This window comes from Ornithinimicrobium pekingense DSM 21552 (assembly GCF_000421185.1).
GTDB classification, from domain to species: Bacteria; Actinomycetota; Actinomycetes; order Actinomycetales; family Dermatophilaceae; genus Ornithinicoccus; species Ornithinicoccus pekingensis.
The window spans coordinates 169,124-225,659 of record NZ_ATWJ01000008.1 but is presented as its reverse complement, the minus strand read 5'-3'; the positions used below and the strand labels follow the sequence as shown (position 1 = coordinate 225,659).

Below are 56,536 nucleotides of genomic sequence, written 5' to 3'. Positions count from 1 at the left end.
CGGAGTCGGTGGAGAACAGCAGGTCCCAGGCCGCGCTGAAGCCCTGGTCCCCGCCGAGGACGGCCGACCAGGCCTGGTCGCCGGTCGTGGCGTCCCACACCCCCACCCGACCTGTGGCTCCGTCGAGCGCGGCCACCCAGCGGTCGTCGGGGGACCACCTGACCGCGCTCGCGGAGGAGGACGCCTCGAGCGTGAGCACCACCTCCTCCGACCCGAGCTGCCGCACCTGCAACGGACCGGGCTCGTCCCCGCCCTGGGACACGACCCTCTCACCGTCGGCCGAGACCCCGAACGCCTCGTTCCGGACCGCGCCGGGCATCTGCCGCACGCCACCGGTGAGGGGGTCGAAGACCTCGAGGGTCCCCGGCCGGCCGTCGCAACCACGCCCCGCGACGACCGACCCGTCGACGACCCGGAGCTGGTCGGGGGCGCCCAGGCCGTCGCAGGGGGGCACGGCCCACCCCTCCCCACGGGGAGAGGTGTCGACGACGACGGCGCCACCGGTGAGCGGGCGCGGGATGACCGTGCGGGACGTCCCGGCAGGGTCGGGGTGCCCCGACCCCGCGCCGACCACCCTGCGCAGCAGCGTGCCGCTCGAGGCGTCCCACTCGAGGAGGACGTTGTCCAGCCCGGTGCTCAGGACGCTGGTGCCGTCGGCGGAGAACGCCGCGTAGGTCGGTCGTCCCTCGTGCCCCGCGAAGGTGGCCAGGGTGCTGAGGTCGTCGACCCGCACCACCCGCCAGGTGTTCGCGGAGCGGACGTTGGAGTCCTCGACGTCCCGGTCGCGCAGCAGGACCCGCTCGCCCGCGGCGTCGAGGTCGACCGGGAAGGCGTGGTCGATGCGTCCCAGCTCCTTCCCGGAGGTCGTGTCGACGAGGACGGTGGACTCGTGCCCTTCGCGGTCGCCCAGAGTGCTGTCGCTGCTGCTCTGGTGCCAGGCGGCGGCGACGGACCCGTCACCGCTGAGGGCGGCGCCCACGCTCCACTGCAGCAACGAGGGGTCGGTGACCGCCAGCAGGGTGCGGTCCCCGGTCTGCCGGTCCACCACGTAGTTGGCCCATCCGCCCTCCCACCACCGGCAGCCGGCCAGGACCTCGTGGTCCGTCACGGGGACCGACGCAGGGTCGGTCGAGGGTACGAGCGCACGGACGAGCACCCGGTCGGCCGTGACCCCCAGCGGCCAGCCGCCGCACGGCCCGACGTCGATCACGCCGAGAGGCTCGTGCGTCCGCGCGTCGCGCAGGTGGATCCCGAGCAGGCCGTCCGGGGGAGGTGGTGCGTCCTCGTGGGAGGGTGCCAACCGTTCCTCGAAGGTCGGGTGCCACACGACGCCGGTGGCGAGCACGGACCCGTCGGGGGAGTAGGCGGCGCCCGCCACGTAGGCCGACTCGTGCCCGGGGCGCCGTTGCGGCAGCCACTCCCACACCAGCTCCCCGGACACCGCGTCGCGCACCTCGAGCGCCAGGCTGGGTTCCACGGCGCTCTCTCCGGCCATCGCCACCCGTTCTCCGTCCGGGCGCAGGGCGGTCCAGAGCCGTGTCCACGCCGTCCGCCGGTGCAGGCTCACCCGCGCGACCACGGGATCGGCAGCATGGGCGGCGTGCAGGGCACCCGCCGTCTGCGGTCCGGGGTCGGTCACCTCACCGGCCAGCACCGCCAGCGACTTCGCCCGAGCGGGGTCCGCCGGCAGGTCCGCCAGCGCCGCCGCCGCCAGCTCGTGCGACCGTGCCCGCGCAGCCTCGACGACGGCGAGCTCGTTGGCCGTCCGCGCGTCCCGCCACTGGGCACGGGCGACCGCCCCGAAGGTGGCCGCGACGAGGGCGAGGACGACGGCTCCGACGGCGAGCAGGCGCAACCGGTGGTTGAGCCGCCGCTGCCGCCGTGCCTCGTCCTCGGCGCGGGCGAGCCGTGACCGGTGCGCCGCCTCGCTGGTGGCGAGGAAGTCCTGCTCGACCTGACTGAGGCTGTGGGTGCCGGCGTCCCGCCACTCGCGGGCAGCCGCCAGCCGCGCCCCGCGGTAGAGCTCGCTCTCCGGACGCCCCATCCCGTCCCAGGCGCTGGCGGCCGCGGCCAGGTGGTGCCGGATCCGCTCGCCCTGCACGTCGTCGGCCAGCCAGGCCTGCAGGCGGGGCCAGGCCCGGGCCAGCGCCTCGTGCGCGATCTCCAGCCGGTCCTCCGCGGCGGTCACCAGCCGGGCCCGGACCAGCTGCTCGACGACGGCGACGTGCCGCTCGTCGGTCAGGACGGCCCGCGGGACGCTGGTCCGCACCGGGTCGCCCCCGGGCCCCGGTTGCACCATGCGCAGCATCAGCTCGCGCAGCGCGTGCCGCTGCTCCTGGCTGGCCCTCTCGTAGACCTGCTCGGCGGAGCGGGCCACCGCCCCCCGGATGCCGCCCGAGGCGCGGTAGCCCCCCACCGTCAGCGTGCTGCCCTCCCGTCGCTCCCAGGTCTGGCGCAGGGCGTGCGCCAGCAGCGGCAGCGACCCGGGCTCGCCCTCGACATCGCGCACGAGCAGGTCGACGAGCCCCTCCTCCAGCAGGAGGCCGGCCCGCCTGGCCGGTCGCTCGATCGCCGCGCGCAGCCCGTCAGGACCGATGCCCTTGAGCAGGTAGAGCCCCTCCTCCACGAGCCGCGCCATGTCGGGGAACGCCGCGAGCTCGCCCATCCGGTCGGCCCGCAGCGTCAGGACCACGTCGGTCGTCCCGCTCCACGCGTGCTCGGCCACGCTGGTGAGGAACGCCTGACGCACCGCCGGCGGCACCGAGACGCCGAAGATCTCCTCGCACTGGTCGACGACCAGCACCAGGCCACGGTGAGGGTCGGAGGTCGCGGCCGCCAGCGCGTCCAGAGGGCGGGGGTCCGGGGTGATGACCCGCACGCGGCGGCCGTCCCGGCGCAGGCGCGCGGCCAGACCGGCGCGCACCAGGGAGGACTTGCCCGAGCCCGACGGCCCGACGACCGCCAGGAAGCCCGACCGGTCGAGGCGCTCCAGGCACTGCGCGAGCTCGGCCTCGCGGCCGAAGAACGCGTCGGCGTCGTCGACGTCGTATGCCGCCAGGCCCGGCCAGGGGCAGGCCGACGCGGGCATCCCGGGAACGGCCACGGCGAGCGCCGGGTCCTGGGTGAGCACGGCGTGCTCGAGGCCGGCGAGCTCGGCCCCGGGGTCCAGCCCCAGCTCCTCGGTGAGCGTCTCCCGGGCGCGGCGCAGGGTGGCCAGGGCCTCGGCCTGGCGTCCGTCCTGGTACTGCGCCCGGGCGAGGAGAGCCCACCGGTGCTCGCGGAGCGGCTCCTCACGGACCCGCAGCCCGGCCTCCGGCAGGACCTCCGAATGCCGGCCCGCGGCCAGCAACGCATCGAGCCGCAGCTCCTCGGCGCGCAGGCGCAGCTCCCCGAGCCGCTCTGCCTCGCCGCGGCCGGGCGCCCAGTCCGCCAGGTCGGCGAGCGGCATACCCCGCCACAGGGCGAGGGCCTGGTCGGCCGTGAACGCGGCCTGGTCGGCGTGCCCCAGGACCAGCAGCTCGCGTGCGCGGTCGACCAGCCGCTCGAACCGAGCGGCGTCCACGTCCTCCGCCGGGACCGCGAGCCGGTAACCGCCCCCGCCGGTCACGATCGCCTCGTGCCCCAGCCGGCGCCGCAGCCGGGCCACGCAGCCCTGCACGACCTTGTGCCAGGAGGCCGGCAGGTCCTCGCCCCACAGCGCCTCGGCCAGGACCTCGGCCGGCACCTCGCGCCCGCGCCGGGCGACCAGCACCGACAGCACGACCCGGTCCCGCGGGGACAGCGCGCCGTCGTCGCCGACGGCCACGGGTCCCAGCACGGTGATGCCGGTCATACCAGCGATGGTCCTCCCCGTCTCGGGGGTGCCACAAGAGGTTTCCGGCGTGCTGATACCCGGCTGATACCGCTGCGCGACCGTCCTGTTACCGCGGCGCGCGACGGTGGTCGAGCAGTGGATCGGCAAGCGGCCGGACGCACCAGCACCATCGCCTGACCCACGCTGCTCCACCGCTACGTCCAGTGACGCCCGCGACCACCCACCAGACCGAAGGACACCCGATGTACCAGCACCTCGACCTCATGGCCGCCCAGAGCATGGCCCGGGAGCGCGAGCACGGGCTCCGCGCGGCCCAGCGCCACCAGGACCCGCTCCTGCGTCAGCAGGAGGCGTCGGCGCGGCACGCCCCGCCCGCCGTCGACGAGGAGCACCACTGGTTCCACGACCTGCTGGTGCGCGTCCACCTGGCGCACGCCCCCATCCACTGACGGGGCTCACCGACCGGCGGCGGCCCGCCAGTCCTGCTCCAGCATCCCCATGAGGTGCAGGTCAACCCACCGGCCGTCGAAGAGCAGGGCCTCGCGCTGGGTGCCCTCGAGGACGAAGCCGACCTTCTCGTAGACCCGCCGCGCCCGGGGGTTGAAGGCGTAGACCTCGAGCTGGACCCGGTGCAGCCCCAGCGTCGTGAAGGCGTGGCCCACGGCCAGCCGCGTCGCCTCGGTGCCCAGGCCCCGGTCGCGGGCGCCGCTGATCCAGATCCGGAAGGAGCAGGAGCGGTTGCCAGGGTCGTGGTCGAGCAGCAGGGCCTCGCCCACGACCGCGCCCGAGGTGCGCTCGACCACCGCCCACACGAGGCGGTCCTCGGCCTTCGACCACCGGTCGTAGACCTCCACCAGCTGCTCGACCGACCAGCGCGCCGAGGTCAGGTCCTCGCTGGAGTGCGCCGACCCGGTCAGCCGCGTCACCTCAGGGTCGGCCATCAGGGCGTGGAGACAGGGCGCGTCACGCCCGTCGGCCGGGCGCAGCGCGACCAGGTCACCGGTGAGGGTCGGCGTGTCGGAGAGGTCGGTCACCGGACCATCCTCCCCGGGGCCGTCAACACCATTCCCCGGCGTGACCTCCCGGCCGCGCGCACCCCATACCCTGGTCCTGTGACCACCGAGCCCCTCCACCCCGGCAGCGAGCACCTCATCATCCTGCAGGACCGGGAGGTGGCCGAGGCCATCGCCGAGGAGCTCGACGAGGAGGGCTTCCTGTGGGTCCGGGTCCTGCGCGAGGCGTCGCGGACCGAGGAGGACGACGAGGACCACGAGTGGGCGGTGCACATCACCGACACCCGGCTGCCCGACGCCGCAGGAGGAGCGGCCTACGAGGCGCTGCGGGACCGGTTCATCGACCTGGCCCGCCAGCACGACGGCTGGTACGACGAGCCGGGCGACCCCCGCCCCGCCACCGGCTGAGCCGCGAGGCAGGTATGCGGCAGGTCGAGTCCGAGCTGAAGTTCGCCATCGGCGAGGACGCCCCGCTGCCCGCACCGGGCGACCTCGCCGAGGTGGGCCCGGTGCGCGAGCACCGCATGCGCGCCGTCTACCTGGACACCCCCGACCTGCTCCTCGTGCGGCACCGCATCACCCTGCGCCGCCGCGAGGGCGGCGCGGACGCCGGCTGGCACCTGAAGCTGCCGCGCCCGGACGGCACGCGGCTGGAGGTGCACGCGCCCCTGGGGGAGGGGCCAGGGCGGATGCGGGTCCCGCAGGAGCTGCGTGACGAGGTGCGGGCCGCACTGGGCCACGCGTGGCCGGACGGCCCCGAGGGTGCGCTGCTCCCGGCCGCCGTGCTCACCACCCACCGCCTGGAGGTCGACCTGCTCGACCCGGACCGGCACGACGTGGTGCTGGCCCAGCTGTGCGACGACCGGGTGACGGCCCTGCCGGAGGGAAGCACCTGGCGCGAGCTGGAGGTCGAGCTCGTCGACGGCGACCAGGCCCTGCTCGGGGCGGTCGCCGACGCCTTCGCCGACCAGGGCGTGACCCTCGCCGACCACCCCTCCAAGCTGTCCCGGGCCCTGGGCGACCGGCCCGCGCGGGCCGGGCGTGGTGAGGGCCCCGCCGCCGACGGCCCCGCCGCCGACGTGGTGCTGGCCTACCTCGCCGCGCAGGTCGCGGTCGTCGTCGCCCGGGAGGACGACGTGCGCGCGGACGTCCCGGACGCCGTGCACCGCAGCCGCGTCGCGACCCGGCGGCTGCGCAGCGCGCTACGCACCTTCCGGCGGCTCCTCGACCGAGAGGTCAGCGACCCGCTGCGCGAGGAGATCAGGTGGTTCGCGACCGCCCTGGGGCAGCCGCGGGACGCCGAGGTCATGCGCGACCACCTCCTCGCCGCCCTCGACGAGCTGCCGGAGGAGGAGGTCGTCGGCCCCGTCCGCCAGCGGGTCCGTGCCGAGGCGGACCGGCGGCACGCGGAGGCCCACCAGGCACTCGTCGAGGTGATGGACTCCGACCGCTACCGCGAGCTGGTCGACCGGCTGCTCGAGCTGCTGGCCGAGCCCCCGTGGCGGGGGCGTGCGAGCCGGCGGGCCGGGAAGGTCCTGCCGGACCTGGTGGCCAGGGCCGTCGGCCGGGCGCGGGTCGAGGCGCGGTCGGCAGCGGCGGCGGAGGGCGTGCAGCGGCTCCACCTGCTGCACGAGGCCCGCAAGCGCGCCAAGGCCGTGCGCTACGCCTGCGAGGCGCTGGCGCCCGCGCTCGGGAAGGACGCGGCGCAGGCCGCGGCGACCTGGGAGCAGGTCACCGAGACGCTCGGCGCCGTCCAGGACGCGGCCCTGGCCGCCGGCTGGCTGCGCGAGATCGCAGGCACGGCGGAGCGGGCGGGGGAGCCGACCTACACCTACGGCGTGCTCGCCGGGCGGGAGACGGCGCGGGCGGAGGCTGCCGAGGAGGGGGAGGCCGCGTTGCGGGTCGCGCTGGAGCACCCCTGGCCCTGACCACCCGCGGAGGACGGGGCACCCGCGCCGTCAGCCCGCGATCGCCCGCTCGAAGTGCACGAGGACGTCGGGGCCGAAGAGCACGAACCGCACCTCCTCGACCGACGGCACGTCCGGAGCCGTGGCGCGCACCGTCTCCACCGCCACCCCCGCGACGACGGCGGGGTCCCACCCGTAGACGCCCGCGCTGATCGCGGGGAAGGCCACCGAGCGCGCACCCACCTCGTGGGCCACCTCCAGGCTGCGCCGGAAGCAGGAGGCCAGCAGGTCGGGGTCGGTCTGGCCGAGGTGCCGGTTCGGCCCGACCGTGTGGATCACCCACCGCGCCGGCAGGCGCCCGGCGCCGGTGGCGGCCGCCTCGCCCACGGGCAGCCCCTCGTGCCAGCGGGCGGCCCGCAGCCGCCTGCACTCCTCGAGCAGGTCCGGGCCGGCCGCGCGGTGGAGGGCCCCGTCGACGCCGCCGCCGCCCATCAGCGTGGAGTTGGCGGCGTTGACCACCGCGTCGACCCGTTCGGTGGTGATGTCGCCCTGGTGCCCTCGGATCTGCATACCCTCCAGGGTGGCACGCCGGTGCCGCGGGGCGCCCCCGGCACGGTGCACAATCACAGCACCTGCGCCGGGTGGTGCGGGCCCCGCGACGAGGAGGTATGCCGTGACCCTCGCCTTCGTCGTCGCGCTGCTCGCCGGGCTGTCCACCGTCGTCGGTGGCTGGCTGGGCACCCGCCCGCAGCTGCTGCGCCGGGACGCCCTGGCCGCCTCGCTGGCCTTCGCGGCGGGGCTGATGATCACGATCTCGGTGGTCGAGATCGCCCCGGTCGCCGTCCGGTCCCTGGCCGACGTCGTGGGTCACGCCGGAGCGCTGCTGTGGGTCGGTGGGGCGATCGTCCTGGGCGCGGTCGTCGTGGTCGGCATCGACCGCGCGATCCCCCACGACGTCAACCCGGCCGAGATCGAGGGCGGGGAGCAGCTGGAGCGGATCACCGCCGGCCAGCTGGACGGCCGGCTGCTGCGCAGCGGGGTGCTGCTGGCCGCCGTGGTCGGCCTGCACAACCTGCCCGAGGGGCTCGCGACGTTCGTCGCGACGCTGGAGCAGCCGACCGGGGGCATCACCCTGGCGGTGGCCATCGCGATCCACAACATCCCCGAGGGGCTGGCCGTGGCGGCGCCGATCTACGCCGCGACCCGCAGCCGCGCCATGGCGCTGGGCTGGGCGACCGTGTCCGGCCTGGCCGAGCCGTTCGGGGCCGTCGTCGGCTACCTGCTGCTGCGCGCCCTGCTGCCCGAGGAGTGGCTGATCCTCTCCCTGGCGCTCGTCGCCGGGATGATGCTGGCGGTCAGCTTCCTGGAGCTGCTGCCCGCCGCGCGCCGCTACGAGACCCACTACACCCAGTCCCTGGTCGGCTTCTTCCTCGGCGCGGTGGTCATGGTGCTGAGCCTGCAGCTGCTGGCCGCGCCGGCGGCCTAGCGCAGGCGTCAGGAGCGGCCGACAGGGTTGAGCGGAATAGGCTCAACTTTGTCGCGGTTGCACTGACCAGAGTTCCTTCCACCTGCACGACATACCCGAGGTGTCACATGGATCTGTCCCTGACCACCAAGGCCCAGGAGGCCCTGTCCACCGCCGTGCGCGACGCCGCCGCGGCGGGCCACGCCCAGGTCGAGCCCGCGCACCTGCTCAAGGCGCTCGCGCAGCAGACCGAGACCACGACCGCCCCCCTGCTGGACGCGATCGGCTCCTCGGCCGCGTCCGCGCTGCAGGCCGCCGAGGGCGTGCTGCGGGGGCTGACGACCGCGAGCGGGTCCTCGATGGGCAACCCCGCCTTCTCCCGCGCCCTGCACGGCGTGGTCAAGGACGCCCAGGATTCGATGGCCTCGATGGGCGACACCTTCGTCTCCACCGACCACCTGCTCCTCGGCGTCGCCCGCACCGGGCGGTTCCCGGTGCTGGACGCCGGCGCCATCGAGGAGCGCATCCCGACCCTGCGCGGCGGCAAGAAGGTCGACACCGCCGACCCGGAGGCCACCTTCGACGCCCTGGGCAAGTACGGCACCGACCTGACCGCGATGGCGCGCGAGGGGAAGCTGGACCCGGTCATCGGCCGGGACGCCGAGATCCGCCGCGTCGTGCAGGTGCTGTCGCGGCGGACCAAGAACAACCCCGTCCTCATCGGCGACCCGGGCGTGGGCAAGACCGCGGTGGTCGAGGGGCTGGCCCAGCGCATCGTCGCCGGCGACGTCCCGGAGTCGCTGCGCGGCAAGACCCTCATCTCCCTCGACCTCGGCGCGATGGTCGCGGGTGCGAAGTACCGCGGCGAGTTCGAGGAGCGGCTCAAGGCCGTCCTCGGCGAGATCAGGGCCAGCGAGGGGCGCGTGGTCACCTTCATCGACGAGCTGCACACCGTCGTCGGCGCCGGTGCCACCGGCGACTCCTCGATGGACGCCGGCAACATGCTCAAGCCGCTGCTGGCCCGCGGCGAGCTGCGCATGGTCGGCGCCACGACGCTGGACGAGTACCGCGAGAACATCGAGAAGGACGCCGCGCTCGAGCGCCGCTTCCAGCAGGTCTTCGTCGGCGAGCCCTCCGTCGAGGACACCGTCGCGATCCTGCGCGGGCTCAAGGAGAGGTATGAGGCGCACCACAAGGTGGCCATCGCCGACTCGGCGCTCGTGGCCGCGGCGACGCTGTCCGACCGCTACATCACCGGCCGGCAGCTGCCCGACAAGGCGATCGACCTCGTCGACGAGGCCGCCTCGCGCCTGCGGATGGAGATCGACTCCTCACCCGTGGAGATCGACGAGCTCCAGCGCCAGGTGGACCGCCTGACGATGGAGGAGATGCACCTGCAGCGCGAGGAGGACGAGCCCTCGCGCGAGCGGCTGGAGCGGCTGCGCGCCGACCTCGCCGACCGGCGCGAGCAGCTCGCCGCCCTCACGGCCCGCTGGGAGGCCGAGAAGTCCGGCCTCAACCGGGTCGGTGAGCTCAAGGCCCGCCTCGACGACCTGCGCACCCAGGCCGAGCGGCTGCAGCGCGAGGGCGACTACGAGGCCGCCTCCCGGCTGCTCTACGGCGAGATCCCGGCGGCCGAGGCCGAGCTGACCGCGGCGGTGGAGGACGAGGAGTCCGCCGTGGGCGGGCGAGGCGCGGAGGCGCCGATGGTCAAGGAGGAGGTCGGCGCCGACGACATCGCCGACGTCATCTCCACTTGGACCGGTATCCCCGCCGGGCGTCTGCTCGAGGGCGAGACCGAGAAGCTGCTCCGGATGGAGGAGGTCATCGGCGAGCGGCTCATCGGCCAGCGCGACGCGGTGCGCGCCGTCAGCGACGCCGTGCGCCGCGCCCGGGCCGGCATCGCCGACCCCGACCGCCCGACGGGGTCCTTCCTCTTCCTCGGCCCGACGGGCGTCGGCAAGACCGAGCTGGCCAAGGCGCTGGCCGACTTCCTCTTCGACGACGAGCGGGCGATGGTCCGCATCGACATGTCGGAGTACTCCGAGCGGCACGCGGTCGCGCGTCTCATCGGCGCGCCCCCCGGCTACGTCGGCTACGACGAGGGTGGCCAGCTGACCGAGGCCGTCCGGCGCCGTCCCTACTCGGTGGTGCTGCTGGACGAGGTCGAGAAGGCCCACCCGGAGACCTTCGACATCCTGCTGCAGGTGCTCGACGACGGGCGCCTGACCGACGGCCAGGGCCGCACGGTGGACTTCCGCAACGTGATCCTCGTGATGACCTCCAACCTGGGCAGCCAGTTCCTCGTGGACCCGCTCACCGACCCGGAGGCCAAGCGCGAGCAGGTTATGGTCGCGGTCCGGCAGGCGTTCAAGCCGGAGTTCCTCAACCGCCTGGACGAGGTCGTCGTCTTCGACGCCCTCACCCGCGACGAGCTCGCGACCATCGTCGGCCTGCAGGTCGAGCACCTGGCCCGGCGCCTTAGCGACCGGCGCATCGAGCTGGACGTGACGCCGGAGGCGGCCGCCTGGCTGGCCCAGCGCGGCTACGACCCGGCCTACGGCGCCCGGCCGCTGCGCCGCCTGGTGCAGACCGAGATCGGCGACCGGCTGGCCCGCGGGCTGCTGTCCGGGGAGGTCCGGGACGGCGAGCGGGTCACGGTGGACGTCGACCGCACGGAGGGTGCCGACGGGCTCACCCTGCGCTGAGCGCGGCTGCCCGCGCACGGCATACCCGGCACGGCCGGCGACGGCCCGGTCCCCACGCGGGGGCCGGGCCGTCGGCCTGTCCAGGGTCGGTCGACCGACATTCGTCGCTCGTTCACGGACCGTTCACCCGCTCCGCCTCTTCGGGTCACCTGACCTTCCTACGTTCGGTCTCGGTAGGCAGCGCCGCCGGCACCACACACCACCCCCCGACCCGTGCGGGGGACCGGCGTGCCACCACCCAGCCATCCGTGAAGAGAGGTTCGTCAAGTGAAGCTGCACCGCCTTGGCCCCACCGTCGTGATCGCGATGACGGCCAGCCTCGTGCTCGCCGCCTGCGGCGACGACAGCCCCACCACCCCCGCCTCCGGCGCCGACGACGGCGGCCAGGAGCAGGCGTCCGAGACCGAGGGTGACGCCTCCGGCCAGCTCTCCGGCGACGTCAAGGCCTCCGGCGCCTCCTCCCAGGAGGCCGCGATGACCGCCTGGATCGCCGGCTACCAGGCCGTGCAGCCGGGCGTCACCGTGCAGTACGACTCCATCGGCTCCGGCGGCGGCCGCGAGAACCTCATCGCCGGTGCCGTCGACTTCGCCGGCTCCGACGCCTACCTGGACGAGGAGGAGCGCGAGGCGGTCAAGGAGGTCTGCGGCCCGGGGGGCGCCTACCACATCCCGGTCTACATCTCCCCGGTCGCCGTGCCCTACAACCTGCCCGGTGTCGACGGCCTGCAGCTCACCCCGGAGACCCTGGCGAAGATCATGAACCAGGACATCACCACCTGGGACGACCCGGCGATCGCCGCGGACAACCCCGGCGCCGAGCTGCCTGCCACGGAGATCACGGTCGTCCACCGCTCCGACGACTCGGGCACGACCGAGAACTTCATGGAGTACCTCTCCGCCGCGGCGCCGGACGCCTGGCCGCACGAGGCCGACAAGGCCTGGCCGGTGCCCGCCGAGGCCGCCGCGCAGAACACCGGCGTCATCCAGGTGATCAACTCCACCGAGGGGACCATCGGCTACGCCGACGCCTCGGTGGTCACCGGCCAGTCCGCCGCGATCGGTGTCGGGGAGGACTTCGTCGAGTTCTCGCCGGAGGCCGCGGCCAAGGTGGTCGACGCCTCCGAGCCGGCCGACACCGGGGTGGAGGGCGACCTGGCCCTCGAGCTGGCCCGCGACACCACCGCCTCGGGCGCCTACCCGATCGTGCTGGTCAGCTATCACATCGCGTGCTCCAGCTACGACGACGCCGACCGTGCCAACGCGGTCAAGGACTTCCTGACCTACGTCGTCTCGGAGGACGGCCAGACGGCGGCCTCGGAGGCGGCCGGCTCCGCGCCGATCTCCGAGGAGCTGCGCGAGAAGGCCACGAACCTCATCGACTCCATCCAGGGTGGCTGACCGCTGAGCCCTCGTGTCAGCATGGACCGGCGGTCGTCGATGATGACGACGACCGCCGGTCGTGCCGTTCCGCCCGTCTGTCCCTGTCCCGAAGGAACTTCATGAACGCCCCTGCCACGCGGCGTGCGCGCTCGTCCTCGACGGCCGTCCGCCGTCCGGGTGACATCCTCTTCAACGGCGCCTCCCTCGGCTCCGCCGTCCTGATCCTGCTGATCCTGGCCGGCGTCGCCTTCTTCCTGGTGATGGAGGCGGTCCCGGCACTGACCGCGCCCGCGGAGGAGATCAGCGGCGGGGAAGGCTTCTTCGCCTACGTCTGGCCCCTGGTGTTCGGCACCGTGGTCGCCTCCGTCATCGCGATGCTGCTGGGGACGCCGGTGGCGATCGGCATCGCCCTGTTCGTCTCCCACTACGCGCCACGTCGACTGGGCAACGGGATCGGCTTCGTCATCGACCTGCTCGCGGCCGTGCCGTCCGTGGTCTTCGGCATGTGGGGCATGGCCGTCTTCGCACCCCGGCTCGGCCCGCTCTACGAGTGGCTCTCGCAGAACCTCGGCTGGATCCCCATCTTCGGCGACGCCTCGGCGACCGGCCGGACCCTGATGACGGCCTCGATCGTGCTCGCCGTGATGATCCTGCCGATCATCACCTCGGTCTCGCGCGAGGTCTTCCTCCAGACCCCCCGCCTGCACGAGGAGGCCGCCCTCGCCCTGGGGGCCACGAAGTGGGAGATGATCCGCACCGCGGTCCTGCCCTTCGGCATGCCTGGCGTGATCGGCGGCACGATGCTCGGCCTGGGACGCGCGCTCGGTGAGACCATGGCCGTGGCCATCATCCTCGCCCCGGGCGTGTTCTCGTGGAACTTCATCGGTGCCGGCAACGCCACCATCCCGGCCGAGATCGCCCTCAACTTCCCCGAGGCCGCGGGCCTGCGCCTGTCCGAGCTGATCGCCGCCGGCCTGGTGCTCTTCGTGATCACCCTGGCCGTCAACCTCTTCGCGCGCTGGATCGTCGACCGCCGTGCCGAGTTCTCCGGAGCCAACTGATGAGCATCCAGACCCAGACCCCGCAGACCCCGCAGGGCGACGTGCAGCGGTCCCGCCTGGAGGACGTCGAGGGCGTCGTGCTCTCACGCGTGCGCCCCACCACGGGGCGTCCGGCGCTGCTGCTGGCGCTCGGTGCGCTCGTGCTCGCGGTCGTCCTGCGGCTCGGCCTCGACATGCACGTCGCCCTCGCCCTGGTGCTGTCCTTCGTCGGCTACCTCGGCGCCGTGTATGCGGTGTACCGCCACCTCGGCGGGCCGCGGGTGGCGGTGGACCAGGTGCTGCGCGCCCTCGTCTACTTCGCCTTCGTGTGCGCGATCGTGCCGCTGGCCTCGTTGCTGTGGACAGTCGTGGCCCAGGGTGCCGGCCGGGCCTTCGACCCGTCCTTCCTCAACCAGACGATGAACGGCGTCACCGGGCTGCACGACCAGGACTACGCCGAGGGTGTCGGGCCGTTCGTCGGAGGTGCGTACCACGCGATCGTCGGCACGCTGATCATCACCGGGCTGGCCACGCTGATCTCGGTGCCGATCGGCCTGTTCACCGCGATCTACCTCGTGGAGTACGGCGGCCGCAACCCGCTCTCGCGCTGGATCCGCTTCTTCGTCGACGTGATGACCGGCATCCCCTCGATCGTGGCCGGCCTGTTCGCGTTCGCGCTCTTCGTGCAGCTCTTCGGCCCGCGCGACGCGAAGATGGGCATCGCCGGGGCGATCGCGCTGTCGGTGCTGATGATCCCCACCGTCGTGCGCAACTCCGAGGAGATGCTGCGCATCGTCCCCAACGAGCTGCGCGAGGCGTCGCTGGCCCTCGGCGTGCCGCAGTGGCGCACGATCGCCAAGGTCGTCCTGCCGACCGCCGCCTCCGGCCTGGCCTCCGGCATCACTTTGGCCATCGCCCGCGTCATCGGTGAGACGGCCCCGCTGCTCGTGGCCATCGGCTACGCCCGCGGGCTGAGCCTGAACGCCTTCGAGGGCCCGATGAACACCCTCGCGGTCTACGCCTACTACATGTTCACCAAGCCGCTCAGCCCCGCCGTGCGGGAGCCCAGCCTGGAGCGCGCGTGGGCCGCAGCCCTGCTGCTGGTCCTCATCGTCGTCGCGCTCAACCTGCTGGCCCGCCTCATCGCCAAGATGTTCGCGCCGAAGACCGGCCGCTGACCCCCTGCCCCAGGAGAGACCCACACCTCATGTCCAAGCGAATCGACGTCAAGGACCTCGACATCTACTACGGCGACTTCCATGCCGTCAAGGGTGTCTCCATGACCATCGAGCCCCGGTCGGTCACCGCCTTCATCGGCCCCTCGGGCTGCGGCAAGTCGACCTTCCTGCGCACCCTCAACCGCATGCACGAGGTCATCCCCGGTGCGCGCGTCGAGGGCGAGGTGCTCATCGACGGCCAGAACCTCTACGGCAAGGGCGTCGACCCGGTCGACGTCCGCCGCCAGGTCGGCATGGTCTTCCAGCGGCCCAACCCCTTCCCCACGATGTCGATCAAGGAGAACGTCCTGGCCGGCGTGCGCCTCAACGCCAGGCGCATCTCCTCCTCGGCGGCGGACGAGCTCACCGAGCGCGCCCTGCGCGGGGCCAACCTGTGGAACGAGGTCAAGGACCGCCTCGACAAGCCCGGGTCGGGCCTGTCCGGCGGTCAGCAGCAGCGCCTGTGCATCGCGCGTGCGATCGCGATCCAGCCCGAGGTGATCCTCATGGACGAGCCCTGCTCGGCCCTGGACCCCATCTCGACCCTGGCGATCGAGGACCTCATCAACGACCTCAAGTCCGACTACACCGTCGTTATCGTCACGCACAACATGCAGCAGGCGGCGCGCGTCTCGGACAAGACGGGGTTCTTCAACCTCAAGGCGACCGGCCAGCCCGGCCAGCTCGTGGAGTTCGACACCACGCAGACGATCTTCAACAACCCCAGCCAGAAGGCCACCGAGGACTACATCTCCGGCCGCTTCGGCTGACCGGGGCGACCGGCACGCCATACTGGGCCGCATGAGTCCCTCCAGGCGGTCGCTGGCCGCGCTCGTCGTGACCGGCGCCGCCCTGCTCCTGAGCGCCTGCGACGGGGGCGGGGAGGACGCGGCGCCCACGACCGCGGAGCCGACCGCCGCCGACCGGCTCGAGCAGGCCCGCGGCGTGCTCGTCGACGCGGGCTCGGTCCACCTGGCGCTGACCGGCACGGACCTGCCCGAGGACGAGAGCAGCTACATCATCAGCGCCGTCGGGGAGGGCACGATGGAGCCGCCCGCCTTCACCGGCACGATCACGGCCCGGCTGGCCGGGATCCAGGCCGACGTGCCGACCGTCGCCCTCGACGGCGAGCTGTGGGTCAAGCTGCCCTTCGCCCCCGCCCACGTGCGGACCGACCCGGCCGACCTGGGCGTGCCGGACCCCGCCACGCTCTTCGACCCCGAGGCCGGGCTGGTGGGGCTGCTCCCGCAGACACAGGACCCGCAGTTCGGGCAGCGCGCACGGGCCGGCGCCGAGACGGTGCAGGAGGTCACCGGCACGCTGCCGGGCGAGACCGTCACCGACCTGCTGCTGGCCGGTGACGCCTCCTCACCGTTCGACGTCACCTACGCGCTGGTCGAGGAGAGCTGGCAGGTGCGGACCGTCGAGATCACCGGCCCCTTCTACCCGCCGGCGACGTCCACCTACACGGTGACCCTCGACAGCTACGGTGCGCCGGTCACCGTCACCCGGCCCTGACGTGACGCGGGGGCGGACGGCGGCCACGCGGACGGCCCCGGTGACGCGCGGCGCCCGCGGGCTGCTGAGCGTGGCGGCGCTGGCGGTGGCGCTCGCGGCGGCCGACACCTATGTGGTCGTGCTGGCGCTGACCGACATGATGGCCGGCGTCGGTGTCGGCATCGAGTCGCTGCAGCGGGCCACGCCCATCATCTCCGGCTTCCTGCTCGGCTACATCGCCGTGCTGCCGCTCATCGGCCGCCTCTCCGACCTCGTCGACCGCCGCCGGATCCTGCTGTGGTGCCTGGTGGTCTTCGTCGTCGGATCGGCGGTGACCGCGGCGGCGGTCGAGCTGCCGGTCATGGTCGGCGGCCGGTTCCTGCAGGGGCTGGGCGGAGGCGGTCTGGTGCCCGCGACCCTCGCGCTCGTCGCCGACCTGTGGCCCCCCGGCCGGCGGGGTATGCCGCTCGGCGTCGTCGGCGGGGTGCAGGAGCTCGGCTCGGTGCTGGGCCCGCTGCTCGGCGCGCTGGTGCTGGCCGTGGCCGGGTGGCGCGAGATCTTCTGGCTCAACGTCGTGCTGGGCCTGGCCTGCCTCGTGGCGGTCTGGCTGCTCGGGGTGCCCACCGAGAGCCGGACGGGGTTCTCGCAGCCGGTTCGAACCGGCTCCCAGAACCAGGTCCCGCTGCAGGACGCCCATCGCAGCCGCGCCCGTCCCCGCGCCGCCACGCTCACGGCATACCTGCTCACGGCGGTCGCCGCCCTGCTGACGACCCTGGCGCTGTGGGCGCCGGAGGCGCTGACCACCTCGATCGCGCTGGGCGGGCCCTTCGTGCCGTTCGAGCCGGGGTCGGGCTCGCGGGCCCTCACCCCCGTGGGTGCGGCAGCCGGGCTCGCCTGGCTCGTGCTCGCGGCCCTCACCGCGCGTCGGTGGCTGCCGCTGCTGCTGCGGGCCGACCTGCTCGGTGCAACCTTCGTGGCGGTCGCGCTGGGCGCGGTGGTGCTGACCTTCTCGACCGCGGACCCGGAGACCGAGGTGCTGGGCGCCTGGGGGCTGTGGCTGCTGCCGCTGGCCGCGCTGGCGACGGTCGCCTTCCTGGTGCGCCAGCGCGCCGCCCGCGACCCCCTGGTCCCCGCGGGAGTCGTGCGCCGACGCGTGTGGCCGGCCCTGGGCGTGAGCCTGCTCGTCGGTGCGGCCATCGTCGCGGTGGTCGTCGACGTCCCGCTCCTCTCGCGGCTGGTCCAGGACACCGACGAGACCGACGCGGCGCTGGTGCTCGTGCGCTTCCTCGTCGCCGTCCCGGTCGGCGCCGTGCTCGGCGGCTGGCTGCTGCGCCGGGTCGGCCCGGCGGTCGTGGCCGCCCCCGGGCTGGCGGTCGCCGCCGGGTCCATCCTGGCCATGGCGCAGTGGGACCGCACCTCCCTCGACGACCTCGTCGCCACCACGCTGCCGCTGGTCGGTGCCGGTCTCGGCATCGGTCTGGCGATCGCCCCCGTCAACGACGCCGCGCTCGCTGACGCCCGCGAGGACGGGCACGGCACGGTGAGCTCGCTGGTGGTCGTCGCGCGCATGGTGGGGATGGTCGTCGGCCTGGCGCTGCTCACGTCCTGGGGTCTGCGCCGCTTCCATCTCGAGGTCGCCCGGCTGGCCGACCCGACCGACACCCAGGCGCTCCTGGACGCCGCCGTGGTCCAGGTGCAGACCGTCCTCACCGGCGCGGGGGTCGCGGCCGCCCTGGCGGCGCTGGTCGCGCTCGGCCTGGGGGTGCGGCCCGTCGGTCACGCCGACCGTCCGCCCGCGGGCTAGAGGGTCCCGCGATCCTCTCGGTGGTCCTGCATGCCGTGCCGGACGCCGGTCCGGACCACGGCGTAGAGCAGGAGCGCCAGGACCACGGGCACGAGCAGCACCACCAGGTGCCACAGCTGGATCCACTCGCGGACCCGAGCACCCGGACGCCGTGGAGCGCGAGCAGGTCGGGTGTGGACACGACGGCAGGGTATGCGGTGCCCGCCCACCCCAGCCGGCTCACCGACCGACTCGGCATACCATCGGCCCATGACCCAGACCCTCCACCTCGTCGGCGAGCCGGAGGCCGACCGCATCCTCACCGAGCACCCGTTCGCGCTGCTCACCGGCATGCTGCTGGACCAGCAGATCCCCATGGAGGTGGCCTTCGACGGGCCGCGCAAGCTCGTCGAGCGGCTCGGCTCGGTGGAGCCCGACCAGATCGCCGCCACGGACCCGGAGGAGTTCATCGCCCTGTGCGCCACGCCGCCCGCCGTGCACCGCTTCCCCAGGTCGATGGGCCAGCGCGTGCACGACCTCGCGGTCGCGGTCGTCCGCGACTACGACGGCGACACGGCCGCGATCTGGACGCGGGGGGAGCCGGACGGCAAGGAGGTGCTGAAGCGGCTCAAGGCGCTGCCCGGCTTCGGCGACCAGAAGGCTCGGATCTTCCTGGCCCTCCTCGGCAAGCAGCGCGGGCTCGAGGCGCCCGGCTGGCGGGAGGCGGCGGGTGACTACGGCCGCGACGGGGTGCACATGTCGATCGCCGACGTGACGAGTGCCGAGTCGCTGACCAAGGTGCGCGCCTACAAGAAGGAGAAGAAGGCGGCGGCGAAGGCCGCCCGGGCGTGACGGTCCCCGGGGGCGCACCCCCGCCCCGGGGGGAGGACCTGCGCGGCAGCGTGTGGTCGGTCCCGGGGATGGTCGCCCTCGCCGTGGTGGCCTTCACGGGCTTCTCGGGGTATGCGGCGCTGCTGCCGGTGGCGCCGTTGTGGGCGGTGCGCGGCGGTGCCGACTCGGCGGGCGCGGGGCTGGTCAACTTCGTGCTCCTGGGAGCGACCGTCGCGACGCAGTTCGCGGTGCCGGCCCTCATCCGCCGCGTCGGCTGGGCGCTCACCCTGAGCCTGGCGCTCCTCCTGCTGGGCGTCCCCGCCCTGCTGCACATCCTCACCGACGAGCTCGGGGTCATCCTGGCGCTGTCGGCGGTGCGCGGGGTCGGCTTCGGCATCCTCACCGTCGCGGCCAGCGCCGCCGCGGTGCTCCTCGTGGACCCGGCCCGGCGCGGCGCGGCGGTGGGTGCCTACTCGCTCGCCCTCGCCGCGCCCAACGTCCTGCTCATGCCGGTGGGCTCCTGGGTCGCCGAGACGTGGGGCTTCTGGATCGTCTTCCTGCTCAGCGGCGCCTCGCTGCTGGGCATCCCGGCGACCGTGGTGCTCGCGCGGCACCTGCCGGAGCGTGCGACGCACGACCACCGGCACCCCGCTGTGCTGGAGGCTCCCACGGGGCGGGCCACGCTCCGGGTGGTCCTGCCGCCGACCCTCATCCTGCTGGGGATCACCCTGGCAGGCGGGGCGCTCATCACCTTCGCGCCGCAGATGGTCGCCGTGGCCTGGCTGGCCACGGCGGGGCTGTTCGCCTTCGGGCTGGTCTCGACCCTCCTGCGCTGGCGGGCCGGCGGCCTCGCCGACCGGCTCGGCAGCGGGCGGCTGCTGTGGGCGTTCGTCCTCGTGGCCGTCGCCGGGCTCCTGGCCCTCGCCTGGCTGACCCGCGACCCGGTGGGGACCGGGGCGCTGCTGCTGTGGCTGGCCGGGTGCGCCCTGCTCGGCGCGGCCTACGGCGGCCTGCAGACCCTGACGATGATCCGGGCCTTCGAGAAGGCCGGCCCGCGACGGGTGGGGGCGGCCAGCGCGATCTGGAACGCCGGCTTCGACGCGGGAACGGCCACCGGGTCCGTCCTCGTCGGGGCGGTCGCCGTCGGGTGGGGGTTCGGGGTCGGCATGGCCATCACGGCCGGGCTGGTGCTGCTGACGCTGCCGATCGCCCTGCGCTCACGCCGGTGAGAACCGGCCGTCGGGACGCTGCGCTGCGCTCCGTGTCCTCACGCAGCTGTCAGGTCGAGCCCGTTGTCGACCTTCCGCGCCGCCCTCCGGGCCGGTGCTCGCTGCGCTGCGCTCCGTGTCCTCACGCAGCTGTCAGGTCGACGACCACGGGCGCGTGGTCGCTGGCCCCCTTGCCCTTGCGCTCCTCGCGGTCGATGAACGCACCCTCGACGCGGCCGGCGAGGGCGGGGCTGCCCAGGCAGAAGTCGATCCGCATGCCGCGGCGCTTGGGGAACGCCAGCCGGGTGTAGTCCCAGTAGGTGAACGTCCCCGGGCCGGGTGTGTGCTCGCGCGTCACGTCGGTGAAGCCGGCGTCGACCACCCCGGCGAAGGCCGCCCGCTCCTCCGGCGAGGTGTGGGTCTTGCCCTCGTAGTACTCCACCGACCACACGTCGTCGTCGGTCGGGGCGATGTTCCAGTCGCCCATGAGCGCGATCGGCGCCTCCGGGTCCCGCGCCAGCCAGCCCGACCCGGCGTCGCGCAGCGCGGCGAGCCAGTCCAGCTTGTAGAGCAGGTGCGGGTCGACCAGCGAGCGCCCGTTGGGCACGTAGAGCGACCACACCCGCACCCCGGCGCACACCGCCGAGACCGCCCGCGCCTCGGCCGTCGCCTCGTCACCGTCGCCCCACGTCGGCATCCCCTCGAAGCCGACCTGCACGTCCTCCAGCCCGACCCGGGAGACCACCGCGACGCCGTTCCACTGGTTGTAGCCGACGTGCGCGACGTCATACCCCGCGGCCTGGAAGGGCATCATCGGGAACTGGTCGTCGCGGCACTTGGTCTCCTGCAGCGCCAGCACGTCGACGTCGTGCCGCTCCAGGAAGGCGACGGCACGGTCGACGCGGGAGCGGATGCTGTTGCAGTTCCAGGTGGCGATGCGCACGCGCCCCACCCTAGGCGGGCGCCCACCGCGCCCGACCGGGCGGGAGGTCGCTCAGGGGGCGGCGATGCGACGCAGGGCGCTGCGGTATGCGGCGCGCACGGCCGGGCGGGCGAGCCCGGCGAGGCGGCCGGGGACGAGGGCGGAGCCGTAGGTCTGGCGCCACCGCAGCAGGGTGCCGTCGACGACCGGCTCCAGCGTGGCGACGATCGACCCGGTGACGACGCGGCCGACCTTGTCCACGACCGCACGTCGCGGCGGGTCCCAGTCGCGCACGACCATGTCGTCGTCGAAGCCGAGCGGGCCCAGGGCCGTGCGGCCCGAGAAGCGGACGCCGGGCCCGAGCGGTCCTCCGGTCATGGTGGTCAGCGGGACGGTCGCGCCGTGGCGGTCCAGGTCCCACAGCCGCTGCCAGACCTCCTCGGGGCTGCCCGCCACCACGAGGTCGACGGTGAACTCCGGTGCCATGCGAGCCTCCTTCTGCGTGGAGCCGTCAGCCTAGCCACCCTGCGCCGCGCGGCCGGCGCGGCGAGCGCCATACCCTGTGCGGCATGACCGTCGCACTCGTGACCGGCGCGACCGCCGGACTGGGCCGGGAGTTCGCCGAGCAGCTGGCCGCGCGGGGTGAGGACCTCGTCCTCGTCGCGCGGGACCGGGACCGTCTGGCGGCGGTCGCCGCCGAGCTGCGTGCCCGGCACGGGGCCGACGTGGAGGTGCTCGCGGCCGACCTGGCCGACCGGTCCCAGCTGCAGCGCGTGGCCGACCGGCTCGCCGACCCCGCGCGACCGGTCGACCTGCTCGTCAACAACGCCGGCTTCGGGTCGCGCAGGGGGTTCGTCAGCAACGACCTCGAGGAGGAGGAGCGCGCCGTCGACGTGATGGTGCGCGCGGTGATGGTGCTGTGCCACGCCGCCGGCGGCGCGATGCGCGGGCGGGGGCACGGCGCGATCCTCAACGTCTCCTCCGTGGCCTCCTTCACCGTGATGGGGCACTACTCGGCGATCAAGTCCTACGTGACGGTCCTGTCCGAGGCGCTCGCCACCGAGCTCGCGCCGCACGGGGTGACCGTGACCGCGCTGTGCCCCGGCTTCGTGCGCACCGAGTTCCACCAGCGCGCGGAGATGGACATGTCGCGCCTGCCGGCGGGGCTGTGGCTGCGGGCGCCGGACGTGGTGCGTGACGCACTGGAGGCCGTCGGCGACGGCACCGTGGTGGCCGTGCCGTCCCCGGTCTACAAGGGGGTCGTGGGGGTCCTGCGGGTGGTGCCGCGGCGCCTCAGCCGCCGGGTGGCGGGCTCGCTGGCGACCCGGCGCCGACCGCGGGACCGGGGGCGCTGAGCGGGCCCACTACCCTCGGGTCCCATGACTGCTGCCCGCGAGCGACTGCTCGAGATCGTCAAGGACAAGGCCGTCGTGCACGGCCGCGTCACGCTCTCCTCCGGCACGGAGGCCGACTACTACGTCGACCTGCGCCGGGTCACCCTCGACGGCGAGGCCGCGCCGCTGGTCGGCGACGTCATGCTCGACCTCACCGGGGAGCTGGACTACGACGCCGTCGGGGGCCTGACCATGGGCGCCGACCCCGTGGCCACCGCGATGCTGCACGCGGCCGCGCGCCGGGGCCGGCGGCTGGACGCCTTCGTGGTGCGCAAGAGCGAGAAGGCCCACGGGCTGCAGCAGCGCGTGGAGGGCCCCTCGATCGCCGGGCGCCGCGTGCTGGTCGTCGAGGACACCAGCACCACGGGCGGCTCGCCGCTCACGGCGGTCGAGGCGGTGCGCGGGGCGGGGGCCGAGGTGGTGGCCGTGGCGGTCATCGCCGACCGTGCCAGCGGGGCCGACGAGCGCATCCGGGGGGCGGGCGTGGACTACCTCGCGGCCTACTCCCTGGAGGACCTCGGGCTGGCGTAGGGCACGGCAGGGCCCCCGCACCTTCCCCGGGTGCGGGGGCCCTGCCGTGCCGTGGTGCTGGAGGTCAGAGCCCCGGCACCCGGCCGTACCAGACGTTCTCCGGGCGGTCCCACACCTTGCCGTAGATGACGTCGACGTCGGGGTTCTGCGCCTCGTAGGTCATGCCGTTCCCGGCGTAGATGCCCACGTGGTAGTAGTTCTTGTAGAAGATCAGGTCGCCCGGCTGGGGGTCGGTGACCGGGGTGACGAACGTGCGCTGGTCGCGGACCGTGCGCGGGATGTTGATGCCGTTCTGCTTGTAGATCCACCAGGTGTAGGCCGAGCAGTCGAAGGCCTCCGGCGGCGTGCCGTAGAGCACGTAGGGGTAGCCGACGTACTGGGCCGCCGTGTCGAGGAGCGCCTGGCGCAGCGGGGTGGGCGCGGGCGGCGCGGGCGCGGGCGCGGGCGCCGGGGCGGGGCTGGTCGCCGGGGGAGTGGCGGTGAGCACGCTCTCGGCCATGTACTGGGTGGCCGAGATCTTCAGCCAGCCGTTGCTCACCTCGCCGCTGACCTTGGTGCCCTGCGTCTTGGTGCCGACGACCGAGTAGGAGGTCGAGGGGCCGGAGCGCACGTTGGCGACCGGGACGCTGACCCAGCGGTCGACCACCTGGGAGGCGGGCGGCGGCGTGGCCGTGGCCCCCGAGCTGAGGATCAGGCCGCTGATGAAGCGCCCGCCGCCCAGGTCGAGCCAGTTGTTGCTCGTCCAGGTCCCGGTGAGCCGGGTGCCCTGCGTCGTCGTCCCGACCACCCGGTGGTTCAGACCCGGGCCGGAGCGGATGTTCGCCACGGCGGCGGTGACGTACTGCGTCACCTCGGTGGAGGTGTCGCTCGAGGTGCTGCCACCGGGCTGGTCGTTCGTGAGCACCGAGGGCGCCATGTACTGCGTGTCGGAGATCTTCAGCCACCCGTTGGAGCTGAGGGTGCCGCGGACCTGGGCCCCGGAGGTCTTGGTGCCGACCACCGAGTGCGACGTCGACGGCCCGCGCCGCACGTTGGCCACGGGCACGCTGACCCAGCGGGCCACCGTCCCGGAGGTCGACGGGGCGGTCGGGCTGCCGCCCGCCGGGGCCGAGGAGGAGCCGGAGGAGGTGAGGATGGTGCCGCTGACGTAGCGGTCCCCGGCCATCTTCAGCCAGCCGTTGCTGGTCCAGGTGCCCTTGACCTCGGCACCCTTGAGCAGCGTGCCGACGACGCGGTGCTGCAGGCCCGCCCCCGACCGCACGTTGCCGACCTTGGCGGACAGGTACATCGTCGCGGTCTGTCCGGCGGTGCCGGCGCTCGGTGCGCCCGGGTCGGTGGAGCTGACGACCGACGGCGCGATGAACTGCGTGTCCGAGATCTTCAGCCAGCCGTTGGAGGTGACGGTGCCCTTCACGGCGGCGCCCTGCGTCCTGGTGCCCACGACCTTGTATGACGTGCTCGGCCCGGAGCGCACGTTGGCGACCGGGACGCTGACCCACCGGGTGACGCTGTTGTGCTCCACCGTGGGCAGGATGCGCGCCGGCGCGGCCGGCATCGTCGGCGTGGCGGGCACCAGGCCCTGGGGCAGGCGCGGCACCTGGGGGGACGGTGCGGCGGAGGCGGTGGGGGCGAGCGCGACCACCGGGGCGGTGGCCGCGGTGACGGCGATCAGCGTGCGGGACAGACTGCGCGTACGGGACGACATAGAACCAGCCATCTGACTCGTGGGACGGGACTCTCGCAGGGGCGAGCAGGGACAGTGAATCCCCATGTCAGCGACCTGCGCAAGCCTCTCGTCGTCCGTTGAGGCCGTCCCATGCGGGAACCACAAGCATGTAACTCCGTGAGTTTGGTCACACCGTGAGGGCATCGTCGCAGGTCAAGCCCAATATCACACCGGTGTAACTCGCTGACCAGCAGTTTTGCGCCTCTGTCACATCTGTTTCGCGGGTCACACGCGGCCCGCGCAGCGGTGTGGTCCGCGTGTCCTGGTGTGACGGGTGTGACGCCGGACACAGCGTGACGGGACAGGCCGCGGGCCCTGCCGACGGGGTCGGCAGGGCCCGCGCTCGAGCAGCACCTCAGCGGCGGCGACGGTCCCAGTGGGCGAAGCCGGCCGTGCGGGCGGCCTCCTCGCTCTCGAACCAGACCTCGGCGCGCACGGCGTCGTAGCTGGGCGACTCGGGGGTGTGGAAGAGCATCGAGCCGATGTTGCCCTTGATCTCCCAGCCGGCGGGCCCGGTGCCGTCCTCGAGCGGCTCGGCCGAGCCGGGGCCGTAGGCCGCCTCGGTGAACACCGGTGCCGGCGCGGCGCCGTCCGTCGTCGAGGTCTGGCGGCCCTCCACGATCTCGTCGGCCGTCTGCGGTGCCCCGGTGCCGGTGTCCGCCGGCGCGTCGGCCCGCTCGTCCTCGACCACCACGGCCTCACCCTGGGCCGCGCGGTAGGTGGTGCTCTCCTCACCGACCGGGTGCTCCTCCGTCGCCCCCCGTCCGGTGTCCCGGACGGTGGTGTCGTCGGCGTACAGCGTGCCCTGGTGGTAGCCCGCGCCGTCCTCACGGTCCTGCGACCGCGCACCCGCACCGGCGCCCGCGGCACCAGCAGCGCCGGCCGCACCAGCGGCGGCCGCGGCCGTCGTGTCCGGCCCGTCCCGGTCGACGGGGGAGGTGCTCCCGGCTGCGTCGTCATGGATGTCCGGGGTGGCGGCGGCCTCGTCGCCCCCGTCCCAGGGCTCCTGCTCCCCGCGGGTGAGGGGCTCGTCGCTGCCGCCGTGGGTGACCTCGTCGTCGGTCAGGGGGTGGACGTCGGTGGTGGTGTCCTCGGACGCCACGGGGGCCGTCGCGGTGGTGGCGGGCTCGTCCCAGCCGGTCGCAGGAGCCTCCTGCACGTCGGCGTCCCGCGCGGTGCCGTCGTCGAAGTGCGTCGGCGGCACCTCCACGGGGGTCGTGGTCGTGTCGTCGTAGCCGGTGGTCTCGACCGGTGCCGTGGTCGGGTCCTCGTCCGTGACGTGCCCGACGGGCTCGTCGCGGTGGACGGTCTCGTCGCGGTCACCCACGGTGTCACCACGGTCGGCGACGGGGTGGTCCCGGTCGGCGACGGGGTGCTCGCGGTCGGCGACGACCGGCTCCGCCTCAGGAGCGGCGTGCGCCGTGCCGGCGCGGGCGGCCGTGTCCGCCTCCTGGTCGTAGACGCCACGGTCCACGGCGCCCGCGCCGCTGCCCTGGTCGACGGGGCGCTCCCGCGCGTCCGGCACGCCGTCACGGTCGGCGTCCCCACGGGTCAGCGCACCATCCCGCTCGTCGGTGCCGTTGTCCTTGCCGGGGGAGCGCAGGAGCATGAACACCGCGGCGGCGATCAGCAGCAGCAGCAGGATGATCATGATCCACTTCGTGGTGTCGTTCATGAGGCGTTCCTCCTAGTGGCGGCCCGTGCACGGCCGCGTCCGGGGCGCCCGCAGAGATTGCGGCGCTGAGCCCACCGTAGTGCGACTGCGCAGGTCGCGCACGGTCTGAGGGGACCTGCGCGGATGGGACAATCAGGTCCGATCCCCCCTTGTCGACAGGAGAACAACCGTGAGCACGCAGGCCGAGCTGACCGGGGTGGCCGGCTGGGCCGTCGACGTCATGGAACGTCTCGGGGGGCCGGGTGCCGGGCTGATCATCGCTGCCGAGAACCTCTTCCCGCCCCTGCCGAGCGAGGTCATCCTCCCGCTGGCCGGCTTCACGGCCAGCCAGGGGACGTTCACGGTGCCCGGGGCGATCGCCTGGACCACCGCCGGGTCGGTGGTCGGCGCGCTGCTCCTCTACACCCTGGGTGCGGTCTTCGGACGCACGCGCTTCCGGGCGGTCTGGAGCCGGCTGCCGCTGGTCGACCTGGACGACCTGGACCGCACCGAGGCGTGGTTCGGCCGTCACGGCGCCAAGGCCATCTTCTTCGGCCGGATGATCCCGATCTTCCGCAGCCTGATCTCGATCCCGGCAGGCATCGAGCGTATGCCGCTGCCCCTCTTCGTCGCCCTGACCACCGCCGGCAGCCTCATCTGGAACACGCTCTTCGTCGTCGCGGGGTACCAGCTGGGGGAGAGCTGGCACGTCGTGGAGGACTACGCCGGGATCTTCCAGAGGGTCGTCATCGTCGTGGTCGTCCTGGGCGCCGCCTGGTTCGTCGTGAGCCGCCTGCGACGGCTGCGTCGCGACCGCTCGGCATGAGCGTCGGCGTGGGGCCGTGGGACGGGCCCTGGCCCGCCGGTCCGGACGGTGCCCTCCCCGAGCACCTCGACTCCGAGCTGCTGCGCGAGGGTGACACCCGCAACGTGGTCGACGGCTACCGCTACTGGCGGCACGAGGCCATCGTGGCCGACCTGGACACGCGACGCCACGGCTTCCACGTCGCGGTCGAGAACTGGGGGCACGACTTCAACATCGGCTCGGTGATCCGCACCGCCAACGCCTTCAACGCCGCCGCGTTCCACATCGTCGGCCGGCGCCGCTGGAACCGCCGCGGCGCGATGGTCACCGACCGCTACCAGCACGAGCACCACTACGCCGACGTCGCCGCGCTCGCGGAGTGGGCGGGCGCGGAGGGCCTGCCGATCCTCGGCGTGGACAACGTGCCGGGCTCGGTCGCCCTCGAGGGGTATGCCGTGCCGCGCCGCTGCGTGCTCCTCCTGGGCCAGGAGGGGCCGGGGCTGAGCCCCGAGGCGGTGGCGGCCAGCGAGACCGTCCTGGCCATCACCCAGCACGGCTCCACCCGGTCGCTCAACGCCGGCGCGGCCGCGGCGATCGTCATGTACCACTGGGCGCTGCAGCACGCCGGACGCCCCTGAGAGACCCGGCGGCACGGCATACCCGCCCTGTGCAAGCATGGCCCTGAGCCGACCGCCGATGCCCTTTCGAGAAGGAGCAACCATGCCCATCGCCACCCCCGAGGTCTACGCCGAGATGATCGACCGGGCGAAGTCGGAGAACTTCGCCTACCCGGCCATCAACGTCTCCTCGAGCCAGACGCTCAACGCGGCCATCAAGGGCTTCGCCGACGCCGGGAGCGACGGCATCGTGCAGGTCTCGACCGGTGGCGCGGAGTACCTCTCCGGCCAGGGCGTCAAGGACATGGTCACCGGCTCGCTCGCCTTCAGCGCGTTCGCGCACGAGGTCGCCAAGAAGTACAGCGTCAACATCGCGCTGCACACCGACCACTGCCCCAAGGACAAGCTCGACGGGTTCGTCCGCCCGCTGCTGGCCGCCTCGATCGAGCGGGTCAGGCAGGGCGGGCAGCCCTGGTTCCAGTCGCACATGTGGGACGGCTCGGCGACCCCGCTGGAGGAGAACCTGCAGATCGCCGAGGAGCTGCTGCAGCTCTCCGCGCAGGCCCGCACGATCCTCGAGGTGGAGATCGGCGTCGTCGGCGGCGAGGAGGACGGCGTGGCCAACGAGATCAACGAGCAGCTCTACACCACCCCCGAGGACGCGATCGCCACCATCCGCGCGCTCGGCGGCGCCGACAAGGCGCGCTACCTGACCGCGCTCACCTTCGGCAACGTGCACGGCGTCTACAAGCCGGGCAACGTCAGGCTCCGCCCGGAGATCCTCAAGGCCGCGCAGGAGGCGGCGGCCAGGGAGCTGGGGCTGGCCGAGGGCGAGCGTCCCTTCGACCTGGTCTTCCACGGCGGCTCGGGCTCCAGCGCCCAGGAGATCTCCGACGCCGTCGACTACGGCGTGGTCAAGATGAACATCGACACCGACACGCAGTACGCCTTCACCCGGCCCGTCGCGGGCTTCATGCTGAAGAACTACGACGGCGTGCTCAAGGTCGACGGCGAGGTCGGCAACAAGAAGATGTACGACCCCCGTGCGTGGGGCAAGGAGGCCGAGGCCTCGATGACCGCGCGCGTGGTCGAGGCCTGCGAGAACCTCCGGTCGGCGGGGACCTCCCGGTGACGGCCGGCGGCGACCTGCTGGGCATCCCGCCCACGCACCTGCCCACGGACCCCGCGGCCGAGGCGCTCGGCAAGGCGGACGCGCGCCAGGTGGCCACGGCATACCCGGCCTCGAGCCTGGCCTGGGCGACGCTGGCGGAGCGGGCGCTGGAGGAGGGCGACGACGTGACGGCCTACGCCTTCGCCCGCACCGGCTACCACCGCGGGCTGGACTCCCTGCGACGGGCGGGCTGGCGCGGCCAGGGGCCGGTGCCCTGGGAGCACGAGCCCAACCGTGGTTTCCTCCGGGCACTGGCCGCGCTGGCGCACGCGGCCGGGCGGATCGGCGAGGAGGACGAGCGGGCGCGGTGCACGGAGTTCCTGCGCGCGTCGTCGGTGGAGGCGGCCCGCGAGCTCGGGCTCTGAGGACCGACGCTGCCCCCCGCGCGGTCGGCGCCGGGTGGACCGGCCCCGACCGCGCCCCCTGAGCGGGCGCTCGCGTCCCCTGGCGGTGTCGCCCGTGAGCACTCATGAAAGCAGAGTTCCGCCGCCCTTGGTGGCCGAAGGCTGCCAGTGGCCCTAACCTGCCACCGTGAACCCTCATCGGCGCGCGGTCGACCTGGGCCTCGGGGACGAGGCCCAGGTGCTCTACCGGCATGTCCTGCGCAACCTGCCCCGGACCCCGGAGCAGCACGCGGAGGCGCTGGGCTGGCCCGCGGACCGGACCACGCGGCTGCTGCGTGACCTGGAGCGGCTGGGGCTCGTCCGGCACACGGCAGACGGCACCGTGCGCGTCGACGACCCCCGGGCCACCGTGGGCCGCCTGCTCGACGGCGAGGAGGTGGAGCTCGACGGGCGGCGGCGCCGGCTGCTGGAGCTGCGGGAGGCCCTGGAGACCTTCGAGCACGACTACCGCCGCGGTCTGCAGCTCTCCGGCCCCCGCACCCCGCCGTGGGACCGGGTGGCGCCCACCGAGGCCAGCGCGGCCGTCGACCACCTGCTCCGGACCACGACCGGAGGACTGCTGCAGGTGAGCCGCTACGTCTCCTACGGCCCTGGTCACGAGGAGGAGGTCCAGCGCCAGCGCGACCGCTGGCTGTCCTCCGGCCGGAGCCTCCGCTCCGTCTTCCCGCAGTCGGTCCTGGAGAGCGAGCACTGGTCGGACTGGGCCAGGGGCCGCGCGGCCGACGGTGAGGAGCAGCGCTACCTGCCGGTGGACGCCATCCCCGTCGCGTTCGGGGTCTTCGGCAGCTCGGCGGTGGTGCTGAGCACCGGGCACCAGGAGGACTTCCTCATCGTGCGCGACACCTCCCTCGTCGAGGTGTTCACGGCGCTCTTCGAGGAGCTGTGGCGACGCGCCGAGCCCGCCCTGGGGCGGGACGTGTCCGACGGCGAGGTCCGGCTGCTGGAGCTGCTGGCACTCGGCCTCAAGGACGAGGCCGTCGCCCGGCAGCTGGGGCTGTCGCTGCGCACGGTGCGGCGCAGGATCGCCACCCTGATGGCCGAGCACGGTGCCGACACGCGCTACCAGCTGGGGCTGGCCGCGGGCCGGCTGGGGCTGCTCGACGGGGCCCGACGCTAGGCTGGGGGGCTGATGGACCGCCGATACCCGTAGCGAAAGGTCAGCGAATGCCAGCGATCGTCCTGGTGGGCGCCCAGTGGGGCGACGAGGGCAAGGGCAAGGCCACCGACCTGCTGGGCAGCGGCGTCGACTACGTGGTGAAGTTCAACGGCGGCAACAACGCCGGCCACACGGTCGTCATCGGCGACCAGAAGTACGCCCTGCACCTGCTGCCCAGCGGCATCCTCTCGCCGGGCTGCACACCGGTCATCGCCAACGGTGTGGTCGTCGACCTCGCCGTGCTCATCGAGGAGCTCGACGGCCTCGAGGCCCGCGGGGTGGACGTCTCCAAGCTCCAGGTCAGCGCCAACGCGCACGTCATCCCGCCCTACAACCGGGTGCTGGACAAGGTCACCGAGCGCTTCCTGGGCAGCCGGAAGATCGGCACCACCGGACGCGGGATCGGTCCCACCTACGCCGACAAGATGAACCGGGTCGGCATCAGGGTCCAGGACCTCTACGACGAGTCCATCCTCCGGCAGAAGGTCGAGGCGGCCCTGGCCACCAAGAACCAGCTGCTGGTCAAGATCTACAACCGCCGGGCGGTCGAGGTCGAGGAGGTCCTCGAGGAGCTGCTGCGCCACGCCGAGCGGATCCGCCCGATGGTCAAGGACACGGCGCTGGAGCTCAATGACGCGCTGGACCGGGGCGAGACCGTCCTGTTCGAGGCCGGCCAGGCCACCCTGCTGGACGTCGACCACGGCACCTACCCGTTCGTGACCAGCTCCAACGCCACCGCCGGCGGCGCGTGCACCGGGTCCGGCGTCGCGCCCACCCGTGTGGACCGGGTGATCGGCATCTTCAAGGCCTACACGACCCGGGTCGGGGAGGGCCCCTTCCCGACCGAGCTGGAGGACGAGAACGGCCAGTTCCTGCGCGACGCGGGGCACGAGTACGGCACCACCACCGGCCGTCCGCGCCGCTGCGGCTGGGCCGACGTGGTGATCGGCCGCTTCGCCCAGCGGATCAACGGCATCACCGACATGGTCATCACCAAGCTCGACGTGCTCACCGGGCTGGAGACCATCCCGGTCTGCGTCGCCTACGACGTGCAGGGCACCCGCTTCGAGGAGATGCCGGTCAACCAGTCCGACTTCCACCACGCCCGGCCGGTCTACGAGGAGCTGCCCGGCTGGACCGAGGACATCACCGGCTGCCGCTCCTTCGAGGAGCTGCCGGTCAACGCCCAGCGCTACGTCCGCCGCCTCGAGGAGCTCATGGGCACCCGGGTCTCGGTCGTCGGCGTGGGGCCGGGTCGTGAGCAGTCGATCGTCCTGCACGACATGCTGGCCCCGGCAGCGGCCTGACGCCCCAGGCCGGTCAGGGCCCCCAGCGTCAGCTCCGGCCCCGGCCGCATACTGGCCGCATGGTCGATGTCGCCGTCTCACGCGTCCTGCCCGCGCCGCGCAGCAGGGTTGCCGCGGTCGCGGGGGACCCTTCGCAGGCGGTGCGCTGGTACAGCAACATCCGCTCGGTCCGCTGGCACGGGGAGCCGGAGGTGCGGGTCGGCGCGCGGGTGGACTTCGTGGCCCGTTTCCTGGGGCGTGACCTGGCCTACACCTACGAGATCGTCGACCTGGTGCCCCAGGAGCGGATGGTCATGCGGACGGCCTCGGGCCCGTTCCCCATGGAGACGACCTACACGTGGTGGGACGAGCCACCGGGTCCCGACGGGGCGCGCACCGGGATGGAGCTTCGCAACACCGGACGGCCGAGCGGCTTCGCCTCCCTGGCCGCCGGGATCCTGCCCGCGGCGATGCGCAGGGCCATGACCAAGGACCTCGAGCGCCTGGAGAGGGTGGTCGCCGGCGAGCAGGGTCACTGACCCGCAAGGCTCAGGTCGTGGCGCCACGTGCCGCACGCGCTGCCTCGGCCGCCCGGCCGACCCAGGCCGGAGCCTGCCCGTAGCGCTGCGGCGGGATGAGCCGCCCGGCCGCGCAGTCGTCCACGAGCTGGCGCAGGCGCCGGTCGCGCGTCGCCTCCTGCTTGGCGCCGGCGAGCCAGGCTGCGACCGTCCTGCGGTAGCTCGCGGTGGTGTGCTCCCAGAAGGCGGTGGCCGCCGGGTCCGCCTCGAGCGCGGCCAGCTGGCCGGCAGACAGCTCCGTGGGTCGCTCGTAGGAGTAGACCCCCGTCCGGTCGGCACGCCGCGCCTCGTAGGCCGCGATCCCGGCCGGGTGCATGAGCCCCGCCTCGAGCAGGCGTTCGACGTGGGCGACGTTGACGGCGCTCCACGTGCTGCCCTTGCGGCGCGGCGTCCAGCGCTGCCGGCGCGCGTCCTCGTCGATGCGCTGGCTGACCGAGTCGATCCACCCGAAGCACAGGGCGACCGGCACCGCCTCCTCCCAGGTCAGACCACGGTCGGGCACGTGCTTGCGCCGCAGCCCCATCCACAGCTCGGTCGCCGAGTCGTGGTGCTCCTCCAGCCAGCTGCGGAACGCCTCCGGGCCGTCGAAGAAGACCGCCGGGCGTCCGGGCGTGGTGCCCTCCTGCGAGCGCGAAGTCATACCCGGCCGTCCGGCTCGCCGAAGGTGAAGCGCGTGCAGTCCGTCGGGAACGCGAACCACGCCATCACGCGCCGGGGCGTGACCACCCGCAGCCCGCCGCCGTCGGGCCCGGCCCAGGAGTCCGGTCCGGGGCTGTAGCCGGCGTCGGCGTACTTGCCGAAGGCCTCCGCCAACCGCGCGCCCAGCCCGTCCGGCTCGGCCCGGGTGGCGTGCGACTCACCCTCGACGATCACCACCTCGGTGCCGCTCTCGAGCGTGAGCGTGACCGCCGGGTTGACCTCCACGTTGCGGGTGTGCCGGGTGGTCGGGGCCCCGTCGTACCAGAACCGGCCCTCGAGCCACACGCCCCACCGCGGCACCGAGTGCGGCCGCCCGTCGGGACGCACGCTGCTGAGCCAGTAGTGCATCGCCTCGCGCAGCCGTGGCTCCACCTGGTCCCAGGTCAGCAGGCCGTCCGTCGTCTCCGGTATGCCGTAGCCGTCGGGGAAGGTGGGGCGGCTCGACCTCGGCGTCGTGTCCATGAGGTCGACGGTAGACCCGCCCACCGACAGGGGGAAGGTGTGCTCACGGACGGCCGCCGGCGGTGCCCGCGAGACGTTCCAGCTCCCCGGCCAGGGTCGCGGCGACGAGGTCGGCCGGGACCGCGCGGGCGTCGCAGTGCACGGTGCAGCACAGCCGACCCGCGTAGGACAGGGCTGTCACACCCAGGCGCACGTTGCCCTGGATCTGCGCCACCGGCCACGCCTCCAGGAGTGGGGCGCCGGCGACGCTCAGCGGGTGGTCCGGCCCACGCACGTTGGTCACGAAGACGGCCACGAAGCGTTGCCGCCGGGCCAGCCAGGCGAAGACGCGCGAGCCCCAGCGCGTGCGGGTGAGCTCGAACGTGCCCTGTCCTCGAGCCTGCGCCCGCCGTGCCCTGGTGGTCCCGGCGACGAGGCCCAGTCGTCGGTCTCCGTCGGGCTCGCCGGTCGGCAGCGGGACCAGCATGACCCCGACCGCGTTGCCGGACCCGCCGCGCCCCGGCAGCGCCACGGGGACGCTCGCGGGAACCGCCGCCGGCACCTCCTCCCCGACGCCGCGCAGCCCCGCCGCCACGCCGACGGCCACCGCCGACAGGAGCGCGTCGTTGACCGTCGCCCCCGCGTCCCGCACCCGCTGCCGCAGCGGCCCCAGGTCGACGACCGCGAACGCCACCCCGCGCCGCGACGAGACCGGGCCGAGCAGCACCGTCGGCGGGACCGTCCTGCGCAGGACCGACACCACCCGCCACAGGCCGGTGAGGACCCTCCGCCAGCGGGGCGGCGCGTCGGGCAGACCGGCTGGGCCGGCGGTCGCGACCGCTCCGCCGGCCTGGTCCGGACGGTCCTCCGGGGGGGCCCCGAACAGCCGCTGCACCAGCCCGACCCCGGCCGCGCCGTCCGCGACGGCGTGATGGATGCGCAGGACGATGCCGGGCCCGTCCACCGAGGCGCCCGGGACGACCAGCAGCTCCCACCTGGGGAGGTCCTCGGGGAGCGGCACCGTCATCAGGGCCGCGCAGAGCGTGGCCAGACCCTCCCGGCCGGTCACCGGTTCGACCCGTCGCACGTGTCGGGCGAGGTCGGGCGTGCACGGCTCCCACCGGAGCGCGCCGCCCCGACCGGCGACGCGCTGCGACAGGCGGCGCAGACCGTCGTCGCCGGCCAGCCTGGCCGTCAGGTCGGAGCGCAACCGGGACAGGTCCGGCTCACCGTCGTCCCCGACGAACCCGCCCCGGCCGAGGACCCCCGCGAGCAGGAAGACGTTGACCTGGTCGGCGGCGTCGATGTAGACGTTGGAGGCGTCGGCCGCGCTGAGCGGCTCGACACCGGTGCCTCGCGACGCCATACCCGCTCCTCCCGGTCGAGCGCGCCCCTCGCCCCAGGCTAGGACTGCTGCGGCCCGTCCGTCGACGGTGGCATCATGCGGATGGTGGGCCCCCGCTCGACGACCGACCAGCGGCTGCGCGACCTGGCGCTGCTGCGGCGCGTGCGTGACCGCATCGACCGCGACTACGCCCAGCCGCTCGACGTCCCGGCGCTGGCGCGCGAGGTGCACCTGTCGGCGGGTCATCTCTCGCGCCAGTTCCGCGAGGCCTACGGCGAGTCGCCCTACTCCTACCTCATGACCCGGCGGATCGAGCGGGCGATGACCCTGCTGCGGCGGGGCGACCTGAGCGTCACCGAGGTGTGCTTCGAGGTGGGCTTCTCCTCCCTGGGGACCTTCAGCACCCGTTTCTCCGAGCTGGTGGGGGTCCCGCCGAGCACCTACCGCCGGGACGCGGAGCGGCTGGCGATCCCGCCGTGCGTGACCAGGAGGGTCACCAGACCGATCAGGAATCGAGAAGCACCGCTGGCGACGACGCCCCTAGCGTGAGGGCCATGGACATCACCATCTCCTCCAGCTTCCTGCCGGCCGACGACCCCGAGGCGTCGCTGGCCTTCTACCGCGACGCCCTCGGTTTCGAGGTCCGCGGCGACGTCGGGTCGGGCCAGATGCGGTGGATCACCGTCGGCCCGCCCGCTCAGCCCGGCACCTCCATCGTGCTCCACCCGCCGGCGGTCGACCCGGGCATCAGTGACGACGAGCGCGCCGTCATCGCCGAGATGATGGCCAAGGGCACCTTCGCCGGCATCAACCTGGCCACGACCGACCTCGACGCCGCCTTCGAGCGGGTGCAGGCCAGCGGGGCCGACATCATGCAGGAGCCGATGGACCAGGACTGGGGCGCCCGGGACTTCGCGGTCCGCGACCCCGCCGGCAACTCCGTCCGTGTCCAGCAGGCCTGACGACGACAAGGAGACACCACGATGGCCACCGACACCACGACCCTCTCGGCCGCCGAGAAGAAGGCGATCAAGGAGCGCGCGGCCGAGCTCAAGGCCAGCCAGAAGAAGGAGAAGCTCGAGCAGGCGGTCCTCGCCAAGATCGCCGAGATGCCCGAGGACGAGCAGAAGCTGGCCAGGCAGATCCACGACATCGTCACGGAGGAGGCGCCGCACCTGACCGCCAGGACCTGGTACGGCATGCCCGCCTACGCCGACGCCAACGGCAAGATCGTGGTCTTCTTCCAGGGCGCCTCCAAGTTCGACGCCCGCTACTCGACCCTCGGGTTCGACGAGGCCGCCCACCTGGACGAGGGGTCCATGTGGCCGACGTCCTGGGCGCTGACCACGCTCACCAAGGCTGACGCCGAGAGGGTCCGGGAGCTGGTGAGGCGGGCCGTGGCGTGAGGGTCCGGCCCAAGCTGGTCGTCGCCGGCGCCGACGACGCGCTCGCCTTCTACGAGGCCGTCCTGGGCGCCCGGCCCGTCAGCCGGTTCACCATGGGCGAGACCGTCGTCCTGGCCGAGCTGGAGCTTCCCGGCGGGGACACCGTCCAGGTCAAGGACGCCGACGAGCACGACCCGGCGCCGCAGGGCCGCGGGGTGGGCGTCGTGCTCGACGTGCTCTGCGACGACCCGGACGCCGTCATGGACCGTGCCGTGGAGCACGGTGCCGTGCCGGTCTTCGGGGTGGCCGACCAGCCCTACGGTGCCCGCCAGGGCCGCTTCCGCGACCCGTTCGGTCACGAGTGGATCGTCGGCACGGCGGTGACCTTGACGCCGGAGGAGGTCCAGGCCGCGCTCGACGCCTGGTCGGCCGGGGGGTGAGCGGGCCGGAGCCGGCGAGCTCGCGGGCTCAGTCCACCCACACCCTGGCATTGCGGAACATCCGCAGCCAGGGGCTGGGCTCGTCGACCGGCCCGGACGTCCACGACAGCTGGGCGTTGCGCTGCACCCGCTCGGGGTGCGGCATCATCGCCGTGAACCGCCCGTCCGGGGTCGTCACCGCGGTGAGCCCGCCGGGGGAGCCGTTGGGGTTGGCCGGGTAGGTGGTGGTCGGCGCACCGGTGTTGTCCACGTAGCGTGCCGCCGCCAGCACGGCCGACTCGTCCCCCCGCGCGGAGAAGTTGGCGAACCCCTCGCCGTGGGCCACCGCGATCGGCAGCCGTGAGCCCGCCATGCCGGTGAGGAGGACCGACGGGCTGTCGAGCACCTCGACCATCGACAGGCGGGCCTCGTACTGCTCGCTGCGATTGCGGGTGAACCGGGGCCAGGCGTCCGCCCCGGGGATCAGGTCCGCCAGCGCGGCGAACATCTGGCAGCCGTTGCAGATGCCCAGCCCGAAGGTGTCCTCGCGGTGGAAGAACCCGGTGAAGGAGTCGAGCAGGCGCTCGTTGAAGAGGACCGAGCGTGCCCAGCCCTCCCCGGCCCCGAGCGTGTCGCCGTAGGAGAAGCCGCCGCACGCCACGAGACCGACGACGGCCGGGTCGGCCAGGTCGAAGCGGCCGGCCTGCAGGTCGGTCATGTGCACGTCGTAGGTGTCGAACCCGGCGCGGTCGAAGGCGAAGGCGGTCTCCACGTGGGAGTTGACCCCCTGCTCGCGCAGGATCGCCACCTTCGGGCGCGCCCCCAGGTTGAGGTAGGGCGCCGCGACGTCCTCACGCGGGTCGAAGGTCGGTGCGACGTGCAGGCCGGGGTCCTCGGCGCCGACGGCGGCGTGCTCCTCGTCGGCGCACTCCGGGTTGTCACGCAGCGACGTGATCCGCCAGGACACCTCGTCCCAGGCCTGCGCCAGGTCACGCACGGACTCGTCGAGGACCTGCGTGCCTCCTGCGCGGACGCGCACGCGTCGGTCTGCGGCGGTGCGGCCGACGACGCCCGTCAGCTCACCCAGGCCGTGCTGCCCGAGCACCGCCAGCACCTCGTCCACCGCGTCGAGGGGGACGCCCAGGACGACGCCCAGCTCCTCGGTGAAGAGTGCCGGGACGGAGCCGACTTCCAGGTCGACGCCCAGGGCGCCGGCGAAGGCCATCTCGCACGCGGCCGCCCACAGGCCGCCGTCGGAGCGGTCGTGGTATGCCGTCACGAGAGGTCTCTCCGCGCCCCGCAGCTGGGTGAGCGCCGCCGCGAGCGCGACCAGCCGTTGCGGGTCGTCCAGGTCCGGCACGGTGCCGCCGAACGCACCCCGCACCTGCGCCAGCATCGAGCCCCCCAGCCGGTCACGGCCGGCGCCCAGGTCGACGAGGACGAGGGCCGAGCCGTCCTGCAGCTGCGGGGTCCACGTGCGGCGGACGTCAGGGAGGGAGGCGAAGGCGGAGACGACCAGCGAGACGGGGGAGACCACGTGCCGGGCGGCGCCGTCGTCGCCCGTCCAGGTGGTGCGCATCGAGAGGGAGTCCTTGCCGACCGGCACGGAGATGCCCAGGGCCGGGCACAGCTCCATCGCGACGGCGTGGACCGTGTCGTAGAGCGCGGCGTCCTCGCCCGGCTCACCGGCGGCGGCCATCCAGTTGCACGACAGCTTCACGCCCTGCAGGGCCACCGGTGCGGCCAGCAGGTTGGTCAGTGCCTCCCCGACGGCCATCCGTCCCGACGCGGGCGCGTCGACGGCGGCGAGCGGCATACGCTCCCCGCTGGACATCGCCTGCCCGGCCAGGCCCAGGTGGTCCGAGAGCGTGACGGCCACGTCGGAGACCGGCACCTGCCACGGGCCGACCATCTGGTCGCGGTGGCTCAGCCCGCCGACCGTGCGGTCGCCGATGGTGATCAGGAACCGCTTGGAGGCGACGGTGGGGTGACGCAGGACGGCGTAGGCGGCGTCGCGGACCGCGCCGGTGTCCAGGCCCGCGAGGTTCAGCTCGGGGGTGGTGCGCGTGACCCGGCGGGCGTCGCGGGTCATCCGCGGCGGCTTGCCGAGCAGCACCTCCATCGGCATGTCGACCGGGTCGTCACCCTCCTCGTCACCGTCCGTGACGACGAGGCGGGGCTCCTCCGTGGCGACGCCGACGACCGAGACGGGGCAGCGTTCGCGCTCGCACAGCGCGGTGAAGGTGGGAAGCGACTCGGGCGCGATGGCCAGGACGTAGCGCTCCTGGCTCTCGTTGGACCAGATCTCCTTGGGCGCCAGGCCGGACTCCTCCAGCGGCACCTGGGACAGGTCGAAGCGTGCACCCAGCCCGGCGTCGTCGACCAGCTCGGGGAAGGCGTTGGACAGCCCGCCGGCCCCCACGTCGTGGACGGCGAGGATCGGGTTCGCCGCGCCCAGCGAGGCGCAGTGGGTGATGACCTCCTGGGCCCGGCGCTGCATCTCGGGGTTGCCGCGCTGCACGGAGTCGAAGTCGAGCTCCGCCGCGTTGACGCCCGAGGCCATCGAGCTGGCGGCCCCGCCGCCCATGCCGATGCGCATGCCCGGGCCACCGATCTGCACGAGCAGGGTCCCGGCGGGGAAGAGCACCTTCTCGGTCTGGACGGCGCTGATCGAGCCGAGGCCGCCGGCGCTCATGATCGGCTTGTGGTAGCCGCGGTGCACCCCGTCGACCGTCTGCTCGTAGACGCGGAAGAAACCGCCCAGCCCCGGCCGGCCGAACTCGTTGTTGAACGCCGCGGCTCCGATCGGTCCCTCGAGCATGATGTCGAGCGGGCTCGCGAGGTGGCCGGGGCGGCCGTGGTCCCCGGCCTCCCACGGCTCATCGGTCCCCGGCAGGTGCAGGTTGGAGACGACGAAACCCGTGAGGCCGGCCTTGGGGGCGCTGCCCCGGCCGGTCGCACCCTCGTCGCGGATCTCGCCGCCCGCGCCCGTCGCGGCGCCGGCGAAGGGGGAGATCGCGGTCGGGTGGTTGTGGGTCTCGACCTTCATGAGGACGTGCACGTCCTCCTCGCGGACGGTGTAGCGGCTCGGGCCGGTCAGCCCCTCGGGCCCCGGCAGCCAGCGGCGGACGCGGCCGCCCTCCATGACGGAGGCGTTGTCCTTGTAGGCCACGACGGTGCCCTGGGGGCTGACCCGTTCGGTGTGCCGGATCATGCCGAACAGCGAGCTGGGCTGCTCCTGCCCGTCCACGACGTAGTCGGCGTTGAAGATCTTGTGCCGGCAGTGCTCGGAGTTGGCCTGGGCGAACATCGTCAACTCGACGTCGGTGGGGTTGCGGCCCAGGTCGGTGAAGGCGTCGACGAGGTAGTCGATCTCGTCGTCGGCCAGCGCCAGGCCCCAGCCGCGGTCGGCCTCCTCCAGGGCCTCGCGGCCGCGGCCCAGCACGTCGACGTGCTCCATCGCCGCCGCCCGGCGCTCGGCGAAGAGGGCTGCGGCGCCCTCGCGGGTGGGCAGGACGGTCTCGGTCATCCGGTCGTGCAGGAGGGCGGCGCACGCGTCCCACTCCTGCCCCGACAGGTCCGTGCCTCCCGTGAGCTCGAGGTGGTACTCGGTCACGCGTTCCACGCGGTGGATGTCGATGCCGCAGTTGTGCACGATGTCCGTGGCCTTGCTGGCCCACGGTGAGATGGTGCCCAGGCGCGGCGCGACGACGACCAGACCGTGCCGCGCCGTGGCCTCGTCCTCCGCACCGTCCCACGGCTCGCCGTAGGTAAGGAGCGCGCCGAGCCGGTCGACGTCCGACGCGGCCGGCTCGTCCTCGGAGGCCACCCAGTGCACGTGGCGCGCCGACACCGTCTGCACCTGCGGCGCGACCTCCTGCAGGCGGCGCAGGAGGGCCCGGGCGCGGAAGTCGGAGAGGGCGGACCCGCCCGGGAAGGGGGTCAGGCGGTAGTCGTGCACGGCCATCGCGGCGGCTCCTAGGCGGTGGGGACGGAGTCGTTGGGGGTCGTCGCCGCACCGGTGAACGGCCGGCCGGTGAGGTTCTCGTAGGCCTCGACGTAGCGGGCGCGCGTCAGCTGCACGACCTCCTCCGGCAGCGGGGGCGGCGGCGCGTCGGAGGACCGGTCCCACCCGCTGGCGGGCGAGGTGAGCCAGTCCCGCAGGACCTGCTTGTCGTAGGACGTCTGGGGCTGGCCGGGTGCCCACTCGCTCGCGCGCCAGAAGCGGGAGGAGTCGGGGGTGAGGACCTCGTCCGCCAGCACCACGTCGACGACGTCGGGGTCCACGGCGGCCCAGTCGACGGGGCCGTCCATGGCCGCCTCGGCCGAGATCCCCAGCGCGTCGGCCAGCTGGTGCGGGTCAACGCCGAACTCCACCTTCGTGTCCGCGATGAGGATGCCGCGCCGGCCGGCGATCTCGTTGCCGTGCCGCAGGATCGTCACGGTCAGGTCGCGGAGCCTCGCTGCGAGCCCGGGCCCCACGAGCTGCTCGACGTCCTCGTAGGAGATCGGCTGGTCGTGCTCCCCGACGGGGGCCTTGGTGCTGGGCGTGAAGACGGGCTGCGGCAGCCGGGATCCGTCGGCGAGCCCCTCGGGCAGGCGCACGCCGGAGACGGCGCCGGTCGCGGCATACTCCGCGAGGCCCCCGCCCGTGAGGAAGGCGCGGGCGACGCACTCCACCGGCAGCATCCGCAGCCTGCGCACGTAGACCCCGCGGCCGGCGACCGCCGCCGGCACGTCGGCGGACACGACGTGGTGCGGCGCGTCGACCACGCCGGAGAGCTGGTCGAACCACCACAGCGACAGCTGGGTCAGCACGGTGCCCTTGTCGGGGATGGGGGTGTCGAGGATGTGGTCGTAGGCGCTGATGCGGTCGGAGGCCACCAGCAGCAGCCGTGAGTCGTCGCGCTCACCGGTGGCGGGGTCCAGCGGGGCGTAGAGGCCGCGGACCTTGCCGGTGTAGAGCAGCTCGTGCCCGGGCAGGTCCACGGGTACCTCCGAGGGGGAACGGACGTCGGGTGTGGTGGCGCCGGGCACGGTGACGTCGCCCTGCTCCGCGGCCCGCGCGATGTCGCCGCGGAAGTGGGACCCGTCGAGGTGTATGCGGTGCACGGCGGCGTAGGCGCGGGCGCGGGCCTGCGCCAGGTCCTCGCCCAGGGCGACCACGCTGAGCACCCGCCCCCCGGAGGAGACCAGCGTGCCGTCCTCCCGGAGACGCGTGCCTGCGTGGAGGACATGCACGCCCCCGACCGAGGCAGCCTCCTCGAGGCCGGTGACCGGGTCTCCGGTGCGCGGAGCGGCTGGGTAGCCGTCAGCCGCCAGCACGACGGTCACGCTGGCCTGCGGCGACCACCGGAGCGGTGGGAGCTCGGCGAGACGCCCCTGGGCGGCCGCCAGCAGGACTCCCGCGAGCGGGGTCTCCAGCCGCGCGAGGACCGACTGCGTCTCAGGGTCCCCGAAACGGGCGTTGAACTCCACGACCCTCGGCCCGTCGGCGCAGAGGGCGAGCCCGACGTAGAGGACTCCGGTGAAAGGGGTGCCCCGACGCGCCATCTCGTCGATCGTCGGCTGGGCCACCGTGCGCACGACCTCGTCCACGAGGCCCTCGGGCGCCCAGAGCAGCGGCGTGTAGGCGCCCATTCCCCCCGTGTTGGGCCCGGCGTCACCGTCCCCGACCCGTTTGAAGTCCTGGGCGGGGGCCAGCGGGACGACGGTGCGACCGTCGGCGATGCAGAAGAGGGAGACCTCGGGGCCGTCCAGGTAGTCCTCGACCACGACCCGGCCCCCCTCCCGGCCGACGCACGCGGAGGCGTGCTCCAGCGCCGCGTCCCGGTCGGAGGTCACGACGACGCCCTTGCCCGCGGCCAGACCGTCCTCCTTGACGACGTAGGGCGCACCGGTCGCGTCCAGCGCGGCGGCGGCCTCCTCGAGGGTCGTGCAGACGTGCGCGGCGGCGGTGGGCACGCCGACGGCGGCCATCACCTCCTTGGCGAAGGCCTTGCTGCCCTCGAGCCGGGCCGCGGCGGCGGTGGGCCCGAAGCAGGCGATCCCTGCGGCGGCGAGGGCGTCGGCGACACCCGCGACGAGCGGGGCCTCCGGGCCGACCACGACGAGGTCCACCGCCAGCTCCTGCGCGAGGTGCACGACGTCGGCGGGGACGGAGGGGTCGCCGGACAGGCACCGGGCCACGGCCGCGATCCCGGGGTTGCCCGGCAGCGCGGTCAGCTCCTCGACGTCGGGGTCGGCCACGAGCGAACGGGCCAGGGCGTGCTCACGTGCTCCGGAGCCGAGGAGAAGGACCTTCACGCCGGTCGAGCCTACCGGCGTGCGCTGAGCGGCCTGGCTCCGGGCGCACGACCCCACCGAGGACGTGGTGCGCACGCCCCTCACGCGACCGGGGACGTGGTGCGCACGCCCCTCACGCGACCGGGGACGTGGTGCGCACGCCCTTCACGCGACCGGGGACGTGATGTGCTCGTTCGTCACGCGCTGGCCGACGGGGCCTGGGCGCTCGGTGTCCGCACGACGTCCTCGGTCACCAGGATCGCGTGCACACGACGTCGTCGGTGAAGGTTGTGGCGTGCACACGACGTCGTCGGTCGTGAGGGGCGCGCGGGGGCATAAGAGTGGCCCTCCTGGAAGGCAGGGGGGTAACTCCCAGGAGGGCCACGCGCAGGGCAGGGTCTGCCAGGCTGATGGGGGGCATGCCCGGCGACTCGCACAATCCCTGCACCGACCGAAGCCGGTACCACCAAGAGTGGCACACCGCCTCGCCGATGTCACGCCGGGCCTTGACGGGATCGCGACAATGACGGGAATCCGCCATGCTGGGCATCGTGACGAGGCGCAGAGGGTGGCGTGAGACCCGGCTCAACACGCACGGGGAGGCCTACGAGGACTTCATCTCGGCGGCCTACATCGCGGCGATCCGCCTGGGCACGCCCACCCGCGCGGGGCTGGTCCACGGGGACATGGACGACGAGGCGGTGACGGTCGCGACCGAGGAGCTGGTGGCCCGCGGCCTGCTCGCCAGCACCGACGACCCGGACGCCTGGGAGGTCGTGCCGCCGCGGGACGCCCTCCCCCGCTACGCGGAGGCGGTGGAGCGGCGCATGCAGACGACGCGCATGACGGCCGGCGAGGTCGACGCGCTGTGGCGCCGGGCGGTCGGGGAGAGGCCCACGCTGGCGGCCAGCGACCTCGACGTCATCGACGGGACCGAGGCGGTCGCCTACCGGATCGCCTCCGTCCACCGCTCGGCGACGCTGCGGGTGTGGTGGGCCGTCGACGGGTCCCCGGCCGGGCGACAGCTGCTGGCCGAGGCGGTCGCGGACCCGGGACGGCTGGCGGTCCGGGACGGGGTCGAGCGGCGCCTGGCGCTGGACACCTCGTTGCTCGACGACCCGGCCGCGATGGCGTTCGTCGACCAGCTGCGCGCCGACGGGCACCCGGTGGTCTTCGGGCACGGCGTGCCCTTCTCCCTCGTCGTCGTCGACTCGGTCACCGCGGTCGTGGACCTCACCACCTTCGACCGGGACGGCGGTTCCTTCGAGGTGCGGCTGGCGCCGCCCGTCCGGGCGATCACCCGGCTGTTCGAGGCGATCTGGGCGCTGGCGACCCCCTACTGGCCCGGTCTGCTCGAGGCGCCCCGTACCCCCGACCGGCTCCCGCTGGCCGAGCGCGACCAGCGCATCCTGGCGCTGCTCACCACGGGCGCCAGCGACCAGGTCATCGCGCGGCTGATGGCGGTCTCCGTGCGCACCGTCGAGCGCCGGGTGCGGTACCTCATGGACCGGCTGGGGGCGGCGACCCGCTTCCAGGCCGGGGTCCAGGCGGCCAGGCGCGACTGGATCTGAGGGCCTGCGACGGTCGGTGCGCGGGCGTGCGCAGGGACGACGGCGCCCTCCGGCGCAGCAGATAGAGTGTGTCCTTTGCCAGGGGTGGTGGAGGACCGCGCCGGGCGCAGGACGCCGGACGAAGGGTGGGCGAGTGAGCACCACGACCAACGACCTCGTCGCCGCCGAGATCGCGGCCGAGCAGGAGCACGTGGACCGTGTCTACGCCGAGCTCGCCAAGGCGGCGCAACGGGCCGAGCTGGTGCATGCCGAGGGCATGGCCCGCGGCCAGACCGACCGTCGGGGGACCGGGGACCCCCGCGAGGAGGAGCTGGCCGGGCTCTTCGAGCGCGACGCGCTCGTCTACTCGGCCAGCAAGCGGCGCGCCTCCCTCGAGCACCAGCACGAGGGGCTGGTCTTCGGCCGTCTCGACCTGGAGCACGCCGGCCGGGCAGGTGGTGACGGCGCCTCCGGCCACGACACGCGGGAGGTGCGCTACGTCGGCCGCCTCGGGGTGCGCGACGACGACTACGAGCCGCTCGTCGTGGACTGGCGGGCGCCGGCGGCCGCCCCGTTCTACCGGGCCACGCCCGTCGACCCCCAGGGGGTGCTGCGGCGCCGGGTGCTGCGCTGCCGCGGCGAGGAGGTCGTCGGTGTCGAGGACGACCTCATGGTCGCCGACCCGCCCGAGGACATCGTCGTGGTGGGCGACGGCGCCCTCATGGCCGCGCTCACCCGCAGCCGCGGCGCCCGCATGCGCGACATCGTCGCGACCATCCAGCAGCACCAGGACGAGGCCATCCGCGCGCCCGCCCGCGGCGTCACCGAGATCACCGGCGGCCCGGGCACCGGCAAGACCGTGGTCGCGCTGCACCGCGCGGCCTACCTGCTCTACTCCGACCGGCGCCGCTTCGAGGGCGGCGGCGTGCTGGTCGTGGGCCCGTCCGCGGCCTACACCGCATACATCGAGCGCGTCCTGCCCTCGCTGGGCGAGGAGAGCGTGGTCCTGCGCAGCCTCGGCGACGTCGTCGGCGGCATGACGGCGACCCGTCTGGACCCGCCCGCCACGGCCGCGGTCAAGGGGTCTCTGCGGGTCCGTCAGCTCCTCGCCCGCCTCTCGCGGGAGCCCGCACCGGACGCCCCGACGCAGCTGCGCGTGTTCGTGGGTGGCCACGCGATCCGCCTGACCGAGGCGCACCTGCGCAGGGCCCGGTCCCAGGTGCTGCGGCACCACCACCGCAACACCTCCTTCGACGCGGCGGTCGAGACGCTTGCCGGACTGGCGTGGGAGCAGGTGCAGCAGGGCGAGCGCGCCGAGTTCGTCGACCGCTTCGTCGACTCCAGCGAGGTCGAGGCCTTCGCGCGGGAGTGGTGGCGGCCGGTCGACCCCCGCGAGGTCCTGCTCTGGCTCGCCGACCAGGACCTGGTGCGGCGCCTGGGTGTCGTGTCCGACGAGGAGGGGCAGCTCCTGGCTGCGTCATACCGCCGCGCGCTGACCGACGGGGAGTGGACGGTCGCCGACGTCGCGCTGGTCGACGACCTGCACGCCCGGCTCGGCCCGGTCGTCGACCTGCCGAGCGAGGAGCGGGGGTTCTTCGAGATCGAGGAGCTCGACGACGCCTCCCAGTACGGTGTCGCGGCCCTGCGGGTCGGTGGGGACGGGGCCGCCGGGTCGGCCCGGCCCCTCGCCCCGACCGACGAGGACGGCCGGCCGGTGGTGGTGGCCTCCGACCCCACGGCCTCCGAGCGCGTCTCCCGCGACCCGCGCACGCGGCTGCTGGCCGGCCGCATCGGCTCCGCCGACGAGTACGCCCACGTGCTGGTCGACGAGGCGCAGGACCTCTCGCCCATGCAGTGGCGCATGCTCGGGCGGCGCGGGCGCTGGGCGTCCTGGACCGTCGTCGGCGACCTGGCCCAGGCGTCGTGGTCGGACCTGGACGAGTCGTCCCGGGCCCGCGAGGAGGCCTTCGGCAGCAACGTGCGACGCAGCTTCCACATGGACACCAACTACCGCAACGCCCGCGAGATCTTCGACCACGCGGCACGGGTCATCCGCGAGCACGTCCCCGACGCCGACATCCCCGCCGCGGTGCGCGAGACCGGGCACCACCCGGTCGAGCTCACGGCCCCGCCGGAGCGGCTCGTCGAGGACGCGCGGACCGCGCTGGCCGACCTGCTGGAGCAGGTCGACGGCTCGGTGGCGGTCATCACCCCCGAGGTATGGCGTGCCCGGCTCGACGGACTGGCGGACGTGGCCGACCGGGTGCTGGTCATCGACCCGCTGTCCACCAAGGGCCTGGAGTACGACGCGACCCTGGTCGTCGACCCCGACGCCATCGTCGCGGAGTCGGCCGGCGGGGTGCGGGCGCTCTACGTGGTGCTCACCCGTGCCGCGCACCGGATGACGGTGCTGCGGCCTGTGGACGGTGGTCAGGGGTGACGGTGCCGGCGACTAGGGTCGACCCGTGAGCACCGCGCTGTACCGCCGATACCGGCCCGAGTCCTTCGCCGACGTCATCGGGCAGGAGCACGTCACTGAGCCGCTCATGCAGGCGCTGCGCTCCGGGCGGGTCAACCACGCCTACCTGTTCTCGGGCCCGCGCGGCTGCGGCAAGACCACCAGCGCCCGGATCCTGGCCCGCTGCCTCAACTGCGAGCAGGGCCCCACCCCCGACCCGTGCGGCGCCTGCCAGTCGTGCGTCGCGCTCGCCCGGGACGGCGCCGGGTCCGTCGACGTGATCGAGATCGACGCGGCCAGCCACGGTGGCGTCGACGACGCCCGCGACCTGCGCGAGCGGGCGGCCTTCGGGCCGGCCCAGTCCCGCTACAAGGTCTACATCATCGACGAGGCGCACATGGTGACGCCCAACGGCTTCAACGCCCTCCTCAAGGTCGTCGAGGAGCCACCGCCTCACGTGAAGTTCATCTTCGCCACGACCGAGCCGGAGAAGGTCCTGGCGACCATCCGCTCCCGCACCCACCACTACCCCTTCCACCTCGTCCCGCCGCAGCGGCTCACGACCTACCTGGAGCAGCTCTGCGAGCAGGAGGACGTCGCGCTCGAGCCGGGGGTGCTCTCGTTCGTCACGCGCGCCGGCGGCGGCTCGGTGCGCGACTCGCTGTCGGTCCTCGACCAGCTCATCTCCGGGGCAGGCGAGCAGGGGCTGACCTACGAGCGCACCGCGGCGCTGCTCGGCTTCACCGACGTCGAGCTGCTCGACGCGGTGGTCGACGCCGTGGCCGCGGGCGACGCCGCGACCGTCTTCGGCCAGGTCGACAAGGTGATGGAGTCGGGGCACGACCCCCGACGGTTCGTCGAGGACCTGCTCGAGCGCTACCGCGACCTCATCGTGCTGTCCGCGGTCGGTGACGCGGCCGCGGCCGCGGGGCTGCTGCCCGGCCTCCCGGCGGACCAGATCGAGCGCATGCGCCACCAGGCGTCCGTGCAGGGCCCGGAGGTGCTGTCGCGCGCGGCCGACATCATCAGCCGCGGACTGTCCGAGATGACCGGGGCCGTCTCCTTCCGGCTCATGCTCGAGCTGCTCGTCGCCCGCCTCCTGCTGCCGGCCGCGGAGGGCGAGGAGGGGTATGGCGCACGCCTGGACCGGATCGAGCGGCGCCTGACCGCCTCCGACGGTGCCGCGACGGGGTCGTCGTCGGCCGGCCCCGCGGTCACGCCGCCGCAGGAGCCCCGGCCGGCAGCCCCGGCGGACGCACCGGACGAGAGCCGGCACGTCCCCGGGCCGGACCGGAGTGATCCCGAGCGTGCCCAGCCCGCTCCCGAGCGCGCCCAGCCCCCTCCTGCACCGGAGCAGCCGTCCCCGTCCGCCCCCGGCGCCCTCGACACCGCGGCGCTGCGTCGGCAGTGGCCTGACGTCCTCGAGCGTGTCCGGCTCATCAGCCGACGCACGTGGAGCGGGCTGCAGATGGCGGTGCTGCTCGACTACGACGGTCGGCGCGTGCTGCTCGGCATGCCCGACGAGAACTGGATCCGGCACTTCATCGGCACCCAGCACCAGGAGGCCCTGCGGCAGGCCCTCATCGAGGCGATCGCGCTCGACACCCAGGTCGAGGCCGTCGTCACCGGGCCGGGCGGCGGACCGGACGATGCCTCTGCTCCGTCCGGCCCGCCTCCGTCCGGCCCGCCTCCGTCCGGCCCGCCTCCGTCGGGCCCGCCTCCGTCCGGCCCGCCACCGTCGGGACAGCCGACACCTGCCCCCACGTCCCCGCAGCAGCAGGGCGGGGCACCACCCGCCGGCCCGGCGACGGGCTCCGACGCGCCCCCGGCAGGCCCGCCGCCGGGCGTGCGCATCCGGACGCGGGCCAACCCCAACGGTGCCGCCGCCGGTGCCCCCGTCCGCACCGCGCCGCAGCCGCCCGGCCGGCCCGCCCAGGGCCCGGCCGGTGACGAGCCAGCGACGAGGCAGGGCCACGCGTCGCAGGGCAACGCCCCGGGGCCCGGGCCCACGGTCGCCGACCAGCTGGGCGCGGGTGCCTCGACCACCACCGCGGCCGGCCCCGACTGGGCGCAGCAGGCGCGCACGACCTCCGCCCCTGCCTGGGCCGCCCCCGGACCGGGTGAGGCCACCACGGAGACACCCGCGGCCCGGGTGCGCTCCCGCGCCGCGGCCGCGCCCGCGGTCGCGCCGCCCGGCGGCCCCGCGGCCCCGGAGACTGCCCTTGGCGGCCAGGTCGGGCCGGGTGACGGTGACGCCCCCAGCGAGGACGACGAGGACCTCGCCTCGTCCAAGGTCGTGGGGCAGCCTGTGATCGAGAGCGTGCTGGGCGGTACCGTCATCGCCATCAACGACGACCCCGTCGCCTGAGAGGAGGGCCATGCTCTACGAGGTGCTGCACCCGGTCGTCACGCCCCTGGCGACCGCGATCTGGCGACCCCAGGTCGTCGGCACCGAGAACGTGCCGATGACCGGCGGGGTCATCCTGGCCAGCAACCACCTCTCCTTCGTCGACAGCGTCGTCATCCCGCTGACGGCCCCCCGCCAGGTCGCCTTCCTCGCGAAGGCCGAGTACTTCACCGGCACCGGGGTCCGGGGGTGGGTCAGCCGTGAGTGGTTCACCGGGGTCGGGTCGATCCCCGTCAACCGCGACGACCCCCGGGCCGCCCAGGCCTCCCTCGACCTCGCGCTCACCCACATCCAGGGCGGCGGAGCCTTCGGCATCTACCCCGAGGGGACCCGGTCACGCGACGGCCGCCTCTACCGCGGCCGCACCGGGGTGGCGTGGCTCGCGCTGCAGTCCGGGTGCCCCGTCGTGCCCGTCGCGCTCACGGGCACCGACCAGATCCAGCCCGTGGGCTCCCGGCTTCCCCGGCGTGCCAAGGTGCGGGTGGAGTTCGGCCGGCCGATCGAGGTCACCGGCCGTTTCGACGGGGTGCCCCAGGGGCGTGCCCGCCGCGAGCTCACCGACGAGGTGATGGCCGCGATCCTGGCGATGTCGGGCCAGGAGTGGGCCGACGAGTACAACCAGCGCCAGCCGGACCTGCCGGGGTGAGCGGCCGCGAACGGCCCTGGGCGGCCGTGCTCTTCGACTTCGACGGCACCCTCGCCGACACCGTGCCGCTCATCGTGGAGTCCTTCCGTCACACGCTGGCCGAGACGGACGGCGACCTCGAGGAGCACGAGATCCGGGGGTGGATCGGCCGCATCCTGCACGACGTGCTGGAGGAACGGCACCCTGGGCGCGGGGAGGAGCTGGTGCGGCGCTACCGCGAGCACAACCTGACCCACCACGACACCCTCATCCGACGGGTCCACGGGGCTGCCGAGCTGCTCGCCGACCTGCACGCGCACGGCATACCCGTGGCGGTCGTGTCCTCCAAGAGCCACGTCACGGTTCGCCGGGGCATGCGAGTGACCGGGCTTCCAGAGGTCGAGCACGTCGTGGGCCTGGAGGACACCACGGCCCACAAGCCCGACCCCGCCCCGCTCCTCGAGGGCGCCCGGCGCCTGGCGGTGGACCCCGCGGCCAGCGTCTACGTCGGGGACGCGCTCGTCGACGTGCTGGCCGCCCGGGCCGCCGGCATGGGGTCGGTCGCCGTCACCTGGGGTGCCGGCACCCGGGACGTGCTGCAGCGCGCCGACCACGTGGTCGACGACGTCGCCCAGCTCAGAGACGTGCTGCTGCCGGGCGCGCCGAGAGGCCGCCGTGCCGGAGGACCCAGCCCGACGACATAGAGTCCTCCCTTGTGTACGAGGGTGTGGTCCAGGACCTGATCGACGAGCTCGGCCGGCTGCCCGGCGTCGGGCCCAAGGGTGCGCAGCGGATCGCCTTCCACCTGCTGACCGCCGATCCCGAGGAGATCACCCGCCTGTCCGACGCGCTCATCCAGATCCGGGAGAAGGTCCGCTTCTGCGACGTGTGCGGCAACGTGGCCGAGGCGGAGCAGTGCCGCATCTGCCTGGACCCGCGGCGCGACGCCTCGCTGATCTGCGTCGTGGAGCAGAGCCAGGACGTCGCGGCCATCGAGCGGACCCGGGAGTTCCGGGGCCGCTACCACGTGCTCGGCGGGGCCATCAACCCCATCGGCGGGGTCGGCCCGGACGACCTGCGGGTCCGCGAGCTCGTCACCCGGCTCGCGGACGGGCAGGTGAGCGAGGTCATCATCGCCACGGACCCCAACCTCGAGGGGGAGGCCACCGCGACCTACCTGGCGCGCATGCTCGCCGCCTTCGACGGGGTGCGGGTCAGCCGCCTCGCCTCGGGCCTGCCCGTGGGCGGGGACCTGGAGTATGCCGACGAGGTGACCCTCGGGCGGGCCTTCGAGGGCCGCCGCGTGCTCTCGGGCGGCACCCCGTCGTCAGGCTGACGCCGAGCCCGGGCTGGCGGTCCTCGGCCGGCGTGACTCAGGTCCGCAGGACCCACCGTCGGCGCCGGTTTGCCCCTACTGTGGAGGCATGAGCGAGACGGCGGAGGACGGCTGGGACGTGCTGGCGGAGCAGATGCACGCCGAGGTGACCGCCTACTTCGCGGTCCTGCACAAGGTGGCCTCGGGCGAGGCACCCGAGACGGCCCTCCCCGTGCTGCTGCTGGCCGTGGGTCAGCTCTGCGGCGCCGGGGCGCGCATCGGCGCCCTCGTGGACGTCGTGCCCGAGGAGCGGTTCGAGCCCGACGCGGGTCCGGACCCCGACCTCGAGGAGGTGCGCGCGCGCCTGCACGCCCTGCTGGGCGGCGTCGACACCTACTGCGACCTGGAGGACCCGGTGCTCTCCGGCGAGGTCGTCAGCGGGTCGCTGTCCGCCGACCTGGTGGCGATCGCCTCGGACCTGGAGCACGGACGCGCCCACTTCGAGGCGGGTCGTCCCACCGAGGCGATGTGGTGGTGGCAGTTCAGCTACGTGTCGTCCTGGGGGGAGCGCGCGGCAGCGGCCCTCCGGGTCCTGCTGGCGCTGCTGTCGCACGTGCGCCTGGACGCCGACGACGAGCAGGTCATGGAGGCCGAGATGGCCGCCCTCCACCAGGTCTGACCCCGCAGCCGGCCGCCCCTCAGGAGCGGGAGGACCCTCCGCGCTGCTCCGGCGCCTCGGCCAGCTCGTTGGGGGTGGTCGCGGGGTCCACGGCGGCACCGGAGCGGTAGGCCGCCCGGCCCAGGTTGTTGGACGCGACCGACGACATGATGATGAAGCCCAGCACCGCCACGGCCGCCTTGACCAGGTCGACCCAGTCGAAGCCGTTGGTGCGCACGTCGTGCACGAGCGCTCCGACCACGATGAGCGGCAGACCAAGACCGGTCGCGGCGGACAGCACGTTGATCCGAGACAGGCCGTCGCGGGCCTTCATCATGGCGACGGCGCTGACGAGCACGAAGAGCGCACCGGTCAGGCACAGGACCCCGACGACCACGGTGACGACCATCAGCGTCTCCCTCTGGTCAGGATCCGGGACAGGGCGATCGTGGCCAGGATGCCGATGAGTGCGGCGATCGAGGCGACGTCGAAGACGATCGAGGAGCCGACCGCGAGCGCGCCCATGACGACGATGCCGACGGCGCAGAAGTAGAGCAGGTCGCTGACCGCGGCCACCGACGCGTCGTCCGGCGCGGTGTAGAGCCTGACCAGGCCGAGCACGGCGGCGACCAGCAGGATGCCGACGGTGCCGGCGACGACGACCATCACGACGCGCTCCGTTCCCGGGCCCATGCAGAGCCTCTGGTCATCGTGAGCACGTGGTCCTCCATGATGCGCAGGTCGGCCCGGACGGCCTCCGGGTCCTCGGCGTAGATCGCGTGCACGTAGAGCGTGGGCGGGGCGGCACCGGCCGCACTGGCGATGCCGACGGTGATGGTGCCGGGGGTGATGGTGATCGAGGAGGCCATCAGGCTGACCTCCAGGTCCGTGGTGCACCGCAGGGGCAGCTCCAGGATCGCCGGCTGCATGTCGACGCCGGGAAGCAGCGCGTCCCGGGCGACGTCCAGCGCACCCTTGACGATCTGGACCCCGAGCCAGGCGCTGTAGCTCACCATGCGCAGCGGGTTGATCATGGCAGCACCGCCTCGACGTAGGGCGCCGTGTCGACCAGGCCCTGGGCCGCCCGCGCGGTGATCGCCATCAGCGGGCCGGCGCCCAGGAACATCAGCAGCTGCACCCCGACGAGGGTGGCACCGGGCGCCCAGAGCCGGACGGGGATGCGGACGTCCTCCGGGACCGTGGTGAGCCTGGCGCGGCCGGTCTCGGGGCTGTCGGGGCGGTAGGCCGCGAGCGGCGGGCCCCAGAACACCCCGACCCACAGCCGCTGCATCGCCAGCAGGCTCGCGACCGAGGCGAGCAGCACCATGGTCAGGAGCAGCCAGCCCTGCCAGGAGGCGGCACCCGCGGCCGAGCTGACCACGGCGACCTTGCCGACGAACCCGGAGGAGGCGGGGATGCCGATGAGGGAGAACAGCCCCAGGGCCATGAGGACCGCGACCGCGCGGTCGCGCTGCATGAGCCCGGAGAGCCGCTCGTAGCGACCGGTGCCGTAGACCTGCTCGATCGCGCCGGCGAGCAGCAGCAGGGCGCTCATGGTGACGATGTGGTGGACCATGTAGAAGAGGCCGGCGCCCAGCGACGCGACGGTGAACAGCGCCACCCCGACCAGGATGTGCCCGACGCCGGCGACCATCTGCCAGGCGAGGGCGCGGCGCATGACGTGCTCGCCGAAGGTGCTCCACGCCCCGACGGCCAGCGTGGCGACGACGAGCAGGACCAGCACCGGGGCCCAGGGGGCGGGGCCGTCGAAGAGGGTCGAGTAGACGCGGTAGACGGCGTAGAGCGCCACCTTGGTGTGCAGCGCCGAGAAGAGGGCCATCACCCCTGCGGAGGTGGCGGGGTAGGTCTGGGGCAGCCACCCGTGCACCGGCACGACCGCGCCCTTGACGGACAGGGCGAGCAGCACGACGGCGGTGGCGAGCGCGAGCTCGGGCTGCTCGGAGGCGGCGTCGGAGAGCACCGCGAGGTTGACCGAGCCGGCGACGGCGTACACCAGGCCCACCCCGGTGAGCAGGATGGCGCTGGTGAGCAGGTTGACCACGACGAAGGTGCGCCCGATCCCCAGGCGCCGCCAGGTGCCCGTCACCGCGATGAGGGCGTAGGAGGGCAGCAGCATGACCTCGACCATGACGAAGAGGTTGAAGAGGTCGCCGGTGAGGAAGGCGCCGTTGACGCCGCCGTGCAGCATGAGGACCAGCGGAGGGACGAAGCGGTAGCGGTCCTCCCCGGTGACGGACAGGAACCAGATCGCGCCGAGGGTGGCCAGTGACGTGACGGCGATCATCAGCGCCGAGAGGGTGTCGGAGACGAACGGGATGGCCACGCCGGGGGCGAACGCCCCGACCTGGTGGGCCAGCACCGGCTCGTCACGGTGCAGCTGCAGGAGGACGACGGCGAAGGCCAGGGACGCTGCCGGCACGGCCAGGAGCAGCACTCGTTGGACGACCCGGTGGCGGGCGACGACGAGCAGTCCTGCGGCCAGGAGCGGCACGGCCAGCAGGAGCGGGAGCAGGGAGGCCGTCACGTCGCCCGCTCCTCGCCCGTGGCCGGCATGCGCTTGGTGTCGTCGTTGTGCCCGATGACGGCCATCCCCAGCATGAGCACGGTCACGGCGAAGGCGATGACGATCGCGGTCAGCACGAAGGCGTGGGGCAGCGGGTCGGTGGCCACCGCGGGGTCCACCCGGTCCGGCAGCGGCTCACCGCGCCAGGCGCTGACCCCGGCCAGGAGCAGGATGAGGTTGGCGGCGTGGCTGAGCAGCGCCAGGCCGAAGATGACCCGGACCATGCTGCGCTGCAGCAGCAGGTAGACGCCGCCGGTGACGAGCACGGCGACGGACGCGGCGATGATCATCGGTCCTCCTCCGGGTCCGCGACGTTGCCCGGCGGTGTCCCGTGGGCCAGGTAGGTGGTGCGCCGCCCGACCCGGCCCTTGTGCTGCGGGTCGGGGCCCTCGGGGACGCCGGCGGCGTGGGCGCGGGCGAGCGCCGTGTCCCGGTCGGCCAGCTCGGCCGGGGTCTCCCCGCGCGCGCTGTCCATCGGGCCGGTCAGCTCACCCTCGACCGACTCGTCGGCACGCTCGCGGGTCCGCTCCCGCCCGCCCGTGGCCCCCAGCAGGTTGAAGGCCTCCATGACCAGGCCGAGGACCGCGGCATAGACACCGAGGTCGAAGAGCAGGGCGCTGGTGAGGTAGAGCGGTCCGACGTCGCCGCTGATCGGCGCCAGGAACGACCCCTCGGCGACCAGGCCCCACAGCCCGGTGAGGATGGCGACCGCCACGCCGCCCCCGATGAGCAGCACCGGGAGCCGGGCCGGGCCGACCGCCTGGTCCCGGGCGGAGGAGAGGTAGACCAGCGCCACGACCGTGGAGCCCACCAGCGCGGCGATGAAGCCGCCACCGGGGGAGTTGTGGCCACGCCAGAAGAGGATGAGCGAGATGACCAGCAGCAGCGGTGCCGTGAGCCGGACCAGCAGCTGCATCGGCACGGCGTTGCCCCACGCCTGGTGGATCGCCCGGTGGGCGGCACTGCCCGGCTCGCGCAGGGCGATGTCCGGCTGGGGCAGGTGGCTGGGGTCGTGCTCGGCGGGTGGGTCGAGGAAGCGGTCGCGCACGGTGGACAGGATCGCGACCATCGCGACGCCGGCCATGCCCAGCACCGTCAGCTCCCCGAGGGTGTCCAGGGCCCGGAACTCCACGAGGATGGTGTTGACCACGTTGTAGCCGTGCGTGATCTCCGGTCCCTGAGTCAGGTAGTAGTCGGCGATGTCGGAGCGTTCCCGGCGGCCGGTCAGCGCGAAGGCTCCCAGGCCGGCGGAGAGCCCGGTGACGACGGCCAGGGTGAGGGCGGCGCGCTGGCCGAGCCGGGGTGACCGTCCGAAGCGCAGCGGCAGCTTCTGCAGCACCAGCATGATCATGAGGATCGTCAGGGCCTCGACCAGCAGCTGGGTCAGGCCGACGTCGGGGCCGCCGAGCGCGAAGATCTGCACGGTGATGCCGACGCCGACCGCCGAGAGGCTCACGGTGGCGGCCAGGCGGGACTGCGAGATGGCCACTCCCGCCGCGCCCAGGAGGATGACCACGAAGGCGACGCCGTCGCTCCAGCGGTCGAGCCCGGGGTGCTGATCGGCCAGCCGCCCGGTCAGCAGCAGCCCGAGCGACCCGCCGCCCAGGACGGCCGACAGGACGACCAGGACCGGGGCGACGTGGCGGGTGGGGCTGTCCGCGCGGACCAGGAGCGCGAGCCGCATACCCGCCCGGGCCACGGGGGCGACGAGCGCCGCGATGACCCCGGCCCCGTCGCGGGAGAAGGTGTCGCGCTCCAGCGCGGGGAGCAGTCGGTGGCGCCGCACGATCACGCCGACGCCCACGGCGATGATGAGCAGGGAGGCCACGAGCTCGGCGTTGACCCCGTGCCACAGGGCCAGGTGCGTCTCGGGCTCCACGTGCGGCAGCGCGGCGGCGACCGCGCGGTCGAGCGGCACGTCCAGGACGGCCACCACCAGGGCCAGCGGCAGACCGACCAGGATGGGCAGCGCGGCGAAGACCCCCAGCGCCGGCGGTGTCGCGTGCAGGGGCTGGTCCTCGGGCCAGCGCTCCTGACCGCGCCCGTCGACGAAGCCGTGGAGGACGATCTTGGCGCAGTAGGCGAAGGTGAGCACCGACGCCGCCGCCGCGGCGACGAGGACGACCCACCCGGTCCACGCCGGCCCGGGGGTCTCGAGCAGGCCGGTGAAGACCTTCTCCTTGGAGACGAAGCCGAGCATCGGCGGCACCCCGGCCATCGAGGCGGCGCCCAGCACGGTCGTCCAGAACATCAGCGGC

General features: G+C 73.8%; 52 protein-coding genes (2 of these 52 cut by a window edge). 33 read left to right on the top strand and 19 right to left on the bottom strand.

Features of this window, described 5'->3' with window-relative positions; translation table 11 throughout:
• On the bottom strand, window positions 1-3,832 hold the 5' portion of the coding sequence (locus K330_RS0106490; protein WP_022921029.1) for an nSTAND1 domain-containing NTPase. 1,004 nt of this gene lie to the left of the window's left edge; the window shows 3,832 of its 4,836 coding nt (coding positions 1-3,832); the start codon lies at window positions 3,830-3,832; its stop codon lies off the left edge, out of view.
• Between the two features lie 224 nt (window positions 3,833-4,056).
• On the opposite strand from K330_RS0106490, the gene K330_RS0106485 reads away from it, so the two are divergent.
• The gene (locus tag K330_RS0106485) at window positions 4,057-4,263 is read left to right on the top strand and encodes a hypothetical protein (RefSeq protein ID WP_022921028.1); all 207 of its coding nucleotides are present in this window, start codon (window positions 4,057-4,059) and stop codon (window positions 4,261-4,263) included.
• A 6-nt stretch (window positions 4,264-4,269) separates the two neighbouring features.
• Here K330_RS0106485 and K330_RS0106480 read toward each other — a convergent pair whose 3' ends face one another.
• On the bottom strand, window positions 4,270-4,848 hold the full coding sequence (locus K330_RS0106480; RefSeq protein ID WP_022921027.1) for a GNAT family N-acetyltransferase: 579 nt from the start codon (window positions 4,846-4,848) through the stop codon (window positions 4,270-4,272).
• Between the two features lie 78 nt (window positions 4,849-4,926).
• Between K330_RS0106480 and K330_RS0106475 the strand changes: the two genes are divergently transcribed.
• Together K330_RS0106475 and K330_RS19615 are read left to right on the top strand one after the other, a co-directional pair.
• Window positions 4,927-5,235: a ribonuclease E inhibitor RraB gene (locus K330_RS0106475; protein ID WP_022921026.1), complete on the top strand. Its 309-nt coding sequence runs from the start codon at window positions 4,927-4,929 to the stop codon at window positions 5,233-5,235.
• 14 nt (window positions 5,236-5,249) lie between these two features.
• The gene (locus K330_RS19615; protein WP_022921025.1) at window positions 5,250-6,755 is read left to right on the top strand and encodes a CYTH and CHAD domain-containing protein; all 1,506 of its coding nucleotides are present in this window, start codon (window positions 5,250-5,252) and stop codon (window positions 6,753-6,755) included.
• Window positions 6,756-6,785: 30 nt separating this feature from the next.
• Here the strand turns inward: K330_RS19615 and K330_RS0106465 are convergent, their stop codons facing one another.
• Window positions 6,786-7,304 carry an O-acetyl-ADP-ribose deacetylase gene (locus K330_RS0106465; RefSeq protein ID WP_029202390.1) on the bottom strand — a complete coding sequence of 173 codons (519 nt, stop codon included), beginning with the start codon at window positions 7,302-7,304 and terminating at the stop codon, window positions 6,786-6,788.
• A 103-nt stretch (window positions 7,305-7,407) separates the two neighbouring features.
• Between K330_RS0106465 and zupT the strand changes: the two genes are divergently transcribed.
• The 8 genes from zupT (at window position 7,408) to K330_RS19610 (ending at window position 17,845) form a co-directional block, all read left to right on the top strand.
• Window positions 7,408-8,220 (top strand): zinc transporter ZupT, encoded by an 813-nt coding sequence (zupT, locus tag K330_RS0106460; protein ID WP_022921023.1) that lies wholly within the window; start codon window positions 7,408-7,410, stop codon window positions 8,218-8,220.
• Window positions 8,221-8,327: 107 nt separating this feature from the next.
• A complete protein-coding gene (gene clpB / locus K330_RS0106455) occupies window positions 8,328-10,907 on the top strand; it encodes an ATP-dependent chaperone ClpB (protein ID WP_022921022.1) in 2,580 nt (859 codons plus the stop codon).
• A gap of 267 nt (window positions 10,908-11,174) precedes the next feature.
• Window positions 11,175-12,305 carry a phosphate ABC transporter substrate-binding protein PstS gene (gene pstS, locus K330_RS0106450; protein ID WP_022921021.1) on the top strand — a complete coding sequence of 377 codons (1,131 nt, stop codon included), beginning with the start codon at window positions 11,175-11,177 and terminating at the stop codon, window positions 12,303-12,305.
• Between the two features lie 101 nt (window positions 12,306-12,406).
• Window positions 12,407-13,348, top strand: coding sequence for a phosphate ABC transporter permease subunit PstC (pstC, locus tag K330_RS0106445; protein ID WP_022921020.1), 942 nt, complete (start codon window positions 12,407-12,409; stop codon window positions 13,346-13,348).
• Window positions 13,348-14,505, top strand: a complete 1,158-nt coding sequence (gene pstA / locus K330_RS0106440; RefSeq protein ID WP_022921019.1) for a phosphate ABC transporter permease PstA — start codon at window positions 13,348-13,350, stop codon at window positions 14,503-14,505. The genes pstC and pstA overlap by 1 nt, the downstream gene beginning before the upstream one ends.
• Window positions 14,506-14,534: 29 nt before the next feature.
• Window positions 14,535-15,314, top strand: coding sequence for a phosphate ABC transporter ATP-binding protein PstB (gene pstB, locus K330_RS0106435; protein WP_022921018.1), 780 nt, complete (start codon window positions 14,535-14,537; stop codon window positions 15,312-15,314).
• 31 nt (window positions 15,315-15,345) lie between these two features.
• Entirely contained in the window at window positions 15,346-16,062 is a 717-nt protein-coding gene (locus K330_RS0106430; protein ID WP_022921017.1) for an LppX_LprAFG lipoprotein, read from the top strand.
• Window positions 16,063-16,102: 40 nt separating this feature from the next.
• Entirely contained in the window at window positions 16,103-17,845 is a 1,743-nt protein-coding gene (locus K330_RS19610) for an MFS transporter (protein ID WP_022921016.1), read from the top strand.
• Here K330_RS19610 and K330_RS23610 read toward each other — a convergent pair.
• The gene (locus K330_RS23610; protein ID WP_156875711.1) at window positions 17,842-18,096 is read right to left on the bottom strand and encodes a hypothetical protein; all 255 of its coding nucleotides are present in this window, start codon (window positions 18,094-18,096) and stop codon (window positions 17,842-17,844) included. The two genes, K330_RS19610 and K330_RS23610, sit on opposite strands and share 4 nt — an antisense overlap.
• Between K330_RS23610 and K330_RS0106415 the strand changes: the two genes are divergently transcribed.
• Together K330_RS0106415 and K330_RS0106410 are read left to right on the top strand one after the other, a co-directional pair.
• Window positions 18,095-18,676, top strand: a complete 582-nt coding sequence (locus K330_RS0106415; RefSeq protein WP_022921014.1) for an HhH-GPD-type base excision DNA repair protein — start codon at window positions 18,095-18,097, stop codon at window positions 18,674-18,676. The two genes, K330_RS23610 and K330_RS0106415, sit on opposite strands and share 2 nt — an antisense overlap.
• Entirely contained in the window at window positions 18,673-19,884 is a 1,212-nt protein-coding gene (locus K330_RS0106410; RefSeq protein WP_022921013.1) for an MFS transporter, read from the top strand. Before K330_RS0106415 ends, K330_RS0106410 begins: the two co-directional genes overlap by 4 nt.
• Before the next feature lie 121 nt (window positions 19,885-20,005).
• On the opposite strand, the gene K330_RS0106405 is transcribed toward K330_RS0106410, so the two are convergent.
• Window positions 20,006-20,806: an exodeoxyribonuclease III gene (locus K330_RS0106405; protein WP_022921012.1), complete on the bottom strand. Its 801-nt coding sequence runs from the start codon at window positions 20,804-20,806 to the stop codon at window positions 20,006-20,008.
• Between the two features lie 51 nt (window positions 20,807-20,857).
• Window positions 20,858-21,271, bottom strand: coding sequence for an SRPBCC family protein (locus tag K330_RS19605; protein ID WP_022921011.1), 414 nt, complete (start codon window positions 21,269-21,271; stop codon window positions 20,858-20,860).
• An 83-nt stretch (window positions 21,272-21,354) separates the two neighbouring features.
• Between K330_RS19605 and K330_RS0106395 the strand changes: the two genes are divergently transcribed.
• On the top strand, window positions 21,355-22,140 hold the full coding sequence (locus K330_RS0106395) for an SDR family NAD(P)-dependent oxidoreductase (RefSeq protein WP_022921010.1): 786 nt from the start codon (window positions 21,355-21,357) through the stop codon (window positions 22,138-22,140).
• Window positions 22,141-22,164: 24 nt separating this feature from the next.
• Entirely contained in the window at window positions 22,165-22,710 is a 546-nt protein-coding gene (gene pyrE, locus K330_RS0106390; RefSeq protein WP_022921009.1) for an orotate phosphoribosyltransferase, read from the top strand.
• Between the two features lie 64 nt (window positions 22,711-22,774).
• On the opposite strand, the gene K330_RS0106385 is transcribed toward pyrE, so the two are convergent.
• Window positions 22,775-24,415, bottom strand: a complete 1,641-nt coding sequence (locus K330_RS0106385) for a C40 family peptidase (protein ID WP_022921008.1) — start codon at window positions 24,413-24,415, stop codon at window positions 22,775-22,777.
• 376 nt (window positions 24,416-24,791) lie between these two features.
• A complete protein-coding gene (locus tag K330_RS22505) occupies window positions 24,792-26,111 on the bottom strand; it encodes a sunset domain-containing protein (protein ID WP_022921007.1) in 1,320 nt (439 codons plus the stop codon).
• 220 nt (window positions 26,112-26,331) lie between these two features.
• Between K330_RS22505 and K330_RS0106375 the strand changes: the two genes are divergently transcribed.
• The 7 genes from K330_RS0106375 to K330_RS0106345 all read left to right on the top strand — a co-directional run bounded on the left by K330_RS0106375 (window position 26,332) and on the right by K330_RS0106345 (window position 32,068).
• Window positions 26,332-26,916 (top strand): DedA family protein, encoded by a 585-nt coding sequence (locus K330_RS0106375; protein WP_084617298.1) that lies wholly within the window; start codon window positions 26,332-26,334, stop codon window positions 26,914-26,916.
• Complete coding sequence (locus K330_RS19595; protein WP_040657788.1) at window positions 26,913-27,533, top strand: TrmH family RNA methyltransferase; 621 nt, start codon at window positions 26,913-26,915, stop codon at window positions 27,531-27,533. Before K330_RS0106375 ends, K330_RS19595 begins: the two co-directional genes overlap by 4 nt.
• 82 nt (window positions 27,534-27,615) lie before the next feature.
• The gene (gene fbaA / locus K330_RS0106365; protein ID WP_022921004.1) at window positions 27,616-28,644 is read left to right on the top strand and encodes a class II fructose-bisphosphate aldolase; all 1,029 of its coding nucleotides are present in this window, start codon (window positions 27,616-27,618) and stop codon (window positions 28,642-28,644) included.
• Window positions 28,641-29,048 carry a DUF3151 domain-containing protein gene (locus K330_RS0106360; protein ID WP_022921003.1) on the top strand — a complete coding sequence of 136 codons (408 nt, stop codon included), beginning with the start codon at window positions 28,641-28,643 and terminating at the stop codon, window positions 29,046-29,048. The genes fbaA and K330_RS0106360 overlap by 4 nt, the downstream gene beginning before the upstream one ends.
• Before the next feature lie 166 nt (window positions 29,049-29,214).
• Window positions 29,215-30,204, top strand: coding sequence for a hypothetical protein (locus K330_RS0106355; RefSeq protein WP_022921002.1), 990 nt, complete (start codon window positions 29,215-29,217; stop codon window positions 30,202-30,204).
• A gap of 47 nt (window positions 30,205-30,251) precedes the next feature.
• A complete protein-coding gene (locus K330_RS0106350) occupies window positions 30,252-31,550 on the top strand; it encodes an adenylosuccinate synthase (protein ID WP_022921001.1) in 1,299 nt (432 codons plus the stop codon).
• A 59-nt stretch (window positions 31,551-31,609) separates the two neighbouring features.
• Window positions 31,610-32,068 (top strand): SRPBCC family protein, encoded by a 459-nt coding sequence (locus K330_RS0106345; protein ID WP_022921000.1) that lies wholly within the window; start codon window positions 31,610-31,612, stop codon window positions 32,066-32,068.
• A gap of 10 nt (window positions 32,069-32,078) precedes the next feature.
• On the opposite strand, the gene K330_RS0106340 is transcribed toward K330_RS0106345, so the two are convergent.
• From K330_RS0106340 to K330_RS0106330, 3 genes are read right to left on the bottom strand one after another with little or no spacing between them, the layout of a single operon-like run.
• A complete protein-coding gene (locus K330_RS0106340) occupies window positions 32,079-32,747 on the bottom strand; it encodes a YdeI/OmpD-associated family protein (protein ID WP_022920999.1) in 669 nt (222 codons plus the stop codon).
• Window positions 32,744-33,268 carry a pyridoxamine 5'-phosphate oxidase family protein gene (locus K330_RS0106335; RefSeq protein WP_022920998.1) on the bottom strand — a complete coding sequence of 175 codons (525 nt, stop codon included), beginning with the start codon at window positions 33,266-33,268 and terminating at the stop codon, window positions 32,744-32,746. Before K330_RS0106335 ends, K330_RS0106340 begins: the two co-directional genes overlap by 4 nt.
• A 43-nt stretch (window positions 33,269-33,311) precedes the next feature.
• On the bottom strand, window positions 33,312-34,613 hold the full coding sequence (locus tag K330_RS0106330; protein WP_022920997.1) for a wax ester/triacylglycerol synthase domain-containing protein: 1,302 nt from the start codon (window positions 34,611-34,613) through the stop codon (window positions 33,312-33,314).
• An 81-nt stretch (window positions 34,614-34,694) separates the two neighbouring features.
• Here K330_RS0106330 and K330_RS0106325 point away from each other — a divergent pair, with 81 nt between their 5' ends.
• Genes K330_RS0106325 through K330_RS19590 form a run of 4 tightly spaced genes read left to right on the top strand, consistent with a single transcriptional unit; the run spans window position 34,695 to window position 36,417 of the window.
• On the top strand, window positions 34,695-35,141 hold the full coding sequence (locus K330_RS0106325) for a helix-turn-helix transcriptional regulator (RefSeq protein WP_029202385.1): 447 nt from the start codon (window positions 34,695-34,697) through the stop codon (window positions 35,139-35,141).
• A gap of 5 nt (window positions 35,142-35,146) precedes the next feature.
• Window positions 35,147-35,554 carry a VOC family protein gene (locus tag K330_RS0106320; RefSeq protein WP_022920995.1) on the top strand — a complete coding sequence of 136 codons (408 nt, stop codon included), beginning with the start codon at window positions 35,147-35,149 and terminating at the stop codon, window positions 35,552-35,554.
• Window positions 35,555-35,575: 21 nt separating this feature from the next.
• A complete protein-coding gene (locus K330_RS0106315; RefSeq protein WP_022920994.1) occupies window positions 35,576-35,998 on the top strand; it encodes an iron chaperone in 423 nt (140 codons plus the stop codon).
• Complete coding sequence (locus K330_RS19590; protein ID WP_022920993.1) at window positions 35,995-36,417, top strand: VOC family protein; 423 nt, start codon at window positions 35,995-35,997, stop codon at window positions 36,415-36,417. The genes K330_RS0106315 and K330_RS19590 overlap by 4 nt, the downstream gene beginning before the upstream one ends.
• Before the next feature lie 28 nt (window positions 36,418-36,445).
• On the opposite strand, the gene purL is transcribed toward K330_RS19590, so the two are convergent.
• Window positions 36,446-40,363: a phosphoribosylformylglycinamidine synthase gene (purL, locus tag K330_RS0106305; RefSeq protein ID WP_022920992.1), complete on the bottom strand. Its 3,918-nt coding sequence runs from the start codon at window positions 40,361-40,363 to the stop codon at window positions 36,446-36,448.
• A gap of 11 nt (window positions 40,364-40,374) precedes the next feature.
• Window positions 40,375-42,702, bottom strand: coding sequence for a phosphoribosylamine--glycine ligase (gene purD / locus K330_RS19585; protein WP_022920991.1), 2,328 nt, complete (start codon window positions 42,700-42,702; stop codon window positions 40,375-40,377).
• Between the two features lie 530 nt (window positions 42,703-43,232).
• Here purD and K330_RS22500 point away from each other — a divergent pair.
• From K330_RS22500 to K330_RS0106265, 7 genes are all read left to right on the top strand, one after another.
• The gene (locus K330_RS22500; protein ID WP_156875710.1) at window positions 43,233-44,252 is read left to right on the top strand and encodes a helix-turn-helix transcriptional regulator; all 1,020 of its coding nucleotides are present in this window, start codon (window positions 43,233-43,235) and stop codon (window positions 44,250-44,252) included.
• A 133-nt stretch (window positions 44,253-44,385) separates the two neighbouring features.
• On the top strand, window positions 44,386-46,671 hold the full coding sequence (locus tag K330_RS0106290) for a HelD family protein (protein ID WP_022920989.1): 2,286 nt from the start codon (window positions 44,386-44,388) through the stop codon (window positions 46,669-46,671).
• Window positions 46,672-46,696: 25 nt separating this feature from the next.
• Window positions 46,697-49,057 (top strand): DNA polymerase III subunit gamma and tau, encoded by a 2,361-nt coding sequence (locus K330_RS0106285; protein ID WP_022920988.1) that lies wholly within the window; start codon window positions 46,697-46,699, stop codon window positions 49,055-49,057.
• A gap of 10 nt (window positions 49,058-49,067) precedes the next feature.
• Entirely contained in the window at window positions 49,068-49,742 is a 675-nt protein-coding gene (locus K330_RS0106280; RefSeq protein ID WP_022920987.1) for a lysophospholipid acyltransferase family protein, read from the top strand.
• Complete coding sequence (locus K330_RS19575; RefSeq protein WP_022920986.1) at window positions 49,739-50,425, top strand: HAD family hydrolase; 687 nt, start codon at window positions 49,739-49,741, stop codon at window positions 50,423-50,425. The genes K330_RS0106280 and K330_RS19575 overlap by 4 nt, the downstream gene beginning before the upstream one ends.
• 11 nt (window positions 50,426-50,436) lie before the next feature.
• On the top strand, window positions 50,437-51,057 hold the full coding sequence (gene recR / locus K330_RS0106270) for a recombination mediator RecR (protein WP_022920985.1): 621 nt from the start codon (window positions 50,437-50,439) through the stop codon (window positions 51,055-51,057).
• A gap of 88 nt (window positions 51,058-51,145) precedes the next feature.
• Complete coding sequence (locus tag K330_RS0106265) at window positions 51,146-51,715, top strand: DUF5063 domain-containing protein (protein ID WP_022920984.1); 570 nt, start codon at window positions 51,146-51,148, stop codon at window positions 51,713-51,715.
• Between the two features lie 19 nt (window positions 51,716-51,734).
• Here K330_RS0106265 and K330_RS0106260 read toward each other — a convergent pair whose 3' ends face one another.
• The 6 genes in view from K330_RS0106260 to K330_RS19565 are tightly spaced (each overlapping or abutting the next) and all read right to left on the bottom strand, a layout consistent with a single transcriptional unit that may run on beyond the window.
• Window positions 51,735-52,103 carry a cation:proton antiporter gene (locus K330_RS0106260; RefSeq protein ID WP_022920983.1) on the bottom strand — a complete coding sequence of 123 codons (369 nt, stop codon included), beginning with the start codon at window positions 52,101-52,103 and terminating at the stop codon, window positions 51,735-51,737.
• Window positions 52,103-52,360, bottom strand: coding sequence for an MrpF/PhaF family protein (locus tag K330_RS0106255; RefSeq protein WP_040657834.1), 258 nt, complete (start codon window positions 52,358-52,360; stop codon window positions 52,103-52,105). Before K330_RS0106255 ends, K330_RS0106260 begins: the two co-directional genes overlap by 1 nt.
• Window positions 52,360-52,728: a Na+/H+ antiporter subunit E gene (locus K330_RS19570; RefSeq protein WP_022920981.1), complete on the bottom strand. Its 369-nt coding sequence runs from the start codon at window positions 52,726-52,728 to the stop codon at window positions 52,360-52,362. Before K330_RS19570 ends, K330_RS0106255 begins: the two co-directional genes overlap by 1 nt.
• The gene (locus tag K330_RS0106245) at window positions 52,725-54,239 is read right to left on the bottom strand and encodes a proton-conducting transporter transmembrane domain-containing protein (protein ID WP_022920980.1); all 1,515 of its coding nucleotides are present in this window, start codon (window positions 54,237-54,239) and stop codon (window positions 52,725-52,727) included. The genes K330_RS19570 and K330_RS0106245 overlap by 4 nt, the downstream gene beginning before the upstream one ends.
• Window positions 54,236-54,568, bottom strand: a complete 333-nt coding sequence (locus K330_RS0106240) for a sodium:proton antiporter (protein ID WP_022920979.1) — start codon at window positions 54,566-54,568, stop codon at window positions 54,236-54,238. Before K330_RS0106240 ends, K330_RS0106245 begins: the two co-directional genes overlap by 4 nt.
• Window positions 54,565-56,536, bottom strand: partial view of a DUF4040 family protein gene (locus K330_RS19565; RefSeq protein ID WP_022920978.1) — the 3' portion only. 1,085 nt of this gene lie beyond the right edge of the window; 1,972 of the gene's 3,057 nt are visible here — the last part of the coding sequence; its start codon lies off the right edge, out of view — the gene reads right to left on this strand; the stop codon is at window positions 54,565-54,567. Before K330_RS19565 ends, K330_RS0106240 begins: the two co-directional genes overlap by 4 nt.

What these genes read in the sequence shown, in the direction of transcription:
- clpB (WP_022921022.1), top strand. Translation starts at nt 8,328, where the DNA reads ATGGATCTGTCCCTGACCACCAAGGCCCAGGAGGCCCTGTCCACCGCC.
- K330_RS0106335 (WP_022920998.1), bottom strand. Translation starts at nt 33,268, where the DNA reads ATGGACACGACGCCGAGGTCGAGCCGCCCCACCTTCCCCGACGGCTAC.
- K330_RS19570 (WP_022920981.1), bottom strand. Translation starts at nt 52,728, where the DNA reads ATGATCAACCCGCTGCGCATGGTGAGCTACAGCGCCTGGCTCGGGGTC.
- pstB (WP_022921018.1), top strand. Translation starts at nt 14,535, where the DNA reads ATGTCCAAGCGAATCGACGTCAAGGACCTCGACATCTACTACGGCGAC.
- pstC (WP_022921020.1), top strand. Translation starts at nt 12,407, where the DNA reads ATGAACGCCCCTGCCACGCGGCGTGCGCGCTCGTCCTCGACGGCCGTC.
- K330_RS0106415 (WP_022921014.1), top strand. Translation starts at nt 18,095, where the DNA reads ATGACCCAGACCCTCCACCTCGTCGGCGAGCCGGAGGCCGACCGCATC.
- K330_RS0106345 (WP_022921000.1), top strand. Translation starts at nt 31,610, where the DNA reads ATGGTCGATGTCGCCGTCTCACGCGTCCTGCCCGCGCCGCGCAGCAGG.
- K330_RS19605 (WP_022921011.1), bottom strand. Translation starts at nt 21,271, where the DNA reads ATGGCACCGGAGTTCACCGTCGACCTCGTGGTGGCGGGCAGCCCCGAG.
- purL (WP_022920992.1), bottom strand. Translation starts at nt 40,363, where the DNA reads ATGGCCGTGCACGACTACCGCCTGACCCCCTTCCCGGGCGGGTCCGCC.
- K330_RS0106340 (WP_022920999.1), bottom strand. Translation starts at nt 32,747, where the DNA reads ATGACTTCGCGCTCGCAGGAGGGCACCACGCCCGGACGCCCGGCGGTC.
- K330_RS19595 (WP_040657788.1), top strand. Translation starts at nt 26,913, where the DNA reads ATGAGCGTCGGCGTGGGGCCGTGGGACGGGCCCTGGCCCGCCGGTCCG.
- K330_RS0106265 (WP_022920984.1), top strand. Translation starts at nt 51,146, where the DNA reads ATGAGCGAGACGGCGGAGGACGGCTGGGACGTGCTGGCGGAGCAGATG.
- K330_RS0106330 (WP_022920997.1), bottom strand. Translation starts at nt 34,613, where the DNA reads ATGGCGTCGCGAGGCACCGGTGTCGAGCCGCTCAGCGCGGCCGACGCC.
- K330_RS0106240 (WP_022920979.1), bottom strand. Translation starts at nt 54,568, where the DNA reads ATGATCATCGCCGCGTCCGTCGCCGTGCTCGTCACCGGCGGCGTCTAC.
- K330_RS0106350 (WP_022921001.1), top strand. Translation starts at nt 30,252, where the DNA reads ATGCCAGCGATCGTCCTGGTGGGCGCCCAGTGGGGCGACGAGGGCAAG.
- pstA (WP_022921019.1), top strand. Translation starts at nt 13,348, where the DNA reads ATGAGCATCCAGACCCAGACCCCGCAGACCCCGCAGGGCGACGTGCAG.
- K330_RS0106395 (WP_022921010.1), top strand. Translation starts at nt 21,355, where the DNA reads ATGACCGTCGCACTCGTGACCGGCGCGACCGCCGGACTGGGCCGGGAG.
- K330_RS23610 (WP_156875711.1), bottom strand. Translation starts at nt 18,096, where the DNA reads ATGGGCCGATGGTATGCCGAGTCGGTCGGTGAGCCGGCTGGGGTGGGC.
- K330_RS0106280 (WP_022920987.1), top strand. Translation starts at nt 49,068, where the DNA reads ATGCTCTACGAGGTGCTGCACCCGGTCGTCACGCCCCTGGCGACCGCG.
- K330_RS0106315 (WP_022920994.1), top strand. Translation starts at nt 35,576, where the DNA reads ATGGCCACCGACACCACGACCCTCTCGGCCGCCGAGAAGAAGGCGATC.
- K330_RS0106465 (WP_029202390.1), bottom strand. Translation starts at nt 7,304, where the DNA reads ATGCAGATCCGAGGGCACCAGGGCGACATCACCACCGAACGGGTCGAC.
- K330_RS0106255 (WP_040657834.1), bottom strand. Translation starts at nt 52,360, where the DNA reads ATGGTCGTCGTCGCCGGCACCGTCGGCATCCTGCTGGTCGCCGCCGTG.
- K330_RS0106385 (WP_022921008.1), bottom strand. Translation starts at nt 24,415, where the DNA reads ATGTCGTCCCGTACGCGCAGTCTGTCCCGCACGCTGATCGCCGTCACC.
- K330_RS0106375 (WP_084617298.1), top strand. Translation starts at nt 26,332, where the DNA reads ATGGAACGTCTCGGGGGGCCGGGTGCCGGGCTGATCATCGCTGCCGAG.
- K330_RS22505 (WP_022921007.1), bottom strand. Translation starts at nt 26,111, where the DNA reads ATGAACGACACCACGAAGTGGATCATGATCATCCTGCTGCTGCTGCTG.
- K330_RS0106485 (WP_022921028.1), top strand. Translation starts at nt 4,057, where the DNA reads ATGTACCAGCACCTCGACCTCATGGCCGCCCAGAGCATGGCCCGGGAG.
- pyrE (WP_022921009.1), top strand. Translation starts at nt 22,165, where the DNA reads ATGACTGCTGCCCGCGAGCGACTGCTCGAGATCGTCAAGGACAAGGCC.
- K330_RS0106320 (WP_022920995.1), top strand. Translation starts at nt 35,147, where the DNA reads ATGGACATCACCATCTCCTCCAGCTTCCTGCCGGCCGACGACCCCGAG.
- K330_RS0106260 (WP_022920983.1), bottom strand. Translation starts at nt 52,103, where the DNA reads ATGGTCGTCACCGTGGTCGTCGGGGTCCTGTGCCTGACCGGTGCGCTC.
- K330_RS0106325 (WP_029202385.1), top strand. Translation starts at nt 34,695, where the DNA reads ATGGTGGGCCCCCGCTCGACGACCGACCAGCGGCTGCGCGACCTGGCG.
- fbaA (WP_022921004.1), top strand. Translation starts at nt 27,616, where the DNA reads ATGCCCATCGCCACCCCCGAGGTCTACGCCGAGATGATCGACCGGGCG.
- K330_RS19615 (WP_022921025.1), top strand. Translation starts at nt 5,250, where the DNA reads ATGCGGCAGGTCGAGTCCGAGCTGAAGTTCGCCATCGGCGAGGACGCC.
- K330_RS0106430 (WP_022921017.1), top strand. Translation starts at nt 15,346, where the DNA reads ATGAGTCCCTCCAGGCGGTCGCTGGCCGCGCTCGTCGTGACCGGCGCC.